Genomic DNA, 55742 nt, shown 5'->3' on the forward strand with positions numbered 1-55742 from the left:
TCGACACGAACGGCGTACCGCCCTTCATCTCGCCGCGGATGATCGGCCCGTCGATGGTCACTTCGCCGACGTTGCCATCCTTCACCTGGGTGATGAAGTCCGAATAAGCGAGCTGCGACTGCCCACGCGCCGAACGCGACGAAAAGCTGTTGAACACCATCATCAGGACGACGAGGATGATCACCCACAGAAACAGATTTTTAGCCAGATCGTTCAACGTCGGGGGCCTGTCTGGAACACGTACGATGGCACCTTACACCGCACGGAAGTTGCGCGCCAGCAAATAAACTTCACTAGAGCGGGCACGGGATGCCTTGGGTTTGCGGATGGTCACGGTCTCGAAAGCGTCGCGCATCGCCTTGACGTAGGCGTCGAAGCCCTCGCCCTGGAACGCCTTGACCAGCAGCGTGCCTTTCGGCTTCAGATGCGCCTTGGCGAACTCGAGTGCCAGCTCGCCGAGATAGATGCTGCTCGCCTGGTCGGCGATGTCGACGCCGGACAGGTTCGGCGCCATGTCGCTGAGCACGACGTCGACCAGCTGGTCGCCGACCTTCGCCTCCAGCTGGTGCAGGACCGCGTCCTCGCGAAAGTCGCCGACGATGATGTCGACGCCCGGCACCGGATCGAAAGGCAGGATGTCGAGCGCGAACAGCTGGCCCTTGCTGCCGAGCAGCGGCCGGGCGTACTGGCTCCAGCCGCCCGGCGCGGCGCCGAGGTCGACGACGATCTGGCCCGGACGCAGGAGCTTGTCCTTCTCCTGGATTTCCTTGAGCTTGAACACCGCCCGCGAGCGATAGCCGAGCCGCCGCGCTTCCTGGACGTAAGGATCGGCTTCGTGTTCGGCAATCCAGCGTGCGGAGCTGGGACGACGTTTCTGGGTCATGGAGGCAACCGGCATGCCGGCTATCTGCGGGCGTTCAGGCGGACTTCAAGTCCGCCGCGCCCCTCAGAGGTAGCGGACCGCGACGACCTCGAGTTCGCGCACGCCGTTCGGCGTCGAAACCTGCACCACGTCGCCTTCGGTCTTGCCGATCAAGGCCTTGGCGATGGGGCTGTTGAACGACAGCAGGCCTGCCTTCACGTCCGCCTCGTCCTCGCCGACGATCTGGTACGTCGTCTCCTCGCCGCTGTCGGCGTCGGCCAGCTGCACCGTCGCGCCGAAGATGATCTTGCCGTTCGCCGACACCGCCGTCGGATCGATGATCTGCGCGTTCGACAGCTTGGCCTCGATTTCCTGGATACGGCCCTCGTTGAAGCCGTGCTGCTCGCGCGCGGCGTGGTATTCGGCGTTCTCCTTGAGATCACCGTGCGAGCGCGCCTCCTCCACCGCGGCAATGATTTGCGGGCGCAGCACGCTCTTGCGGTGGCGCAGTTCCTCACGCAGCCGGTCGGCGCCGCGTAGCGTCATCGGGGTCTTGCTCATCTCGATACCAGGCTGGGCAAAGGGCAAAAAGGACGCCGGCCGGCGTTGAGCCGACCCTGCGTCCGTCTGGGAATGACCAAAGATACCATCCCCTCCCCGCCGCGCCCACCCCTCGGGCGACGCGGCAGGGCGGGATCCGGCTCAGCGCAGGCCGGCGTGCAGCGTCTGCAGGCGGTTGACGTCGACCTCGTCGAGATGGTCCATCGCCACCGCCGCTGCCAGCGCGCCGGCGATGGTCGTGAAGTAGCAGACCTTGTGCTGGATCGCCGCGCCGCGGATCGAGCGCGATTCCTCGATCGACTGCTTGCCTTCGGTGGTGTTGGCGATGAACTGGATCTCGCCGTTCTTGATCATGTCGACGCAGTGCGGGCGGCCTTCCTTGACCTTGTTGACGCCCTGGCACTCGATGCCGGCCTTGCGGATCGCCGCCGCCGTGCCGTGCGTGGCGACCACCTTGAAGCCCTTGCTGGTCACCAGGCGCGCCAGCTCGACCGCCTTCTTCTTGTCCTGGTCGCGCACCGAGATGAAGGTCGTGCCGGAGCGCGGCACGGTCATGCCCGCCGCCAGCAGGGCCTTGTTGAAGGCCTCGCCGAAGTGCTGGCCGGTGCCCATGACCTCGCCGGTCGAGCGCATTTCCGGCCCGAGCAACGGGTCGACGCCCGGGAACTTGGCGAACGGGAACACCGATTCCTTGACCGAGTAGTACTTCGGCAGGATCTCGCCGGTGATGCCCTGCGCCTTCAGCGTCTTGCCGGCCATGCAGCGCGCCGCGATCTTCGCCAGCGGGCGGCCGGTCGCCTTCGACACGAAGGGGCTGGTGCGCGAGGCGCGCGGATTGACTTCGAGCAGGTAGACCTTGCCGTCCTGCACCGCGAACTGCGTGTTCATCAGGCCGACGACGTTCAGTGCCTTGGCCAGCTTGACGATCTGGCCGCGGATGTCGTCGAGCACCTTCTTCGGCAGCGAGTGCGCCGGCAGCGAGCAGGCCGAGTCGCCGGAATGCACGCCGGCTTCCTCGATGTGCTCCATGATGCCGCCGATCACCACGTCCTTGCCGTCGGCGAGCGCGTCGACGTCGACTTCGATCGCGTTGTTGAGGAAGCGGTCGAGCAGCACCGGCGAGTCGTTCGAGACCTTCACCGCCTCGCGCATGTAGCGCTTGAGGTCGTCATCGTCGTGGACGATTTCCATGGCGCGGCCGCCGAGCACGTAGCTCGGGCGCACGACCAGCGGATAGCCGATCCTGGCGGCGACCGACAGCGCCTGCTTCTCCGAGGTCGCGGTGCCGTTCGGCGGCTGCAGCAGGCCAAGCTTTTCGACCAGCTTCTGGAAGCGCTCGCGGTCTTCGGCGAGATCGATGGCGTCCGGCGTCGTGCCGATGATCGGCGCGCCGGCGGCTTCGAGCTGGCGCGCCAGCTTCAGCGGCGTCTGGCCGCCGAACTGCACGATCACGCCCTTGGGCTGCTCCAGCTCGATGATCTCCATTACGTCTTCGAAGGTCAGCGGCTCGAAGTACAGGCGATCCGAGGTGTCGTAGTCGGTCGACACGGTTTCCGGATTGCAGTTGACCATGATGGTCTCGAACCCGTCCTCACGCAGCGCCAGCGCGGCGTGCACGCAGCAGTAGTCGAACTCGATGCCCTGGCCGATGCGGTTCGGACCGCCGCCCAGGATCATGATCTTGTCGCGCGCGGTCGGCTGCGCCTCGCATTGCTCGTCGTAGCTCGAATACAGATAGGCGGTCGAGGTCGGGAATTCCGCGGCGCAGGTGTCGACGCGCTTGTAGACCGGACGGATGCCGTTCTTGTGGCGCGCACGGCGCACCGACTCTTCCTTGACGCCGAGCAGTCGGGCGAGGCGGCGGTCGGAAAAGCCGAGGCGCTTGTAGCGGCGCAGCTCGTCCGCCTCGATCTGGCTGATCTTCTGCGCGGCGATTTCGCTCTCGGTCTCGATCAGTTCCTCGATCTGCTCGAGGAACCAGACATCGATCTTGCTGAGCTTGTGCACATCGGCCACCGACAGGCCGGCGCGGAAGGCGTCGCCGACGTACCATAGGCGCGGGCCGCGGGCGATCGCCAGCTCGGTGCGGATGCGATTCAGCGCTTCGTCGCTGTAGCGGCCGTCCTTGGCCGGTTCGACCTGCGGATCGAAGCCGTCGCTGCCCACTTCGAGGCCGCGCATGGCCTTCTGCAGCGATTCCTGGAAGTTGCGGCCCATGGCCATCACTTCGCCGACCGACTTCATCTGCGTCGTCAGCCGTGAATCGGCCTGCGGGAACTTTTCGAAGGTGAAGCGCGGGATCTTGGTGACGACGTAGTCGATGCTCGGCTCGAACGAGGCCGGCGTCGAGCCGCCGGTGATGTCGTTCTTCAGCTCGTCGAGCGTGTAGCCGACGGCCAGCTTGGCGGCGATCTTGGCGATCGGGAAGCCGGTCGCCTTCGAGGCCAGCGCGCTCGAACGCGACACGCGCGGATTCATCTCGATGACGATCATGCGGCCGTCGTCCGGATTGATCGCGAACTGCACGTTGGAGCCGCCGGTGTCGACGCCGATCTTGCGCAGCACCGCACAGCTCGCGTTGCGCATGATCTGGTATTCCTTGTCGGTCAGCGTCTGCGCCGGCGCCACCGTGATCGAGTCGCCGGTATGCACGCCCATGGGATCGAAGTTCTCGATCGAGCAGACGATGATGCAGTTGTCCTTGCGGTCGCGCACCACCTCCATCTCGAATTCCTTCCAGCCGAGCAGCGATTCCTCGATGAGGACTTCGGTGGTCGGCGAGAGGTCGAGGCCGCGCATGACGATCTCTTCGAACTCTTCGACGTTGTACGCCACGCCGCCGCCCGAACCGCCGAGCGTGAAGCTCGGCCGGATGATCACCGGGTAGCCGATCTGCTGCTGGATGTAGCGCGCTTCCTCCATCGTGTGCGCCACGCCCGAGCGCGCCGAGCCGAGGCCGATCTCGGTCATCGCGTCGCGGAATTTCTGGCGGTCCTCGGCGAGGTCGATGGCATGCTCGTTGGCGCCGATCAGCTCGCAGCCGAACTTCTTCAGCACGCCGTTGCGCGCCAGGTCGAGCGCGCAGTTCAGCGCGGTCTGGCCGCCCATGGTCGGCAGCAGCGCGTCCGGACGCTCCTGCTCGATGATCTTGGCGAGCGACTGCCAGCGGATCGGCTCGATGTAGGTCGCGTCGGCCATTTCCGGGTCGGTCATGATCGTCGCCGGATTCGAATTGACGAGGATGACGCGATAGCCTTCCTGGCGCAGCGCCTTGCAGGCCTGCGCGCCGGAGTAGTCGAACTCGCAGGCCTGGCCGATCACGATCGGGCCGGCGCCGATGATCAGGATGCTCTTGAGGTCTGTGCGTTTCGGCATCGTGCGAACTCTTCTGAAAGCTAATTGGCCACGGCCGTTGCCAGCCGTGCACTGAAACCGAGGAACAGCGCCCCCACTCCGCCGGTCGCGCCCGCGCTCAGGCGGCGGCGCGCACGGAACGCCGCGGCAAGGCGGTGCCCGGAGAAAATCAGGGTGCTGAGATAGGCGAAGCTGGCGGCCTGCGCGATCGCGCCGAGCACGGCGAACGACAGCGCCGGATGGGCATAGCTGCGATCGACGAACTGGATGAAGAAGGACATGAAGAACAGGATGGCCTTCGGATTGAGCAGGCTGATCGCCAGCGCGCGGCGAAATGGATGCGGCGCCGGCGGCGGCAGATACGGCGTCGCCTCGCTCGCCGGAGCGCGGCGCCACAGGCGCCAGGCGCTGCGCAGCATGCCGAGGCCGAGCCAGGCGAGGTAGGCGGCGCCGGCCCACTTCAGGGCGAAGAACAGCTGCGGATAGGCACGCAGCAGCGAGGCGACGCCGGCCGCCGCCAGCACCATCAGCACGAGGTCGCCGACGAATACCCCGCAGGCGGCGCGGTAGCCGGTGCGCACGCCGTCGCGTGCCGCGACGCTCAGCACGAACATCGAATTCGGGCCGGGCAGCAGAACGATGATCACCACCCCGATCACGTAAGTGGCGATGTCGGTGATTCCCAGCATGGCTTACCGCCGCTCGGCCATCGAACGCACGAAGCGGTCGAACAGCTCGGCGACGTCGTGCGGGCCGGGGCTGGCCTCGGGATGGCCCTGGAAGCTGAAGGCCGGCGCGTCGAGCACGCGCAGGCCCTGGTTCGAACCGTCGAACAGCGAGCGGTGGGTGGCCACCACGTTGTTCGGCAGCGTGGCCTCGTCGACGGCGAAGCCGTGGTTCTGGCTGGTGATCATCACGCGGCCGGTCTCGATGTCCTGCACCGGGTGATTGGCGCCATGGTGGCCGAGCTTCATCTTCACGGTGCGGGCGCCGAGCGCCAGGCCGAGAATCTGGTGGCCGAGGCAGATGCCGAACAGCGGGATCATCTTCGCCAGGAACTCGCGCGCGGCGGCGATCGCGTAGTCGCAGGGCTCCGGATCGCCGGGGCCGTTGGCGAGCAGCACGCCGTCCGGCTTGAGCCTGAGCACCTCCGCGGCCGGCGTCTGCGCGGGCACGACGGTCACGCGGCAGTCGCGGTCGACGAGCAGGCGCAGGATGTTGCGCTTGACGCCGAAATCGTAGACGACCACGTGGTAGCTGCCGTCGGTCTTCTCGACCTCGCGGTTGGTCTCCAGCGTCCACGAACCGCGCGTCCAGGCGTAAGGCGCCTTGACCGACACGACCTTCGCGAGGTCCATGCCCTTCAGGCCCGGGAACGCCCGCGCCGCGTCAAGCGCCTTCTTCTCGCTGATGCGGCTGCCGGCCAGGATGCAGCCGTTCTGCGCACCCTTGTCGCGCAGGAGGCGGGTCAGGCGGCGGGTGTCGATGCCGGCGATGGCGACCGTCTTGTTCGCCTTCAGGTAGTCCCGGAAGTCCTGCGTCGAGCGGAAATTGCTGTGCCGACGCGGCGCTTCGCGCAGGACGAGGCCGGCGATGTGCACGCGGTCGGCCTCCATGTCCTCGGCATTGGTGCCGACGTTGCCGATGTGCGGGTACGTGAGGGTGACGATCTGCTCGCGGTACGAGGGATCGGTGAGGATCTCCTGGTAGCCGGTCATGGCCGTATTGAAAACGACTTCGCCGACCGTCTGTCCGTCACTGCCAATGGAAACGCCCTTGAAAACGGAACCATCGGCGAGGGCGAGCAGGGCCGGTTTGAAGTCGGTCATAAGCGTTCGGTTTCCAGGTGACGGATACGAAAACGGGGGCGATGAGCCCCCGCTTCGAATCTGGGCGCGAATTCTATACGAACTTGCCGCGCCGCAACACCTGTCACGCGATTTTCATCACAGCGGCACGCCCATCGCCTTGCCGATCTCCCAGATGTTCTTGTCGACGTTCTCGGCCATCACCACGATCACCGTCTGCTCCGCGCTCATGCGGGCCGCTTCCTGGCAGGCCCAGCCCAGCGCATACGAGGTCTGGATCGCCGGGATCACGCCCTCGTGCTTGCTGAGGTCGTAGACCGCGCGCTTGGCCGCCGTCGCCGAGCCCTTGACGTATTCCACACGGCCGCTGGCCTTCAGCCAGGCGTGTTCGCGGGTCGTGCGCGGATAGTCCATGCCCTCCATGATGGTCGCCGCGCGCTGCTGCTCGCGCATCGACAGCGCATGCGGCCCGGTCGGCTGCTGGGTCGGCGCCTCGAGGTAGTCCTGGCCTTCGACGCAGACCATGCGCGTGCCGGCGGCCTTGAGGAACGGCGGGAACAGGCCGACGGCGTCGGCATTGTCGCCGGCGCGCGCCACCAGGAGGTCCGGCGCCTTCTTGTTGATGCCGTACAGCTGGCGGCGGCACTCGCGCCCGGCGACTGCCGCGAATTCGAGGGTCAGCATCGGATACGGGTGCGGCGCCGCGTCGAGGCCCATGACCAGGAAGGTGTCGGCGCTGTTGGAACCCCAGTGATCCCAGGCTTCCTTGCGGACATCGCCGCTCTTCTTGCGGCCCATGCCCGATTCGGTGACGTTGGCGCCCATCAGCCACATGCGGAACACGTTGCCGGCGTGCAGCTGCATCTGGTCGCTGTCCATATAAATGATGGCGTTCAGACCCAGGCGGGCGGCGATCGCCGCCACCACCACGCCGCTGCGCCCGGTCGGGCTGAACGACACCAGTGTTTTCTTGCCCATGCGGCGGGCCAGCATGGCCTGGCCGAGCACGGCGGCGAGAAGATGCGAGGGCTGCGTATTGAGGTCCTCGCGCTTCAGATAGATGCGCGCGCCGCCGACCTGCTGCGAAAGGCGCGCGGCGAACTGCAGGGACGACGGATGGCCGGCGCTCTGGATCAGCTCGAGATCCAGCTCGGCGATGAAACGCGGGTCCCTGCGCACCGCCTCGTAGGCCTCGGCCACTTCGGCGAGCGGCTTGCGGAAGCGTTCCTCCTCGCCGATGCGGGTGTAGGCGGTGACCGGCGTGATCGCCTTGGCGCCGATGAACTCGATCTTGTCGCCCGCCGGCGCTTCCGCGAACAGCGGGTCGCCGGCCGCGAGCATGCGTCCCATGCTGACGATCTTGCGCCACTCCTCCGAGCGCAGGCTGCCGGGAATCTGGGCGTGCACGAAGCGGGCCTGCTCCAGGAACGCATCGACCTTGCGCGTTTCGTAGTACAGCTCGGCGAGACGCAGGCGCAGGTCGAGCAGCTGTGGCCGCTTGGCGACCTGCTGCTGCAACAGTTTTTCGAGATCGTCGTAGAACGCCCCTGCGTCCTGACTTCCCGCATCCTTGCTGGCGGTCACTGTTGCTCCTCGAATTGGTCTGCCGCCCAGTATAGGGGCCGCTCCGATCAGAGCGCCAAGGCGAGCTGATGGCCGCTCGTTTCCGGCACCCGAAAGGCGTCGCAGCGCAGCGACGGCAGGCCGCGGCCGGCATAGCCGAGGCGCCGGCAGGCGATGCGGAAACGCTGCTCGATGACCTGCACGTAGGCGCCCTCGCCCTTCATGCGCGTGCCGAAGCGCGGATCGTTGAGACGGCCGCCGCGCATCTGCTCGACCAGGCTCAGCACATGCGCCGCCTTCAGCGGCACGTGCGTGTCCAGCCATTCCCGGAACAGGTCCTTCACCTCGTGCGGCAGCCTCAGCATGCCGTAAGAGGCCTGCCGCGCGCCGGCCTCGCGGGCGGCGCCGAGAATGGCCTCGAGCTCGGCATCGTTGACGAACGGAATCACCGGCGAATACAGGACCGTGGTCGGCACGCCCGCGTCCGCCAGCATCTTCAGCGCGCGCAGGCGCGACGCGCCGGAGGCCGCACGCGGCTCCAGCGTGCGCTTCAGCTCCGGCCGCAGCGTGGTGATCGACAGCGCGACGTTGACGAGACCGTCGCGGGCCAGATCGCCGAGCAGGTCGAGGTCGCGTTCGAGCAGCGCCGCGCCCTTGGTGACGATGCCGACGGGATGGCGGAAGCGCACCATGACCTCGAGCAGGCTGCGCGTGATCTTCAGCTCGCGCTCGACCGGCTGATAGGGATCGGTGTTGGCGCCGAGCGAAATCGTCTCGCAGCGATAGCCCGGCTTGCGCAGCTCCGCTTCGAGCAGCGCCGCGGCGTCCGGCTTGTAGAACAGCCGGGTCTCGAAATCGAGGCCCGGCGAGAGGTTCAGGTAGGCATGGCTCGGCCGCGCGAAGCAGTAGATGCAGCCGTGTTCGCAGCCGCGGTAGGGATTGATCGTCTGCGTGAACGGCAGGTCCGGCGACTGGTTGCGCGAGATGATGCTGCGCGCCTGATCGACCTGCAGCGTGGTCTTCGGCGACGGCGTGGACTCCTCGTCGAGCAGCCAGCCGTCGTCGAATCGCTCGCGCCGCGCCGCTTCGAAGCGCCCTTCGGGTCGCGATGCCGTACCGCGGCCCTTGAGTTTTCGTTCTTCGTGGCGATCGCCCATGGTCGCTTGCCTCATCGCGCGCAGAGGGCCGGGATTGTCGCGAGGGCCGGGCTCAGGTGCCGAGCCACGCGCTCACCGGCCGTGCAGATAGTCCCAGCTGAGGCGCGTCAGCGCCTCGACGCCGGTCTGCAGGGCCGCCTCGTCCATGGAGAAACGCGGCGAATGATTGGCGCCGACGCTGTCCGGATCGGCGCCTTTCGGACGCACGCCGACGAACAGGAACAGGCCGGGAATCTCGCGCGCGAAGAACGAGAAATCCTCGGCGCCGAGCATCGGCCGCGCCTCGAACAGACGCTCGCCGAAGGCGCGGCACAGGGTCGGCAGCATCTTCTGGGTCAGCTGCGCATCGTTGACGGTGACCGGGTAGGCGTGGCGCTCGCTGATGTGGACCTCGGCGCTGGCGCCGGAGGCCTGCGCGATGTCCTGCGCCGTGCGCGTCACGCGCTCGTGCAGCTGGCGGCGCATGTCCTCGTCGAGCGCGCGCAGCGTGCCCTTCATCTGGACCTGGTCGGGAATGATGTTGTCGCGCACGCCACCCTCGATCTTGCCGATCGTGACGATGGTCGGCGCCCTGGTGACGTCCATCTGCCGGCTGGGAATCGTCTGCAGGCCGAGTACGATCTGGCTCGCCACGACGATCGGATCGATGCCCTGCCACGGCGCTGCACCGTGCGTCTGCCTGCCCTTGACGACGATGCGCAGGTCGTCGGCGCTGGCCATGACGCCGCCGGCCCGGTAGCCGACCGTGCCGACCTCGTACTGCGAGAACAGATGCAGGCCGAAGATCGCCTCGGGCTTCGGGTCCCTGGCGAGCACGCCTTCCTTGACCATCAGCTGCGCACCGCCTTCCTCGCCGAGCGGCGCACTCTCCTCGGCCGGCTGGAAGATGAACTTCACCGTGCCCGGCAGTTCCTCGCGCTTGGCCGCGAGCACCGCGGCGACGCCGAGCAGGATCGCCATGTGCCCGTCGTGGCCGCAGGCGTGCATGACGCCGACCTCGCGGCCGTCGTAGTTGCCGCGCACCGTCGACCTGAAGGGCACGTCGACCTCCTCGGTGACGGGCAGCGCGTCCATGTCGGCGCGCAAGGCGATCACCGGCCCCGGCCGGCCGCCGCGCAGCACCGCGACGACGCCGGTATGCGCGACGCCGGTCTGCACCTCGAGCTTGAGCGCGCGCAGCTTCCCGGCCAGGTACTTGGCCGTCGCGAACTCGCGGTTCGACAGCTCCGGATGCTGGTGCAGGTAGCGCCGGTCGGCGATCACCGCCGGCGCGACGCCGTCGATCAGCGGCGTCAGCTCGTCGGCGGCGTGCGCCGGCGCCAGCGGCCCGGCCGCGGCGAGTAACAGGAACAACGAGGCGCGGGGCAGACGCATGGCGGGCGGCCGGTCGAGCCGCCACGGCGGCGGCCCGCCCGTTCTACCGCGACTCGGCGGTCCGCGCCAGACGCTGCAAGGCTGCGCCGCTGACGCGGTTGATGATCCATTCGCGCTTCAGCTCGGCACCGAGACTGTCGTAGAAACGGATCGCCGGCTCGTTCCAGTCGAGCACCGTCCATTCGTAGCGGCCGCAGCCACGCTCGACGCCGATGCGGGCGACTTCCGCGAGCAGCCGCTTGCCGATGCCGAAGCCGCGAAACGCCGGCTGCACGAACAGGTCTTCGAGCCAGATGCCCGGCTTGCCGACGAAGGTCGAATAGTGGTGGAAGAACAGCGCGAAACCGGCCGCCTCGCCGCCGGCCTCGGCGATGATCGCCTCGGCGTAGGGCCGCGGCCCGAACAGGTGCTCGCGCAGCGCCGCCTCGGTCGCCACGCATTCGTGCTCGAGCTTCTCGTACTGCGCGAGGGCGCGGATCAGCGACAGCAGCAGCGCGCAGTCTTCGACCGCCGCCGCGCGCAGACGAACGTCGGCCATCGATCAGGAGCCGAGCACGTCGCGCATGCTGTACAGGCCCGGCGCGCGGTCGCGCAGCCAGACCGCGGCGCGCACCGCGCCGTTGGCGAAGTTCATGCGGTTGGAGGCCTTGTGCGTGATCTCGACGCGCTCGCCGTCGCCGAGGAACATCACCGTGTGATCGCCGACGACATCGCCGCCGCGCACGGCCTGGAAGCCGATCGTGCGGCGCTCGCGCGCGCCGGTGTGGCCGTAACGCTCGTAGACCGCCACGTCCTTGAGATCGCGGCCGACGCCGCGGGCCACCGCCTCGCCCATCATCAGCGCGGTACCGCTCGGCGCGTCGACCTTGTGGCGGTGATGCGCCTCGACGATCTCGACGTCGAAGTCGTCGCCCAGCGTGCGCGCCGCCTGCTCGAGCAAGGACAGGCAGAGGTTCACGCCGATGCTGAAGTTGCCGGCCATGACGATCGGAATCCGCTTCGCCGCCGCGGCGATGTCCGCCTTCTGCGCGTCGCTGCAGCCGGTCGTGCCGATCACCATGCGCTTGCCGGCGGCGACGCAGGCGGCGAGCGCCGCCATCGTGCCTTCCGGCCGCGTGAAGTCGATCAGCACGTCGAACTGCGCGGCGGCGGCGGCGGGATCGGCGGAGATCGTCACCGCGCTGCCGGCGGCGACCGGCTGGCCGATCGCGGCATGGCCGTCGCGTTCGAACGCCGCGCCGAGCTCGGCCTGCGCGCTGGCGGCGACGGCGTCGGCGACGGCGCGGCCCATGCGGCCGGTGGCGCCAAGGATGGCGATGCGGGTAGTGGTGCTCATGACGGATGCGACGCTGGAGAAGCGAGCACGGCCGCTCGCGGGCCGCATAGCTTAGCGATGCCCGCCGACGCGCGCAGCCCGCGCGCTCAGACTTCGATCTCGTGCGGCTCGGACGCGAAGCCGATGCCGAGAGCGCCTTCGCCGACGTTGATGCCGCCGGTCACGCTCATCATGCTCTCCAGCACTTCGACGCCGTGCTCGTGGCAGATCCGCACCAGCTCGGCGTAGCCCGGCAGCGCGCGCATCTCGCGCAGATCGCCGCCGTAGCTCAGCACCAGCGTCGGCGTCAGCAGGCCGCCGCTGCGGATGCGCTGGCCGACGAAGCCGAGCACCTTGGCGCTGGCATCGTCGAAGTGACGCAGCTTGGCGACCGGCCGCGTGTCGTTGCGATAGCCGCGCAGCACCGGCTTGATGTCGAGCACCGTGCCGAGCGCGGCGCCGACCCAACCGACGCTGCGGTCGCCCTTCTTCTGGCCGCGCACCCGCAGGTAGTGCAGGTCGCGCGGAATCATGTAGCCGTAAGTGTTCTGCACGATGTACTCGACGCGCTCGCGGATCTTGTTCGGATTGCGCTGGCCTGACTCGATCAGGCGCACCACTTCGACCGCGCTGACCGCCTGCGCCGAAAACAGGTTCTGCGTGTCGATCACGCGCAGGGCGAACGGGCCGGGCACGCCGGCCTGGGCGCGGATCGGCTTGTAGTCGTTGAGGATCGCGAACGAGGCGCGCGTGGCGTTGGCGTGGATCGGGCTGCGGCTGCTGGCGATCGTCAGGCAGAACACGAAGTCGTAGTCGATCACCAGCTTCTGCAGGAACACGTCGCGGATCTGCTCGACGCTGAACGGCGACGAGCCGGCGTCGCCGTCGGCGCCGAGATGCTCGTTGTAGAAGTGCAGCGTCGTTTCCGGATCGCGCTGATCGACCAGATCGTGGCCACCGAGATGAATCGTGATCGGCAGGATCTGGATGTGGTGCTTTTCGATGAACTCCGGCGGCAGATCGCACGCCGAATCGACCACTACGCCGATGCGCATGGCGTCTCCTCCCTGATGTACGGCCTTAAGGTTGGCCTTGTTTTTCCATGCGCTTGGCTTCTTGCCAGCGCGCTTCCATCTGCTCCAGGCGTCGAGGATCGCCCATCGGCGGCAGCGCTTCAAGGCCGGCCCGCACGTGCGCGAAGCGGCGCGCGAACTTGTCGTTGGCGCCGGCGAGCGCGGCCGGCGCGTCGACGCCGAGATGGCGCGCGAGGTTGACCGCCATGAACAGCAGATCGCCGAGCTCGTCCGCGGCGCGCAGAGGGCCTTGCGCCGCGGCTTCGCGCAGCTCGGCCGATTCCTCGGCCAGCTTGTCGAACAGCTCCTCGAGATGGCGCCAGTCGAAGCCGAGCGCCGCCGCTTCCCGCTGCAGGCGCAAGGCCTCGCGCAGCGGGTCAGCCATGACGCATGCGGCCGGCCAGATCCCAGAGCATGCCGGCGGTCGCGCCCCAGACGCGGTACTGCCGCCAGTTCAGCTCGTAGAACGGCACGTTGATGCCGTCGCGGCTGAGCAGCTTGCGTTCGAAGTTCTCGCGCCGCGCGATGTGCGCGAACGGCACTTCGAAGACTTCCGCGACTTCGTTGTCGTCGACGCGCAGCTCCGGCGCGCCGTCGATCAGCCCGACGACCGGCGTGACGAGAAAGCGGCTCAGCGTCGGATAGTCATCGAGATAGCCGAGCACCTCGACGCGGTGCGGATCGATGCCGACCTCCTCCTGTGCCTCGCGCAGCGCATTGTCGACCGCGGTGACGTCGCCCGCGTCCCTGGCGCCGCCGGGAAAGGCGATCTGGCCGCTGTGCGAACGCAGGTTCGCCGAGCGCACGGTGAGCAGCACGGCCAGCTCCGCGCCGCGGCGGATCACCGGAATCAGCACCGCCGCCGGCCGCAGGCTGGCGCGCAGCGTGGCGGTCCACAGCTTGTCGAGCGCGGCCGGCATTTCCATGGTCGCCACCGGCCGCGGCGTCTCGAGGGAGGTGTCGCGCAGCGCGTCGCGCAGGCGACGCTCGAGCTCGAGCGCGGACGGCAGGGTTTCGGCGGAAGTCATGCGGGCATTTTAACGAAGATGCCGGCACATCCCTAAAATGCGCGGATGAACCCCACGCCATTCCACGAACTGCTGCGCCGCGACTTTCTCGAGCTTTCGCCGCACATGCGCGAATGCGGGCTGCGGGCCACGGCGGTCGACGCGCACGGTGCGCTGGTCACGCTGCCCTATCGCGAGGACTGGCTCGGCGACAGCGAAAGCGGCCGCCTCAATCCCGGCATCATCACCGTGCTGGTCGACAGCTGCGCCGGTCTCGCCGTGCTGGCCAGCATCGGCGCGCGCGAACCGGTCGCCACGCTCGACCTGCGCATGGACTACCTGCGTCCCGCGTTCCGCGGCGGCGACGTGCAATGCCGCGCCAGCTGTCTGCGTCTCACCGCCAGCATCGCCTTCGTGCGCGCCACGGTCTGGCAGGAGCGCGAGGACGAGCCCTTCGCCACCGCGCAGCTGGTCTTCATGCGCACGGCGGCGGCGCGTCCGCCGACCGGAGCCGCGGCATGACGACGGTCAGCAGCGCCTGGTCCGAGGCGCGGCGCAGCGCCCGCGAGCACGGCGACTACCGGCCGCTGGTGGCGCTGATTCCCTACGCGCGCTTCCTCGGCATGCGCGCCGAGACGCACGAAGGCCGGCTGCGCCTGCGCCTGCCCTTCCGCACCGCGCTGGTCGGCAATCCGAACCTGCCGGCCTGGCACGGCGGCGTCACCGCGGCGTTCATGGAAAACACGGCGCTGCTGCACCTGCTGCTGCAGCTCGACGAGCATCGCGTGCCGAAAAGCATCGACTTCGCGATCGACTACCTGCTGTCCGGCCGCCCGCAGGATCTCTACGCCGACTGCAGCATCTCGCGCCTCGGCAGCCGCGTCGCGCAGACCCAGATCCGCTGCTGGCAGAGCGATCCGGCCAAGCCGATCGCCGTGGCGCGCGCGCATTTCCTGCTCTCGGTCAGCGCGTGAACCGGGCCGGCTGGCACAGCTTCCGCGAACTGGACGCCGCCGCCGGCCGCGACAAGGGTGCGGCGTTCCGCGTCTTCAAGGCCCTGCGCCCGCACTATCGGGAGGGCGTCGACTACGTCGTGCTGGAGCACGCGGCGGACGCCGCGGCGATCGCCGCCCTGCGCCAGGCGGGTCGCATCTACGCGAGCAGCGTCAACGTCGTGCTCGCGGGTCCGGCGCTGGCGGCCGCCATCGCCGGCGCGCTGCGCGCCGCTGCTGCGCGTTAACAAGCCCTGGTCGAAGCGGCGCTTCCCGCCTCCTCCGTTTTCGGGTTGTGCCGGGCGGGCGCCACGCTTACGATCGGGCCTCCTCACACTTTCTGGAGCGTTTCATGTCTGCCGCCGCCGATCTGCTGAAGAAGCTGCCCGCCGCCTTCAACGCCAGCGAGGCGGGCGGTACCGATTGCACGATCCAGTTCAACTGCTCGCAGCCGGTCCATGCCGTCATCAAGAACAGCGGCTGCCAGGTCGTCGACGGCACCTCGAACGCCGCCGACGTCACCATCACCATGGAAGACGACGATCTCGTCGCGCTCATGAAGGGCGAGCTCAACGGCATGACGGCGTTCATGACCGGCAAGCTGCAGGTCGAAGGCGACCTGATGCTGGCGCAGCGCCTGCCGGCGCTGTTCGACTCCAGCAAGCTCTAAGTTGTCCGCCGCGCAGGACCCCGCCCCGGACGATGCCGTCCGGGGCTTTTCATTTGCGCTGGAGAACGGCGCGGACGGTCTGCAGCTGCACGCCCGCCATCATCCCGACTTCAAGCCGCTGCGCTGCGACTGGACGGCCGCGGAGACGACACGGCGCATCGCCGCCGGAAAAAAACAATTGCTGGCGCGCGCCGTCGGCCTGCACAAGCGCGCCGATCTCAGCGTGCTCGATGCCACCGCCGGCCTCGGTCGCGACGGTTTCACCCTCGCCGCACTCGGCGCGCGGGTGACGATGATCGAGCGCCAGCCGCTGTTCGCCGCCCTGCTGCGCGACGCCCGCGAACGCGCGCTCGGCGATGCGCGCTGGCACGACGCCGCGGCGCGCACCGAACTGGTCGCCGACGATGCCCTGCACGTACTGCGCGGCGAACGGTACTGGGACGTCGTCCACCTCGATCCGATGTACCCGCACCGCGGCAAGCAGGCCCTGCCGCAGAAGGAAATGCAGCTGCTGCGCGAGCTGACGTCCGGCGACCCGGACGCCGATGCCCTGCTCGAGCCGGCGCTGCGCCGTGCGCGCCAGCGCGTGGTCGTCAAGCGGCCCTCGCACGCGCCCTTTCTCGCCGGCCGCGCGCCGAGCTTCCAGCTCGACGGCACGCAGGCGCGCTACGACGTCTATCTCGTCACTGCCGCGTAGCGCCCGCGCGGGAATGCGCGGCGCTCAGAATTTCCAGTCGAAGCCGGCCACGATATTGCGCGGCGCGCCGTAATAGCCGATCTGGTACAGGCTGGTGATGTACTTCTCGTCGGTGAGGTTGTTGACGTTCAGCCGCAGCGTCAGTTCGTCGAACAGCACGTAGCGGACGAAGGCGTTGAGGACAACATAATCGCCCTGGCGGATCTTGGCGCCGCCGTTGTATTCGTCGACGTGGCTGATGTCGCTCTGCCAGCGGCCGCCGAGGCCGAGCGTCAGCGCGGTGGCCCCCGGCACCTTGCTCGACAGCTGCAGGTTCACCGTGCGGCGCGGCACCCAGTCGTAGGTGTTCCGGCCATCGTCGCCATGCAGCTGCAGGGCCGTGAAGCCGAGCACCAGATCGACGTACTCGTGCGGCTTGCCGTCGATCTCCAGCTCGAAGCCCTTCGATTCGACGTCGACGCCGCCATAGTACGAAGTGCCCGTATCGTCGACGCCGATGTAGGTCGCCAGATTGTCCTGCCGGGCCACGAACCAGGCCAGCGTCGTCAGCAGGCGCCTGTCGAGCAGATCGGCCTTGAGGCCGGCTTCGTAGTTCACGCCCTTCGACGGATCGAGATAGTGATGCTCGATATCCGTCTGGTCCTGCGGCTGCTCGATGTCCGAATAGCTGGCATAGGCGAGCAGCTGCCGGGTCAGCTGATAGCTCAGGCCGGCGTAGGGCGACAGTTTCTCCTCGGTCTGGTCGAACGGTCCGCCATAGACGTTGTTGCCGTCGCGGTGGTACTGCGCCCAGTTGAAGCCGAGCACCGCCTTGAGATCCGGCGTCAGGCCGATGCGCGCGGCGCCGTAGGCTCGCGTCAGGCGCTGCTTGGTCGTGCTGTAGAAGCTGCGCGGGCCCCACGCCGGCTCGGGGAATGTGTTGCCGGCGTAGGGGAAGGCCGGCAGCGGTCCCCAGTTGGGGTCGCTCAGCGGCACCGCCATGTTGTCCATGTCGGCCTTGCTGTACGACTCGCCGAGGCCGACGATCAGCTGCTGTTCGAGCCCGAAGAGTTCGAATCCGCCGGCGAGGTTCAGATCGGCGAGGTGGGCGCGACTGTCGTTGGGATAGCGCCCGGGATTGCCCAAAAGCCCGGTGTTGTCCGCATTGAGCCCGCCTCGGGTGAACACGTAGAACAGCTTGGCGTCCTCGCCGAAGTCGCGGAAGTTGTAGCTGAGCTTGAGTTCCCAGCGCTCGGCGAGCGCATAGCTGTATTCGGCGAAAGCGGTCTGGTTGGTGTCGTCCCAGGTCGTCCAGTCGAGCGCGGTCGAAGCGCTGCGCGGGAATTCCGCCTGCGTGCCGTCGCGGTAGGCCAGCACCAGCGCGCCCCACATCGCCCCGTCGCTGTTGGCCTGCTGGTGCGAGTATCCGAAGGTCAGCGTCGAGCGCTCGCCGATCTGCCCGTCGATCACGCCATACAGGAACGTGCGGCGGTTGCTGAGCCCGCGCAGGTACGAGTCCTCGTCCTCGGCGGCGGCGGCGACGCGGCCGGCCCAGCGGCCATCGGCGCTCAGCGGTGTCGAACCGTCGATTTCGGCGCGCTTGAAATCCCAGGAGCCCAGCGATTCGCCGATGCTGAAGCGCGCGTCGTTGGTCGGCCGCTTGCGCACATAGTTGATCGTGCCGGCGGCGTTGCCGACGCCGGTCAGCAGACCGTTGGCGCCGCGAATCACTTCGAGCTTCTCGTAGCCGAACGCATCCATCGCGCCGGACACGATGCCCCAGTCGTTCGGCATGCCGACGCCGTCGATCTGCGTGCTCTTGATCTCGAAGCCGCGCGCCAGGTAGTTGGTGCGGTTGGTTTCCCATTCCTCGACATTGATGCCAGTCGCGAGGCGCAGCGCGTCATTGAGGTTGTTTGCGCCGAAGTCCTCCATCTGCCGCCGGTCGACGACACTGATTGACTGCGGCGTCTCGGCGACGTCGAGAGCGAGGCCAGTGGCGCCCTTGCTGGTACGGTCGGCGCGTTTGCCGACGATGAGAATCGTCGCCACGGTCCCCTCGTCGGTCGCGACCTGAGCGCCGCCGCCGGCCGCGGCCGCATCGGCCGCGGCGCCGTCGCTCGCCGCGATTTCCTGGGCCTGCGCAATGCCGCCGAGGCCAAGGCCGAGCACCGCCAACGCGCTCCTGAGTACGCAACGCATGACTTCGCCATCTCCCGCGGTCGTGAACCGGCCGCGCGAGCGCAGCCGATCAGATGTTAATGAGATATATTATCATTAATATTATTGAATATCGCAATAGCCCGCCGCATCCGCCGTGCCGCGCTGCGGAGGTCATCGTGGTCGGCACGACGCCGCCGACGCGGCGCGTGTCACTGGAACGGCTGCCGGCGGATGCGGAATACTCGCGCCATGCGCCAGCTCACCGTCGTCCGTCATGCCAAGTCGTCCTGGGACGATCCAGGACTCAGTGATTTCGAAAGGCCGCTCAATGATCGCGGGCAGCGCGATGCGCCGCGCATGGCCGTGTGGACGCGTCAGGCGGTCGGCGTGCCGGATGCGATCGTCAGCAGCCCGGCGCTGCGGGCGCTCACGACGGCACGCCTGTTTGCCGTCACGCTCGGCATCGACGTCGATCATCTGCTGATCCAGAACCGCGTCTACGAGGCTTCGCTGCCGACGCTGCTGCGCATGGTGCGGGGCTTCGACGATCGGTACCGGCACATCATGCTGTTCGGCCACAACCCGGGACTCAGCGAACTGGTGCATGCCCTCGCCCGCTGCCCGTTCGACCAGCTGCCGACCTGCGCGGTCGTGCAGATCGAGTTCGGCATCAAGCAATGGTCCGAGGCGGCCGAACACGACGGCCACTTGCTTCGCTATCAGTTTCCGAAACAGCTGCGCGATTGAAGCGCCGCGCCTTCAGGCCGGCGTCGCTTCCAGTGCCGGCGTCACGCCGAAGCGGTGGCCGCGGTCGAGCAGGTAGCTGAGCCATTTGTGCAGCAGCAGATTGCGCTTCCACTGCGCGGAGAGAAAGGCGTGCGCGGCGGGATCGGCATCGTCCTCCGCCTGCCAGGGCGGGCGCTGGCTGCATTCGAGCGCCTCGGCGACCATCGCGTCGCGGTACAGACGCACCCACAGGTCGGGCTGGCGGCGCACGCCCTCCTCGTCGGTGAATTCGTAGGTGAGCCGCACCGTCTGCGTGTAGCGATCGCGCTCGACCAGCTGCAGGTGCAAGGGACAGTCGTGCTCGCTGTGCGAAACGACGCTCTGCTTCGGCTCGTGCGTGTCCAGTTGCGGCAGCAGGCGCTGCAGCATGCGGTAATTCCGCTCGTAGAGCTCGAGCAGATGAGCAATGCGCCGCGGCTTGCCGCAGCAGGGACATAGGTGCGTAGTAGCCTGCATGGCGGAACTATAAGATACGAACACAGCACAGACCAGAACCAACAGTCATGCCGATTCGCGACATCCAGACCAAGCCGTATCTCGATCAGAAGGCCGGCACCGCGGGTCTGCGCAAGAAGGTCGCGGTGTTTCAGCAGCCGCATTACCTGGAGAACTACCTGCAGTCGATCTTCGACTGCGTACCGGAACTCAAGGACGGCATCCTCGTCATTGGGGGCGACGGGCGGTATCACAACCGCGATGCGATCCAGACCACGGCGGCGATCGCGGCGGCGAACGGCATCGCCCGCCTGATCATCGGTCAGGGCGGCCTGCTCTCGACGCCCGCCGCCTCGATGCTGATCCGCAACCGCCGCGCCGCCGGCGGCTTCCTGCTCACGGCGAGTCACAACCCGGCGGGCCCCGACGGCGACTTCGGCATCAAGTTCAACGTCGCCGGCGGCGGCCAGGCCAGCGAAAGCCTGACCTCGCGCATCTTCGAGCACAGCAAGACGATCGCGCGCTATCGCCGGCTCGACGGCGGCACCATCGACATCGACCGGCGCGGCGAACAGCACCTCGGCTCGACCGTCGTCGAGATCGTCGACTGCGTCGAGGATTACGCGGCGCTGATGCAGCAGCTGTTCGATTTCGAGCGCATCCGCGACTGGCTCAAGCGCGGCGCGCGCCTGCGTTTCGATGCGATGCACGCGGTCACCGGTCCGTACGCACGGCGCATCTTCGTCGAACAGCTCGGCGCGCCGCCGGACAGCGTGATGAACGCGGTGCCGCTCGAGGACTTCGGCGGCGGCCATCCGGATCCGAACCTGATACACGCCAAGCACCTTGCCGAGCTCGCCCACGGCGACGATGCCCCGGACCTCATTGCCGCCAGCGACGGCGACGGCGATCGCAACATGATTCTCGGCCGCGGCATCTTCATCTCGCCCGGCGATTCGCTGGCGATGCTCGCCGCCAATCTGCCTCTGCTGCCGGGCTATCGTGACGGCCTGCGCGGCATCGCCCGTTCGATGCCGACCTGCCGCGCGGCCGATCAGGTCGCCAAGGCGCTGAAAGTGCCGCTGCACGAGACGCCGACCGGCTGGAAGTTCTTCTGCAACCTGCTCGACGCCGGCCAGGTCACGATCTGCGGCGAGGAAAGTTTCGGCACCAGCTCCTCGCACACGCGCGAGAAGGACGGCCTGTGGGCGGTGCTCGCCTGGGCCAACGTGCTGGCGGCGACCGGCAAGTCGATGCAGGAAATCGCCGACACGCACTGGACGCGCTTCGGCCGCCATTACTTCGCGCGCCACGACTACGAGGAGCTGGCTGCACCGCAGGCCGAGGCCGTGATGCAGGCCGTCGCTGCTGAACTGGCGACGCTGCCGGGCCGAGCGTTCGCCGATCTGCCGGTAACCCTGGCCGACGAATTCTCGTATCGCGATCCGACCGACGGCAGCATCGCCAGCGGCCAGGGCCTGCGTATCGTCTGCGGCGACGAGGCCCGCGTCGTCCTGCGCCTGTCCGGGACCGGCACCAGGGGCGCGACGCTGCGCGTCTATCTCGAACGCTATGTGCGCGAAGCGGCCAGCCTGCACTGGAAGACCGCCGACGCCGTCGCGCCGCTCGCCGGCGCGATCGACCGGCTCGCGCGCATCGCTGAACTCACCGGGCGCCGCGTGCCGGACGTCGTCACTTGAAGACCGCCGCCGACAACGACGCTGGCCGTACACGGCGCCCGGACACCTTCGACAATCTCAGCCTGAGCGGCAAGGCGCTGACGCTCGGCAGCACGCTGTTCATCCTGTTCGTGGTCGTGGCCTTGATGTCACTGCGCAACCAGGCGCAGGTCCGCGAGACCCAGACCTGGGTCGGTCACACCATCGACGTGCTCGGCGTCGCCGACGATCTGCTGACACGGATTCCCGAGCAGCGCGCGGCCTTGCGCCGCTACGCGCAACTCGGCGACGAACGCTCGAAGCACAATTTTGTCGAGAACCGCGCCGCCTTCGAGACCGACCTGGGCACGCTGCTCGAACTGACGCGCGACAATCCCGAACAGCAGGCGCGCCTGCACACGATCGCCGACCTGTCGTCGCGCTGGCACGGCGAGTTCGCCGATCCGGTCTTCTCGGCCCGCGCCGACCAGCGCGCAAGCGCCCTGGCGACGATCAACGGCACCGCCAATCTCGAGCTGCTCGATGCGCTGAAAGCCGAGGTCGCGGAGATGATCAGCGTCGAGCGCACCCTGCTGGCGGCGCACACCGCCAGCGTCGCGCGCAGCCTCGACAATACCCGCGATGTCGCCGTCGGCGCGCTGCTGCTCGGCACCTTCCACATCCTCGTCGTGCTGTTCATGGTCCAGCGATCGCTGGGCGGCCCGATCAAGCGCCTGCAGCGCGTCGTCGGCCAGCTGACCAACGGCGAACTGATGGTCAGCGTTCCCTATGCCGACCGCAAGGACGAAGTCGGGGCGATGGCGCGCGCCATCGAGCGCTTTCGCGTGGTGTCGCTGGACACGCAGCGCCGCGAATGGGTGAAGCGGCATCTCGCCGAGCTGGGCGCGCTGCTGTCCAAGCACCAGGACTACGCCGGCTTCGCGCGCAGCCTGCTCGGCTACCTGTGCCCCTTGCTCGGCGCCGGCTATGGCATGCTGTTCCGCGTCCGCGACGATGGCGCCATCGAGCTGCTCGGCGGCTACGGCTACCCGCAACGCGCCGAGCGGTCACGTGCGACGCACGAAGGTCTCGCTGTCGAATGCGCGCGCTCGAAACAGGCGATCACCCTGTCCTCGCTGCCGGCCGATTACCTGAAGATCGGCTCGGGGCTCGGCGAAGCCGCGCCGCAGTCGGTCCATCTGCTGCCGCTGCGCGGCATCGACGGCCTCGACCGCGTGGCGGCTGTCATCGAGCTCGGCACCTTCGCCCCGTTCAGCGCCGAGGCGCGCGAGCTGCTCGACGAATCCGCGCGCGTCGCCGGCCTGGCCATCGAGGCACTCGGGCACGCGCTGCGCACGCGCGAACTCCTGGAACAGACACGCGCCCAGGCCGAGGAGCTGCAGGCCTCGGAGGAAGCCTTGCGCGTGCAGCAGGAAGAACTGCGCGTCGCCAACGAGTCGCTCGGCGTCAAGAACGAGACGCTGGAAGAGCAGAGCCAGCGCCTGCGGGTCTCCGAGGAAGAGCTGCGCGTGCAGGCCGAGGAGCTGCGCACGGCAAACGAGTCGCTCGGCGAGAAGAGCCGCTCGCTCAACGAATACAACGAGAAACTGCAGGCGTTCCAGCAAGAACTCGAGCGCAAGAACCAGGATCTCGAACAGGCGAGCCGATACAAATCTGAATTCCTCGCCAACATGTCGCACGAGCTGCGCACGCCGCTCAACAGCGTGCTGATCCTGGCCAAGGATCTCGCCGACAACCGCGAGGGCCGTCTCGATGCCGAGCAGGTCGAGGCCGCGCAGATCATCCACGACAGCGGCCGCAACCTGCTGACACTGATCAACGACATCCTCGATCTGTCGAAGATCGAGGCCGGCCGCATGGACGTGCAATGGGACGATGTCGACCTGCGCGAGATCGCCACGCAGACCGAACGCAACTTCCGGCGCATCGCCAGGGAACGCGGGCTGGCGTTCGACGTCGAGCTGGATGCCGCGCTGCCGCCGCGCATCCGCACGGACGGCGCGCGCGTCGCGCAGATTCTCACCAACCTGCTCGGCAACGCCTTCAAGTTCACGCACGATGGCCATGTGCGCCTGCGCATCGCGCGTCCGGCCGGCGATCTGCCGCTGCCCCAGGGTCTGCGCCACGAGCAGAGCATCGCGCTCAGCGTGCAGGACAGCGGCATCGGCATCGCGTCCGACAAGCTGGCGCGCCTGTTCCAGCCTTTCGAGCAGGGCGACGGCACGACCAGCCGCCGCTATGGCGGCACCGGCCTCGGCCTGTCGATCAGCCGCGCGCTCGCGCAGATGCTCGGCGGCGACATCGTCGTGCGCAGCGTGGCGGGCGACGGCTCGTCGTTCACGCTCCTGCTGCCCGAGCGCGGCGCGCCACCGCGCGCCGAATTGCCCGTCGTCGCGGCGCCCAAGGTCGTGCCGCCCGCGCCCGCCGCCGTACCCGCCGGCGAAGCGCCGTCCGAACGGTCGGCAACGGCCTCCGCCCCGGTACGCCGCGCGCCGGCATTGCCGGACGACCGCGACGTCATCCATCCGGGCGACGTCACCATGCTGATCGTCGAGGACGATGCCGCTTTCGCGCGCGTGCTCGCCGACATCACGCGCCGCAAGGGTTATCGCGTGTTGCTCGCCGGCGACGGCGAGAGCGGACTCGAACTGGCGCGGCGCTACCGGCCGAACGGCATCCTGCTCGATGTCGACCTGCCGGGCATGAACGGCTGGGGCGTCATGGCGGCGCTGAAGGCGGACGGCGCGACGCGCCACATTCCCGTGCATTTCATCAGCGCGACCGACGAGAGTTCGCGCGGCATGGCGATGGGCGCCGTCGGCTTTCTGACCAAGCCAGTGACGCGCGAAGGGCTCGACAGCGTCTTCCAGCGCGTCCTGCAGGCATCCGACGGCCGGCGTCGGCGCGTGCTGGTCGTCGACGATGACGCCGGCGCACGGCTGGCGATCGGCAAGCTGCTCGCCGGACAACCGATCGATCTCGCGGAAGCCGACACCGCCGCCCAGGGCCTGCAACGGCTCGACGAACAGCCGTTCGACGGCGTGATCCTCGATCTGCAGCTGCCCGATGCCTCGGGTTTCGAGTTTCTCGAACGTCTCGCCGCGCGCGGCCCGGTGCCGCCCGTGGTCATCTATTCGGCACGCGAACTGAGCCGCGACGAGAGCCTGCGCCTGCGCGAGTACACCGACAGCATCGTCATCAAGGGCGCGCAGTCGCCGGGCCGCCTGCTCGACGAGGTCTCGCTCTTCCTCCACGCCGTGCGCCGGCCGGCGAGCCCCAAGGGCACGCCGGCGGAGCCCTCGGATCTCGCCGGCCGCACGGTGCTGGTGGTCGACGACGACATGCGCAACGTCTTCGCGCTGTCGAAGACCCTGCGCGCGCAGGGTCTGCATGTGCTGATCGCGCAGGACGGCGAACGGGCGCTGGCGCAGCTGCAACAGCACGAGGGCGTCGACTGGGTCCTGATGGACATCATGATGCCGGGCATGGACGGCTACACGGCGACGCGCGAGATCCGCAGGAATCCGGCGTGGCGCGAGCTGCCGGTCATCGCGGTGACGGCGAAGGCCATGCCGGGCGATCGCGAGAAATGCCTGGAAGCGGGCGCCAATGACTACCTGACCAAGCCGATCGACATGGAGCGCCTGCTGTCGGTGCTGCGCGCCTGGCTGCGTCAGGACTGAAGTGGCGAGCGTGAACGAGAGCGAACTGCAGGATATCGAGCTGGAGCTCTTTGTCCGCGCGCTGCAGCGGCGCCACGGCTACGACTTCTCGGAATACGCCGAGGCCTCGTTCCGCCGCCGCGTGCAGAACCTGCTCATGCATTTCAAGCTGCGCAACATCAGCCAGCTCACCGAGCGCGTGCTGCATGACGACGCGTCGATCGGCGAAATCGTCGCGCGCCTGTCGGTGCCTGTTTCCGAGATGTTCCGCGATCCGGACGTCTTCGCGCTCCTGCGCACCGAGGTGCTGCCGGTGCTCGCCAGCTACCCGCACATCAGCGTCTGGCAGGCTGGTTGCGCGCACGGCGAGGAGGTCTATTCGCTCGCCATCCTGCTCAGCGAAGCGGGTCTCTACGATCGCACGCAGATCTATGCGACCGACATCAGCGCGCAGGCGCTCGCCGTGGCGCGCGAGGGCATCTACGCCGCGCGCGAACTGCGCACCTGGGCCGCCAATTATCTGCGCGCCGGCGGCGCGCACACCTTGTCCGACTACTTCCACTCGCGCTACGGGCACATCAAGCTCGACGAGAGCCTGCGCCGCAACGTCGTGTTCGCGACCCACAACCTGGTCAGCGACGCGGCGTTCTGCGAGGCGCAGCTGATCCTCTGCCGCAACGTGCTCATCTATTTCCGCCAGCCGCTGCAGCATCGCGCCATCGGGCTGTTCCACGACAGCCTGGTGCGCGGCGGCTATCTGTGCCTGGGCACCAAGGAATCGCTGAGCTTCACCGGCCACGCCGATGCATTCACCGCGGTCGATGCCAGGGCGGCGCTCTATCGACGCAAGGATTACAGCCATGCAGCCTGAAGCTTCGGCATCCGCCGGGCGACGCCGCGCCGCGCCCGCCGCGCTCATCCTCATGGAGTTCCCGTCATGCCGGTAAACCCGCCATTGCCGAAGCCCAAGGTCCTCGTCGTCGACGATACGCCGGCCAACCTCGTTGCGATGCGCCGGCTGCTGGCCAGAATGGATTGCGAAGTCGTCGAAGCCGGCAGCGGCAATGCGGCGCTGGCGGCCTGCCTCGAAGACGAGTTCGCCCTGATCCTGCTCGATGTGCAGATGCCGGACATGGACGGCTTCGAGGTCGCCACCCTGCTCGCCGACAATGCCGACACCCACGGCGCGCCGGTGATCTTCGTCACCGCCGCGTACAAGGATGATCTGGCGCGCATGACGGGCTACGAGGTCGGCGCGGTCGACTACATCGCCAAGCCGGTGAACGAATTCATCCTGCTGTCGAAGGTCAAGGTCTTTCTCGACCTGTATCGCACCCGGGCCGCGCTGAAGCTCGCCGAGCGCGCCGCGCGACACCAGGCGACGCACGATCCGCTCACCGACCTGCCGAACCGGATCCTTTTCCAGGATCGCCTGCAGAGCGGCGTCGCCCGCGCGCAACGCGAGAATCGTTCGCTGGCACTGGTCTACATCGACATCGACCGCTTCAAGCCGGTCAACGACCGCTACGGCCATCTGGCCGGCGACCTGCTGCTGAAGGCGATCGCCGAACGTCTGCTCGCCATGTTCCGCGCCACCGACACCATCGCCCGGCTCGGCGGCGACGAGTTCGCCGCGATCTTCGAGCATGTCGACGGTGCGGCGGCCACGGACGTCCTGATCGCGGCCATCCGCAATGCCCTGCAGCAGCCGTTCACCCTGAAGATGCCGGCGCAGAGCGTGACCGTCGAAGTCGGTGCCAGTCTCGGCAGCGCCCTCTACCCGGAGGACGGCCGCAGCGCGGAAGAGTTGATCGCCCGCGCGGACGCGCGAATGTACGAGATCAAGCGGACCCATCAACGCGACGGCGGGCGCAGCTGAAGCCGCCGCCTCAGTGGAACAGCTCGGCCCCCAGCAGCATGCCGAGCAGCAGCGCACCGCTGCCGCTCCAGATCGCCCACAGGTAACGGCGCTTCCAGCGCCACCGGTTCTCAACTGGATCGTAGTAACGCATGGCCTGACAGCCTTCGAAGAAACACATCAAGAGCGAATCGCTCATCCCACCCCGGCAAAAATTGTAAGGGCGAGCGAGGTACGCGTCACTATGAATTTCTTATTTTCTGTCACACTTTTTTTGGATTCTTCCGGCACGGCTGCAACAGTCACCGCCACGATCTGATCGATCGCTGTATCAAGAGGCGCGCCGCGCACTGCAATGCTCGCGAACGCCCGGCGCCGGTGCGGATTTTCGCAGATGGCGGCGTCAATCAGCGCGAAGGCGGCGCCGCGTCAATATTTTGACGTTTTTCCGTTTTCATCCGCGGCGCGGACCGCGCCGCGGCCGGCTTCACGCGCCGCCGCCGTTGCCGTCGCGTTTCTTCGCCTGTCGAAATCGATGCGGCTCGTTCGACGTGTCCATAGAGCGCCCGACCGGCGCCTCGGCGACGTGCCGTCATCGAACCTTGAACAGGAGAAGCGCATGAACATCCAGCCTTACCTCTTCTTCGACGGCGTCTGCGAAGAGGCCTTTGAGTTCTATCGCAGCGCGCCACCGCGTGCTGAAGACATGGACAGATGATCGGGCGCCGCGCCGGGGCCACCGCCGCTCGATCGCCTGCTGCATCCCCTCACGACCGGAGTACCGACCATGCGTTTCATGATGCTGATGATTCCCAAGGGCTACGAAAGCGCCGCGCCGGGCACGATGCCGTCGGCCGAAGCCGTCGCGGCGATGATGAAATACAACGAAGCCCTGCATAAGGCAGGCGTGCTGCTCGCGCTCGACGGCCTGCAGCCGCCCTCGACCGGCGCGCGCGTGTCGTTCAGCAACGGCGTGCCGAAGATCGTCGACGGCCCGTTCGCCGAAGCCAAGGAAGTGCTCGGCGGCTACTGGATGATCCAGGTGAGCTCGCGCGAGGAAGCGATCGCCTGGGCCTGCCGCTGCCCGGCCGGCGACCACGAGATCATCGAAATCCGCCGCGTGCAGGAGGTGGACGATTTCCCGGACGATGTGCGCGCCGCCGCGACCGGCTTCGACGATATGCAGGCGGCGGGTCGCCGGGTGCCGGCATGAGCCGCGTGCGCGTCGCCGCCCTGTCGATGTCGATCGACGGCTTCTGCGCCGGTCCGCGCCAGAGCCTCGAAGCTCCGCTCGGCGGCGGCGGGCTCGCCCTGCACGAGTGGGCGCTCGCCACCGCAACCTTCCGGCGCATGTTCGGCGAGAGCGGCGGCGCGACCGATGTCGACGACCACTACGCCGCGCGCAGCTTCGACAACGTCGGCGCCTGGATTCTCGGCCGCAACATGTTCGGCCCGGTGCGCGGTCCCTGGTCCGAGCCGGCCTGGAACGGCTGGTGGGGCGAGGAGCCGCCGTACCACGTGCCGGTGTTTGTGCTCACGCATCACGCCCGCGCGCCGCTGGCGATGCGCGGCGGCACGACGTTCCATTTCGTCACCGACGGCATCGACGCGGCGCTCGCGCGCGCCCGCCAAGCAGCCGGCGGCCGCGATGTGCGCATCGGCGGCGGCGTGGCGAGCGTCCGCCAGTATCTGCAGCGGCGGCTGATCGACGAAATGCATCTGGCGGTCACGCCGGTCGTGCTCGGCGCGGGCGAGTCGCTGTTCGGCGGCTTGGATCTTCTCGCGCTCGGCTATCGCTGCGTCGAACATCAGGCGACCGGGCGTGCCACGCACGTCGTCCTGCAACGCGCATGACGGCGACGGCCCGCGCGCCGGCGCGACGCCGGCGCCGCGGCTTGCGCGACGTCGCCGGCAATGCTCAGATCGCCGTCGTGAGCACCCGTCAAATCGCCACCGCCGCCGAGATTCGCCGCACGATCGACGCCGTCTGGCGCATGGAGTCGGCGAAGCTCATCGCCGGCCTCGCGCGCATCCTGCATGACGTCGGCATCGCCGAGGAACTCGCGCAGGACGCGCTGGTCGCCGCGCTCGAGCAGTGGCCGGCGGGCGGCGTGCCGGACAAGCCGGGCGCCTGGCTGATGGCGACCGCCAAGCACCGTGCGATCGACTGGCTGCGCCGCGGCGCGCTGCTGGCGCGCAAGCATGAGGAACTCGGACGCGAACTCGACGAACAGCACGCCGAGGCCCTGGCCGCGCTGGAAGCACAGCTCGATGACGAACTCGACAGCGCGATCGACGACGATCTCCTGCGCCTGATGTTCGTGGCCTGCCATCCCTTGCTCTCTTCCGACGCGCGCGTCGCGCTGACCCTGCGCCTGCTCGGCGGCCTGACGACCGACGAGATCGCTCGCGCCTTCCTGGTGCCGGAGGCGACGATCGCGCAGCGCATCGTGCGCGCCAAGCGAAGCCTGGCGGATGCCGGCGTGCCGTTCGAAGTGCCGCGCGGCGACGCGCTGGCCTTGCGCCTCGCCTCGGTGCTCGAGGTGATTTATCTGATTTTCAACGAGGGCTACTCGGCGACCGCCGGCGACGACTGGATGCGGCCCGCGCTATGCGACGAAGCGCTGCGCCTCGCGCGCATTCTCGCCGGCCTCGCGCCGAACGAACCGGAGGCGCTTGGACTGCTGGCCCTGCTCGAAATCCAGGCTTCGCGTTCGCGGGCGCGCGTCGGCGCCGACGGTGAGCCGGTACTGCTGCTCGAACAGGATCGCGCACGCTGGGACCCGCTGCTGATCCGCCGCGGCCTCGCCGCCCTCGAACGCGCCGAAGCGCTCGGCGGCGCGCTCGGTCCTTATGCGCTGCAGGCCGCGATCGCCGCCTGTCACGCGCGCGCGGCCTGCGCCGCGCACACCGACTGGACGCGCATCGCGGCGCTCTACGCGGCGCTGGCACGCATGCAGCCCTCGCCGGTCGTCGAACTGAACCGCGCGGTCGCCGTGGCGATGGCGGAAGGCCCGGCACGCGGCCTCGCCCTGCTCGATGCGCTGCGCGAAGAGCCGGCGCTGGCCAACTATCACCTGCTGCCCAGCGTGCGCGGCGATCTGCTGCTCAGGCTCGGCCGCCGGCGCGAGGCGCAGACCGAGTTCGAGCGCGCGGCGGCGATGACGCGCAACGCACGCGAGCAGCGCCTGCTGCTCGAACGCGCCCGGCTCGCGGCGCAGGCGGCCGACGAGGGCGCGCGACGCGACGTCCCGACCTGAGACATCGCCTCGCCCGCCGCGCGGTTCATCTGGGTGTCAGCTGCCAGGAGGACGATGGCAGCACCCGGTTCCGACACCGCTGACACCGATCCGCCGCGCGGATCTCATGCAGGAGAACGCACATGAACCCGCCCAGCGAAGATCGCCGGCAGCGCCAGGAGGATCGCCATCCGCAGCCAGGCGACCGCCAGAACTGAAGCCGGATCGTCGTCATTCCCGCGTTCCGAAACACGCAGTGGCCAGCCGACGTGTCGGCCGGCTTTTTTTGAGCGCGAGCACCGCCGATCATGCCGGCGGCAGCGTTCGGCGAGGCGGGCGCGCATGCCTCGCCATCGTCATTGACCCCGCCTTGATCGCGGTGTATAACGCGCCACTTTGCGTTGGCCCGTTTATCTGGTTCAGGGTTGGGAACAATGAAAGCCAAGAAAGCTTCCGCGAAAAAGGCTGCCAAACCGCAGAAGGTGAAAGCGGCGCCGAAAAAAGCGTCGGCCGCCAAGAAGCCTGCGGCGAAGAGCAGTCAGCCGAAGAAAGCCAAGACTGCGCCCGTGAAATCCGCCGCCAGAAAACCGGCGCCGGAGAAGAAGGTCGCGGCCGCAACCCCGAGTCCGAAGAAAATCGTCAACCCCGTTGCTGGAAAGGTTCAAGTGCAAGACAAGAGCAAGCCGCTCGCCAAGGCAGCCGCCGCATCCCCCGCCCCTTCGAAGACCAGTGCCTCGAAAGTCGCTTCCGCCGCCAAGGTCGTTCGTGCGCCGCGCACCGCCGGCGCGCAGCTCACCGAGGACGACATCCGCGCGATGTCCGACGACGAGTACATGAATGACGCGCAGCTGGAATTCTTCCGCCAGCGTCTGGTCCAGATGCGCCAGGAAGTGCTGCAGCGCGAGATGGACGTCAAGGAACGCCTGCACGAGCGCGAAGTGTTCGCCGACCCGGCCGATCGCGCGACCGCCGAGGAAGAACACTGGCTCGACCTGCGCCTGCGCGAGCGTGAATCGCTGCTGCTGAAGAAGATCGACGACGCCCTGCGCCGCATCGAGGCGCGGGAATACGGCTACTGCGAGAAGACCGGCGATCCGATCGGCATCCCGCGCCTGCTCGCCCGCCCGACCGCGACGGTCTGCGTCGACGTCAAGGGCCAGGACGAGCGCGTCGAGGCGCAGTTCCGCGATCGCTGAAACGCAGCCCCGCTGAACGAAAAAGACCCGCTTCGGCGGGTCTTTTCGTTCTCGCTTGCAAAAAAGCCCGGGACGGCTATGAACGCCCCTGCCGCAGCAGCCCGACCATGACGCCGGCGATGCGGAACGACGGCAGCTCCTGCACATCGGCTTCGCGCGCCAGATCGATCACCAAAGGCTCGTAGCGCGCGTTCTCCGGCTCCAGCGTCACCTTGCTGCCGCGCCGGCGGTAGCGCTTGAGCGTGATGCTCTCGTAGCCGGTGCGGCGATCGAGCAGGCAGGCAGCGATGATCTCGCCGTTGGCCGCCTCGCTCTGATGGTGGATCGCCACCAGATCGCCGCTGACGATGCCGGCGTCGATCATCGAATCGCCGTCGACGCGATGCAGGAAGTCGGCGCGCGGCCGGAACAGTTCCGGATCGATCTTCAGCCACTCGCGCGCATGCTCGGGCGCGGTGATCGGACTGCCGGCGGCGATGTTGCCGAACAGCGGCAGCTCGAACTGGCGCGGCGGCGATTCCTTCAGCAGGCGAATGCCGCGCGCGTCGTTCGGCGACAGCTCGATCTCGCCCTTGCGCGCCAAGGCCAGCAGATGCTCGCGCGCCGCGTTGCGGTTGAAGCCGAAGCGCTCGGCGACTTCGCCGTGCGACGGTGGGAAGCCGCGCTCGCGGACCCATTCCTGGATGAAGGTCAGGATTTCCAGCTGTCTCGAAGTCAGTGCCATGGTCGCTCGCCGATGCGCTTGCAATGGGGGGTCGATTCAAGTACTGTGCATTTGCACAGCACTGAGCGAATGAACAGTATATGAGCCCGTCGCAGACCGCAAGCCAGAACCCCGCCGCCAAGCAGCGCCGCCGCGGCGGCCGTACCCCTCCGATGGCCGTCGACACGCGCGGCGAGCCGCGCTACGGGCACGTCCGCCGCCGCAGTCAGGCCGGCGAGCTCGCGGCCGCCGCGCCGCGCGACTGGCGCGACTGGCTGATCCCCGGCGCCGTCCTCGGCTGCCTCGCCACCATCGTGCTCTATCACCATGCGACGCTGATCGATACGATCGGCGGCCTGTTCTAAGGCCTCTCGTCCAAGCTCCGTTCCGCGCGTTCCGCGCGTCGCGATCCTCCCTCCTCTCGCGGCGTGCGAGCAGGGCCGCCTCCGCCATGGGAGGCGGCCCTTTCTTCGAGCGGCGCGTCAGGGCCTTGCGCTTCCTGCATTGACAGGCACACTCGTTATGTAGAACGCTACATAACGAACCCCCGCAAGTCCCGCTCGTGCAGCCTCTCTCGGCCGATGAGCTGACAGCCCTCTGGCTGTCGGCGAAGATCGCTCTCTCCTGCATGCTCGTCAGCCTGCCGACCGGCATCGCCGTCGCCTGGCTGCTGGCACGCGTGCGATTCCGCGGAAGCCTGCTGCTCGAAGTGCTGGTGCAGCTGCCGATGGTGCTGCCGCCGGTGGTGCCCGGCTATCTGCTGCTGCTGCTGTTCGGCAAGCAGGGGCCGCTGGGCCGCTTGCTCGCCAAAGGCTTCGGCATCGAGTTCGCGTTCAACTGGAAAGGCGCGGTGCTCGCCTCGGCGACCATGGCGTTTCCGCTGATGGTGCAGCCGGTGCGCCTCGCCTTCGAGCTGATCGACCAGCGTCTCGAGCAGGCCGCGGCCACGCTCGGCGCCAATCCCTGGCGCGTGTTCGTGACGGTGAGCCTGCCGCTGGCGGTGCCGGGCATCGTCGCCGGCGCCATTCTTTGCTTCTCGCGCGCCCTCGGCGAGTTCGGCGCGACGATGGCCTTCGTCGGCAACATCCCCGGCGAAACGCGCACCGTGCCGCTGGCGATCTATTCGTACCTGCATCAGCCCGGCGGCGAGGCCGGCGCCGCGCGGCTGGCGACGCTGTCGATCGCGCTCGCCGTCGCCGCCCTGCTGGTCAGCCAGTGGCTGACGCGGCGCAGCGCCCACCGCCTCGGAGCGCGGCATCGTGCTGAGCCTTGACTGCGAGTTCCACCGCGGCGATTTCACGCTGCGCGCGCAGGCCGAGCTGGCGGCGCCTGTGGTCGGCATCTGCGGACCGTCGGGTACCGGCAAGAGCACGCTGCTGGCGGCGATCGCCGGACTCGTGCGGCCGCAGCGCGGCATCATCGGCTTAGACGGCGAAATCCTCAGCGACGCCGACCGTGGCGTGTTCGTGCCGCCGCATCGCCGTCACTTCGGCCTCGTGTTCCAGGACGGCCAGCTGTTTCCGCATCTGTCGGTGCGCGGCAATCTGCTCTACGGCCAGCAGCAGCTGGCACCGGCGCAGCGTCGCCACACGCTCGCCGCCGTCGCTGAGCTGCTGGAGATCGGCGCGCTGCTCGAACGGCGTCCGAACCAGCTTTCAGGCGGCGAGCGCCAGCGCGTCGCGCTCGGCCGCGCCCTGCTCTATTCGCCGCGCCTGCTGCTGCTCGACGAACCCTTGTCTTCGCTCGATACGCGCCTGAAGGCGCAGATCCTGCCGTTCCTGCGCCGCATCCGTGACGAGACCGGCATTCCGATGCTCTACGTCACGCACGCGCGCAGCGAGATCGCGGCGCTGGGCGGCGAGGAGATCGAAATGATGGATGGCCGTCTGCCGGCCGCTGCCGGCTAGGACTGTCGCCGCGGCGACGCCCATCGCGTCGACAGGCTCCATACACCCGTCAGGGCGTCGTCGCGACGATCACGCTGGAGGCCTTGAACAGCGCGATCGCGGCGCCGCCGGCGTGCAGGCCCAGCGCATCGACGCTGGCATTGGTGATGATCGCCGCGATGGTGTTGCCGCCGGCGAGCTCGATGATCACTTCGCTGTTGACGGCACCGCGATGCACCGCCGCGATGCGGCCGCGCAGCTGGTTGCGCGCCGACAGGCGCAGCGGCGCGCCGTCGTCGACCGCGACCATGATCGACGAAGCCTTGACCAGCGCGATCGCCTCGGCGCCGCGCTTGAGGTTCAGCGCGTCACTGCTTTCGCGCGTCACGATGGCGACGATGCGCTCGCCGCCGTGCAGGGCGATTTCGATCTCGTCGTTCACCGCGCCGCGCGTGCGCCGGGTCACCTTGCCGGCGAACTGGTTGCGGGCACTCGTCTGCATGGCCATTCTCCCCAGCACGCGCAGATCGGCACCGCTGCGCGCGTGCGCGTCGTTGAGGGTATCGATGAAACGCCGGTGCTGCGCCTCCAGCGTGCGAAAGCTCTGCACCAGCTCCTGGCCGCGCGCCGTCAGCACGGTGCCGCCGCCGTGACGGCCGCCGGTGCTGCGCTCGACCAGCGGCGCGTCGGCGAGATTGTTCATCGCCGCGACGGCGTCCCAGGCACCCTTGTAGCTGTAGCCGACGGCCTTCGCCGCGGCGCTGATCGAGCCGGTCGCGGCGATCGCCTCGAGCAGGCCGATGCGCGAGGCATTGCTGGCCAGGCCGCCGGGCAGCGAGAAGCCGAGATCGGCTTCCAGACGCAGGGTGCCGCGCTTGCGCGTCGCCATGGCGTGTCCGGCTCAGGGCAAGGGCAGCCACTGCACGACGGCCTGCGCCTCGAGCGCGCGACCGGCCGGGATGCGCGCCAGCGCGCCGGCATCGGCGAGATTGCTGAGCATGTGCGAAGCCTGGCGCCCGAGCTTGTCGAGCCAGACCTGGCCGCTGTCGTCGACACGCAGCGCCATGCGCAGCAGCTGCTCGCGCGCATCGCTGCGCACCGGCGCGGCGAGCCGGCCGTGACGCCAGGCCGGCGCCGCGTCGGCGCTGCCCTGCAGGCGCGCCAGCACGGCGGCGACGTGCACGTGCAGACCGATCAGCACGGCACCGGGGTTGCCCGGCAGGCCGAGCAGGACTTTCTGCGCCGACGTGCCGGCGTCGCGCAAGCCGAAGTACAGCGGCTTGCCCGGCTTCTGCGCGACCTGCCAGAACACCTCGTGCACGCCGAGCGCGGAAGCGACCGGCCGCACGAGATCGTGATCGCCGACCGAAACGCCGCCGGTGGTCAGCACGAGGTCGGCGCCGTCGAGCGCTTCGGCGAGCGCCGCGCTCAGCCGGGCCTCGTCGTCGACCACGTAGCGCGTCAGCGGAGCGTGCAGCCCGCGCGCGCGGAACCAGCTGCGCACCAGCGGCCCGTTGGCATCGAAAACACTGGCTTGAGCGGGGCCGTCGACGCCGGGCGCGGCCGTCGTGACGATTTCGTCGCCGGTGACGAGCAGGGCGACCCGCGGCGGCGCGATCGCGTCGACTTCGCGCACGCCGGCCATCGCCAGCGCGGCGACGAGGCCGGCGTGCAGATGCTGACCTGCGGACGCGAGCTGCGCGCCGGCGCGCAGCTCCTCGCCGCGCTGACGCACGTCGGCACCGGGCGCGAGCGCGTCGCCGACGACGATCGTGCCGTCGTCGCGGCGCTCGACGATCTCCTGGCGCGCCACCGTGTCGGCACCGTCCGGCAGACGGCCGCCGGTGAAGATGCGCATCGCCGCCCTCGCCGGCAGCGGTCCCTCGGCGGCGACGCCGGCGCGCACTTCGCCGGCGAGCGGCAGCGCCGCACCGCCCGCAAGGTCGGCGCGGCGCAGCGCGTAGCCGTCGACGGCGCTCTGCATGTACATCGGCAGGTCGACGGCGGCGCTCGCGGGCGCGGCGAGCACGTGATGCAGCGCCGCCTCCGGAGCGAGGCGCGTCGCCTGCAGAGGCCGGATCAGCGCGTAGCGCGCCAGCGCCTCATCGAGACTGAGCAGGTTGCCGTGGCCGCAAGCGTCGTGTGCCATGCGCGCGTCGCCGTCAGGCGTAGCCGCCGGTATGCGGCACATCGCGCTTGACCTCGAAGATGTGCACGAGCGACGGCAGGATGGCGAGCAGCGATTCGCTGGCGCCGCCGCGGCTGCCCGGCAAGGTCACGACCAGGGCGTCGCCGATGAAGCCGGCGATGCCGCGCGACAGCGCCGCGTAGGGCGTGCGCCGCTGGCCGAAGGCGCGCGCCGCTTCCATCAGGCCCGGCAGCTCGCGCTCGAGCAGCGGCTTGAGCGTATCGACGGTGATGTCGCGGCGACCGATGCCGGTGCCGCCGACGGTGACGATCAGGCCATGCTCGCGGTGCAGGCTCTGCACGGCATCGAGCAGGGCCCGCGGCTCGTCCGGCAGCACCGCATAGTGGACCGGCGCGAAGCCGGCGGCGGCGAGTTCGGTCTCGACCGCGCGGCCGGCGGTGTCCGGCTTGCGGCCGGCGGCAACCGTGTCCGACAGCACCAGCACCGCGGCGGACACCGGCGCCGGCAGGCGGCGCCGGTACTGCGACTTGCCGCCGCGCTTCTCGTCGAGCCGGCACTCGCGGATCGACATCTCGGCCGGCTCGCAGTACGGCTTGAGCATGTCGTAGATCGTCAGCGCGGCGATGCTCGCCGCTGTCAGCGCTTCCATCTCGACGCCGGTCGGCGCGATCGTCTCGACCTTGGCGATCACCCGCACGCGGTCCTCGCCGATCTCGTAATCGACATCGGCGCGATAGATCGGCAGCGGGTGACAGAGCGGGATCAGCTCGTCGGTGCGCTTGGCGGCGAGAATGCCGGCCACGCGCGCCGTCTTCAGCGGATCGCCTTTTTCGGTGTCGCCGGAGCGCAGCCGCGCGATGCAGTGCGGCGGCGCCAGCAGCTCGGCGGACGCGCGCGCGCGGCGCAGCGAGTCCGGCTTCATTCCTACGTCTTTCATCCAGCGCTCCTCGCGCTCGTGCGCGCGTGCCGTTCAGGCGCGGCGACGCGCGTGCCGCTGTTCTTCGTGATGATGGGGCTGCGCGGGCGTCGCGCCGTCGAGATCGGGCCGGATGCAGCAGCCCTCGACGAAGGCACTCGTGCCGTCGGCGTAGAACTCCTCCTTCCAGATCGGCACTTCGTGCTTGACGCGATCGACCGCCTCCTCGCAGGCGGCAAAGGCCTCGGCGCGATGCGGCGCGCGCGCGACGCAGTAGATCGCGACCTCGCCGATCGCCAGTCCGCCGACGCGATGCAGCACGCGCAGGTACGGCACGCCGTGCTTCGCCGCGACGGCCTGCTCGATGTCGCGGATCTGCTTCTCGGCGAGCGGCGCGTAGGCCGTATACGTCAGGCGCAGCACCTGCTTGCCGTCGTGATGATCGCGCACGGTGCCGGCGAACAGCGCGAGGCCGCCGCATTGCGGATGAAGGCCCCAGGCCAGCAGCGGCTCGAGTTGCAGCGGCCTGTCCTGGATGCGGGCGGGATCGGTCGGATTCGTCATGCGCCAATGGTACTGCGATGTGCGGTGTGCGGTGGCGCGACGCTGCGCGTTCAGCCGCCGGCGACCGGCGGCAACAGCGCGATGCGCTCGCCGCCGTGCAGCGGTTCGCGGCGCAGCACGAGACGGTCGCCGATCGCGCAGGCGCAGCGCACCAGCGCGGCGGCGAGTTCGGGCCGCGCGGCGGCGAGCTGATCGAGCACATCGGCCAAGGTGGCCGGAACCGCGAGCGGCAGCGCCCATTCCGACACGCCGGCGAGGCGCAGCAGCTGGCCGTGGAATTCGAAGGTGATGGTCGACATCGCGGGAGGTTGCAAAAAGCTCAGCCGCCCATGGCGTGCATGGTGATCGGCCGCTCGACCGGCCCGCGCTCGGTGACGTAACCGGCTTTCTTGCGCCAGACGGCATCGCGGATCGTGTCGAGCAGCGCGGCATCGGCGGCGCCCTCGCGCAGCAGCGTGCGCAGCGAGGTGCCGGTCTGCGCGAACAGGCAGGTATAGAGCTCGCCGGTCGCGGTGATGCGCAGGCGGTCGCAGCTGGCGCAGAAGGGATTGCTGACGGTCGAGATGATGCCGATCTGATAGTCGCCGTCGACCACGTAGCGCGTCGCCGGATCGGCACCGCGCGGCAGCGCCTGCACGTCGAAGCGCTCGCGCAGCGCGGCGAGAATCTCGGCTTCGCTGACCACCTGCTCGCGCTGCCAGCGGCCCGGCGTGTCGAGCGGCATGTATTCGATGAAGCGCAGCGGCAGGCCGCGCGCCCGCGCCCATTCGGTGAGCGCGACGATCTGCGCGCCGTTGTCGTCGCGCAGCAGCACGCTGTTGAGCTTGAGCGGCAGGCCGGCGGCGACGGCGGCGTCGATGCCGGCGATCACCGGCGCCAGCGGGCGGCCGGTCATGCGCTCGAAAGTCGCCGGCTCGGCGCTGTCGAGACTGATGTTGAGATCGTCGAGGCCGGCCGCCTTCAAGGGAGCGGCCAGCGGCGCCAGCAGCGAGGCGTTGCTGGTCATCGAGATGCGCTGCAGCCCCTGCCCGCGCAGCGCGTCGAGCGCCGCCACGCAGTCGACGAGACCGCGCCGCAGCAGCGGCTCGCCGCCGGTCAGGCGGATGTGCTGGATGCCGTCGGCCACCATGACGCGCGCCACGCGCACGATCTCCTCGAAGCTGAGCAGCTGCGACTTCGGCAGCCACTGCGGATGCTCGGGCATGCAGTAGCGGCAGCGGAAGTTGCAGCGATCGGTCAGCGAGATGCGCAGCTTGCGCTTGCGCCGCCCGTGCTGGTCGATCAGGTTGGAGACACTGGCGTTCACGTCGGATGATGTTGGGCGGCGGCCAGCCGCTCGGGCGTGTTGAGGTTCATCAGGGTACCGCACCAGCCGCGGATGTTCACGGCGACCGCGCCCTGCGCCGCCAGCCAGCGGCCGACCGCGTAGTGCCCGGCTTCCAGCGCGGTGCGCAGCGGCGCCGCCAGACGGCGATGCAGCAGGCACAGCGGGTAGACCGGATCGCCGTCGACCACCGCATACGCCGCGTCGCGCCGCCCGGCCTGCGCCGCGGCCATGAGCTGCGCCGCCAGATCGGCCGGCAGACCGGGCGTATCGCAGGGCGCGGCGAGCAGCCAGTCGTGTTCGATCGCGGCGAAGGCCGCGGCGATACCGGCCAGCGGGCCGCGAAAATCCGGCCACGGATCGGCGACCACCGGCACGCCGAACGCCGCGTAGCGTTCGCCGTGGCGATTGGCGTTGATCAGCAGCGCCGCCGCCTGCGGCCGCAGCGCGTCGAGCAGGTGGGCGACCAGCGGCTTGCCGTCGAGCTCGGCCAGGCCCTTGTCGGCGCCGCCCATGCGCAGGCCGCGTCCGCCGGCGAGCACCACGGCGCAGGGCCGGCTTGCGGCGATCAGGCCGGCGCCTCGCTGAGCGCGCATTCGGCGAGCAGGCCGCGGATTTCCGGCACGCATGAGCCGCAATTGCCGCCAGCCTTGAGACAGGCCGTAACGTCCTTCGGCGTCTTCAAATCCTTTTCGCGAATCGCCTTGACGATGGTGTTGCGGCCGACGCGGAAGCAGGAACAGACCAGCGGACCGGTGTCGCCGCCGCCGGTGAAGGGTTCGGCGGCGAGCAGGCCGGCGCGGTCGCGCGCCGACAGGCGCACGCGCTCGAACAGGCCCGCGAGCCAGTCGCGGGCCGGCAGCATCTGGCGCGGGGCGATGTAAAGACAGGCCTGCAAGCGTCCGTCCACGATGTGCGCGGCGTGAAAGACGCCGCTGTGGTCGTCACGATACTCGATCCAGTCCGGATCGGTTGGCGCGATGCCGAGAAAGCCATGCGCCCATTGCGAGCGGTCGCCGATCACGCCGCGGCCGGCGAATTCATAGCGCTGCGCGATACTGGTCTGCACGCGCGCCCACCAGGCCAGGCGCGGCAGATCGACGTGGCCGCGCGTGTACGCGAGGCCGTGCCAGTCGGCGCGGAATTCGTCGACGCGCACCGGCGTGTGCTTGAACTCGGGCTCGCCCGAGATCGGATCGACCACCGGGTTGACCAGCGAACCGACGCGCGCGTCGGACGCGTACTGGTCGTTCCAGTGGATCGGCACGAAGACCTGGCCGCGGCGCATTTCGCCGCTGGTGCGCACGCGCACGACCAGCGAACCCCAGCGCGAGGTCACGCGCGCCAGCTCGCCCTCGCGCACGCCGCAGGCGAGCATGTCGGCCGGATGCAGATCGACGTAGGGCTCCGGCAGATGCGCGCCGAGCGTCGGCGCCAGGCCGGTGCGCGTCATCGTGTGCCACTGATCGCGCACGCGGCCGGTGTTGAGCACCAGCGGGAAGCTGTCGTCCGGCGCGTTGGCCGGCGCCACCGGCGCGGTCGGCACGAACACTGCGCGGCCATCGGCATTCGAGAAGCGGCCGTCGGCGAACAGGCGCGCCGTGTCCTGCCCGGCTTCCAGTACCGGCCAGCGGATCGGCGCCAGGGCGTCGTAGGCGGCGCGATCGAGGCCGATCAGGCCGCGCAGGTTGAAGCGCCGCCGGCCCTCATTCTCGAAAGCCGACAGCCGCGCGTGCTCGTCGAAGATCTCGTGCGGGCTGTCGTAGGCGAAGGCGTGCGCATGGCCCATGCGGCGGCCGACTTCGGCGAACGCCCACCAGTCCGGCCGCGCCTCGCCCGGCGCGGCGCGGAAGCCGCGCTGGCGCGAGATGCAGCGCTCGGAATTGGTGACGGTCCCGTCCTTCTCGCCCCAGGCCAGCGCCGGCAGCAGCAGATGCGCGAGCTGCGTGGTATCGGTGTTCAGCATCACGTCGGAGACGACGACGAAGTCGCAGCGACGCAGCGCCTCGCGCACGCGATCGGCGTCCGGCAGGCTGACGATGGGATTGGTGGCGACGATCCAGATCGCCTTCACGCGGCCGCTGTACACCGCCTCGAACAGGTCGACGGCCTTGAGGCCGGGCTTGTCGGCGATGCGCGGGCTGTTCCAGAAGCGCTGCACCAGCGCGCGCTGCTCCGGCGCGAAATCGAGATGCGCGGCCAGCGTGTTGGCGAGGCCGCCGACTTCGCGGCCGCCCATGGCGTTCGGCTGGCCGGTCATCGAAAACGGACCGAGACCCGGACGGCCGATGCGGCCGGTCAGCAGGTGGCAGTTGATGATGCTGTTGACCTTGTCGGTGCCCTGCCCCGACTGGTTGACGCCCTGCGAGAACAGGGTGACGACCTTCTCGTGCGCGGCGAACATCGCGTAGAAGGCTTCGAGCTTTTCGCGCGCCAGGCCGCACTGCCGGGCCAGACCGTCGAGATCGCCGGCCGTGTCGCGCGCGACCGCCAGCGCGGCATCGAGGCCGCGCGTGTGGCCGGCGATGAAGGCCTCGTCGCGCACGCCCTGCGCGTCGAGCCAGGCGAGCAGGCCGTTGAACAGCGGCACGTCGGCGCCGGGCAGCAGCGGCAGGTGCAGATCGGCGATGTCGCAGGTCGGCGTGCGGCGCGGATCGACGACGACGATCTTCATCTCCGGCCGCGCTTCCTTGGCGGCGCTGATGCGCTGGAACAGCACCGGGTGGCACCAGGCGGTGTTCGAGCCGACCAGCACCACCATATCGGCCAGCTCGAAGTCCTCGTAGCAGCCCGGCACCACGTCCTCGCCGAAGGCGCGCTTGTGGCCGGCGACCGCCGACGACATGCACAGGCGCGAGTTGGTGTCGATATTGGCCGAGCCGATGTAACCCTTCATCAGCTTGTTGGCGACGTAGTAGTCCTCGGTCAGCAGCTGGCCGGAGACGTAGAAGGCGACGCTGTCCGGGCCGTGTTCGGCGATCGTCTTCGCGAAGCGTCCGGCGACACGGTCGAGGGCGAGATCCCAGGACAGCGGCTGCAGCGCATCGCTGCCGCTCTCGGCGACGCGCTGCAGGGGCTGCAGCAGGCGGCCCTGCGTGACCAGCGTTTCGTGCAGCGCGCTGCCCTTCACGCAGAGGCGGCCGGCATTGGCGGGATGCGCGACATCGCCCTCGACCGGCCGCGCGTCGCCCAGCACGCGCACGCCGCAGCCGACGCCGCAGTACGGACAGGTGGTGGCGACGGCGCGCGGCGCCACGCTCATCGCGGCAGCCCCGCCCGATACCCGCCGCGAGAGCGGCGGGCGTGGTGGATCGGTGTACGGTTCATGGCCCGATCAGGCGCGCAGCGCGAATTCGCGGCCGAACAGCAGGCGATTGCGGAAGCGGCTGACGTCGGTGCCGTCGCTGATCAGCTCGAAATACCAGGCGCCGTCGCGCGTGTCGCCGTACAGCACCGCGCCGACCACGCGGTGATCGCGCAGGATCAGCCGCTTGTAGACGCCGCGCTGCGCGTCGTGCAGCACCAGGTCCTCGGTGCCCTCGCCGCCGTCGAACTCGCCGGCCGAGAACACCTCGATGCCGGCGACCTTGAGCTGCGTCGAAATCTGCGAGCCGCGATAGCGCATGTGGCCGCGCTCGGCGAGCTGCGCCGCGCAAACGTAGGCCTGGCCCCACAGCGGATCGACGAGGCCGTAGGTGCGGCCGCGGTGCTGCACGCATTCGCCGACCGCGTAGATGCGCGGATCGAAGGTCTGCATGGTGTCGTTGACCAGCACGCCGCGATCGGTGCGCAGGCCGATGCTCTGCGCGAGCTCGATGTTCGGCCGGATGCCGACCGCCATGACCACCAGATCGGCATCGAGCACGCGACCGTCGGCCAGCTGCACGCCGCTGACGCGCCCGGCGGATTCCGGCCCGCCGAGGATCGCGTCGGTCTTGGCATTGAGATGAATCTTCATGCCGCGCGATTCGAGCTTGGCCTTGAGCAGCGCCGCGGCCGGCGCGTCGAGCTGGCGCTCCATCAGGCGATCGACCAGATGCACGATCTCGACCTGCATGCCGCGCTTGGCCAGACCGTGCGCGGCTTCGAGGCCGAGCAGGCCGCCGCCGATGACGACGGCGCGGCGATGCGTGCTGGCGATCGCCAGCATGGTGTCGACGTCGTCGAGATCGCGGAAGGTCGTCACACCTTCGAGATCGCGGCCCGGCAGCGGCAGCACGATCGGGTTCGAGCCGGTCGCCAGCAGCAGGCGGTCGTAGCGGGTCGTCTGGCCGGACTGCGAGCGCACGGTGCGCCGCGGGCGGTCGATGGCGACGACCGGGTCGCCGGCGTGGAAGGCAATGCCGCGCTCGGCGTACCACTGCGGCGCGTGCAGCATGATGTCGGCAGCCTTCTTCTCGCCGGCCAGTACCGGCGACAGCAGGATGCGGTTGTAGTTGCCGTGCGTCTCGGCGCCGAACACCTCGATCTCGTAGAGATCGGGCGCCGCCTCGATCAGCTCCTCGACGACGCGCATGCCGGCCATGCCGTTGCCGACGACGACCAGGCGCATGCGCTCGCGCTGCTTGGGCGCCGGCACATAGGTGCGCAGCGGTGCGGGATCGACCCAGACCATGCCGTCGGCGACGCGGGTCGCGTAGGCCTGCACGTTGTTGGTGGCGTCCTCGAGGCAGCGGCCGGTGGCAAGGCTGAAGTGCTGCTTGTAGATCGGCGAGGCGACCACGCGCTCGCCCTGCAGATCGCCGACCAGGCCGCGCGACAGCACGTTGGCGCCTGAGAACGGGTCGCGGTTGTCGATCGCGTAGATGCGGTCGTCGGCGCGCATGCGGAACACGGCGATCTGGCGGCCGCCGACGAGGGCCGCGACGCCGGTGTCCGGCACGATGTCGTCGATCGCGCAGACCGGCTGCCAGGTTGCGGAGGCGTTCATCATGTGTTCTCCGCGCCGGCCGCGGTGACCGGGATGCCCTTGAAGCTCGCGCGTTCCTCGTCGCGCGCCGGCCGGATCTGGCCGCGCTCCTCGACGAAGACCACGTGATCGTCGGCCGCGTCGCTGTTGACGAAGGTGCGGAAGCGCTTGAGCGTCTGCTCGTTCTCGATCGCCGTCTTCCACTCGTCCTGGTAGGTCGCGACGACCAGCGCCATCTCGGCCTCCAGCTCCGCGCCGATGCCGAGGCTGTCATGGACGATGACATCCTTCAGGTAGTCGAGGCCGCCTTCGAGATTGTCGCGCCACACGCTGGTGCGCTGCAGACGGTCCGCGGTGCGGATGTAGAACATCAGGAAGCGGTCAACGTAGCGGATCAGCGTCTCGCTGTCGAGATCGGCTGCCAGCAGTTCGGCATGGCGCGGCTTCATGCCGCCGTTGCCGCAGACGTAGAGATTCCAGCCCTTCTCGGTGGCGATGATGCCGACATCCTTGCCCTGCGCCTCGGCGCACTCGCGCGTGCAGCCGGACACCGCGAATTTCAGCTTGTGCGGCGAGCGCAGGCCCTTGTAGCGGTTTTCGAGGTCGATCGCGAAACCGACCGAATCCTGCACGCCGTAGCGGCACCAGGTGCTGCCGACGCAGGACTTCACCGTGCGCAGCGCCTTGCCGTAGGCATGGCCCGACTCGAAGCCGGCCTCGATCAGCTCGCGCCAGATCGCCGGCAGCTGGTGCACCTGGGCGCCGAACAGGTCGATGCGCTGGCCGCCGGTGATCTTCGTGTACAGCCCGTACTTCTTGGCGACCGCGCCGATGGCGATCAGCTTGTCCGGCGTGATCTCGCCGCCGGGCACGCGCGGCACGACGGAGTACGTGCCGTTCTTCTGGATATTGGCGAGGTAATAGTCGTTCGAGTCCTGCAGCGCGGCGTGCTCCTTCTGCAGGACGAAAGCGTTCCAGCAGCTCGCCAGGATCGAGCCGACGGTCGGTTTGCAGATGTCGCAGCCGAGGCCGCGGCCGTACTTGTGCAGCACCTGCCCGAACGATTCGAGCTTGCCGACCCGCACCAGGTGGTACAGCTCCTGGCGCGAATACGGGAAGTGCTCGCAGAGATGGTTGTTGACGGTGACGCCCTGGCGCTTCAGCTCCGCCTTGAGCACTTGCGTGACCAGCGGCGCGCAGCCGCCGCAGGTGGTCGCCGCCTTCGTGCTCTTCTTCAGCGCCGCCAGCGTCGTGCAGCCGCTGGCGATCGAATCGCACAGCGCCTGCTTGGAAACGTTGTTGCAGGAGCAGATCTGCGCTGTCGCCGGCAACGCATCGACGCCGACGCCCGAGGACTTGGCCGCACCGGCGCCGGCCGCCAGCGGCAGGATCAGCGCCTCGGGCTGCTCGGGCAGCGCCAGGCCGTTGAGCATCATCTGCAGCAGGTCGCCGTACTCGGCGGCGTCGCCGACCAGCACCGCGCCGAGCAGGCGCTTGCGGTCCGCCGACACGACCAGCTTCTTGTAGACCTGTTTGACTTCGTCGGCGAACTGGTAGGACAGCGCCCCGGCGGTCGCGCCATGCGCATCGCCGATCGAGGCGACGTCGACGCCCATGAGCTTGAGCTTGGTGCTCATGTCGGCGCCGGTGAAGGCCAGCGCCGCATCGCCGGCGATGTGATCGGCGGCGACCCGCGCCATCTCGTAGCCGGGCGCGACCAGGCCGAAGATCTTGCCGTCCCACAGCGCACATTCGCCGATCGCGTAGATATCCGGATCGCTGGTGCGGCAGGCGTTGTCGACGACGATGCCGCCGCGCGGCCCGACTTCGAGGCCCGCCTGACGCGCCAGTTCGTCGCGCGGCCGGATGCCGGCCGAGAACACGATCATGTCGGCCTCGAGCTCGCTGCCATCGGCGAACTTCAGCTTGTGCTTCGCCCCGCCATTTGATGGATCGCCGTCGACGATCTCGGTCGTGCTCTTCTGCGTGTGCACGGTGACGCCGAGTTCCTCGATCTTGCGGCGCAGCAGCTTGCCGCCGCCGTCGTCGACCTGCACCGCCATCAGACGCGGCGCGAACTCGACGACGTGCGTCGTCAGGCCGAGGTCCTTCAAGGCTTTCGCCGCCTCGAGGCCGAGCAGGCCGCCGCCGATGACGACGCCGCTCCTGGAGCCCGCCGCCGCCGCACGCATCGCCTCGAGATCCTCGATGGTGCGGTAGACGAAGCAGCCCGCGCGCTCCTTGCCCGGAATCGGCGGCACGAAGGGGAACGAGCCGGTCGCCAGCACCAGCACGTCGTAAGGCACGTTCTCGCCGTCCGCCAGGGCCACGCTCTTTGCCGCACGATCGATCGCCGTGACCTTCGCCGACAGGCGCAGGTCGACACCGTAGGCCTCGGCGAAGTCGGGCCGCGCCAGCAGCAGATCATCGGCGCTGCGGCCGGAGAAGAAATCCGTCAGATGGACGCGGTCATAGGCGGGGCGCGGTTCCTCGGCGAGCACGGTCAGGGATAACTCGGGGCGCTCGACGAGCGCCTCGACCAGCTTGTGTCCGACCATGCCATGGCCGACAACGACGACTTTCCGGTGATTCATCTTCTTTATGGTTTTTGGCGTATGGCAAACGATGTCACGAACGACGGCGAACTCAGCCCGCTTCGAGCGCGGCACCCGCGGCGACGGCCGGCGTGCCGCCACGCTGGGCGATCGCCTCCTGATAGAGCTTTTCCTCGCGCGCCTTGTGCTCGGCGCTGAAGCGCACGGCGATCGCGCACAGCGAGGCCACGGTCACGAAGCCGCCGAGCAGCGCGAAGGTGTGTGCCACGTCGCCGGTGCCTTTGAGCACGAAGCCCGCGGCGACCGCACCGACGTTGCCGCCGGCACCGATGATGCCGGCCACGCCGCCGAGCGACTTGCGATCGATGAACGGCACCAGCGCGTAGGTCGCGCCGCAGGCCATGTGCGTGCAGAGACCGAAGGCGAGCATGGCGATCACCGCCATCGCCGCCGTCTCGGTGGTCGAGAACCACATCAGGCCCAGGCCCTCGCCGAGCATCAGCACGAACAGCAGCAGGGTGCGCGCATCGAGTCCCTTGATGCGGGCGACGCGGTCCGAAATGATGCCGCCGACGGCGCGGGCGAACAGCGCCAGCAGGCCGAAGCTGCCGGCGGCCATGCCGGCCGACTTGAGGTCGAGCTCGAACTTGTCGACGTAGTAGCTCGCCGCGACGCCGTGCACGAAGAGCTCGATGCCGAAGCAGCAGGCGTAGGTGACGAACAGCATCCACACGCGGTAGTTGGCGGCGGCGGCGGCGAAGACGGCCCAGCCGCCCTTCTTGCCGCTCTCGATCTCGATGCCCTGGGCGCGCAGGTCCCTGTAATTGCCTTCCGGGCAATCCTGCGTGTACTTCCAGTAGAGCCAGCCGACGACGAGCATGAGCACGCCCGGCACCAGCATCGCCACGCGCCAGCCCATGGTCTTTTCGATGCCGAAGCTCAGCACCGCGGCGAGCACCAGCGGCATGACGCTCTGCGTGACGCCGCCGCCGGCGTTGCCCCAACCCGCGGTCGCCGCGTTGGCGGTGCCGACCACGTTCGGCGCGAACATCACCGAGGTGTGGTACTGCGTGATGACGAAGCTGGCGCCGATGACGCCGATCGCCAGACGCATGACGAGGAAGCCCATGTAGCTGTGCATCAGGGCGATGCCGATCACCGGCACGGCGCCGAGCACCAGCAACAGCGTATAGACCAGGCGAGGACCGTACTTGTCGCAAAGCGGCCCGATGATGAGACGACCGAAGATGGTGACCGCCACCGCGGCGATCGTGATGTTGGCGAGCTGGTCCTTGTTGAGACCGAACTCTCCCTTGATGACCGGCATCAAGGGCGCGACGGCGAACCAGGCGAAGAAGCAGACGAAAAACGCCAGCCATGTCAGATGAAACGCGCGCATCTGCGGCGTCGCGAGGCTGAACAGACGGATCGAAGTGGCCTTCGACATAGACGAGCTCCCGAAGAATCAGAACAAGGGGGCGCGGGCGTCGTTGACCGCTCAGGACGATGCAGGGGATCTGCGATGATCCTGGTGTTCAAAAAGCAAAGCGCATGCCAGATGGCCTGACCGTTTCACAAAACGGTGCAAGCCTGTCTCTTCCTGCCTCGCAACGGCACACGGCACGGCAGGCCGCGCGTCAAGTGGTGGCTGCGGGCACCATCGAAGCTCGCCGCGCATCGCGATCGGGCATCGCGCGCACCGGCAGTGAACGCGACGCCAAAAGAACACCGCGCCGGATGCTCGATCCGGCGCGGTCAGCGGCGCTGCGTCTTCCGTCCTTACTGGACGATGATCTTGCCGGTCATCGTCGGGTGGATGGTACAGGCATAGGCATACTCGCCCGGCGCCGTGAACGTGCGCGACCAGCTCTTGCCCATCGCCAGGCGCGGACTCTGCTGGCCGTCCGCGAAGTGCACGATGTGGTTCGAGCCGTCATTGTTGACGAAGGTCACCGTCGTGCCGACCGCCACCGTCAGCGTGCCGGGTCCGAAAGCCATGTTCTCGATCGACACCGTCGAGCCGGTCGCCGGCGCGGCGGCCGCCGGTGCGGCTGCCGCCGCCGGTTCGGCCGCGGGCGCGGGTTCGGCCGCGGGCGCCGGCGCGGCCGGTGCATCGTAGGTCTGCGCTTTCGCGCCTTCCTGTTCGACCGTCACCGGACCCGCAGCGGCGTCGACCACTTTCAGCTCGACGCGGCGGTTGATCGCGCGCCCTTCATCGGTGGTGTTGTCGGCGATCGGCTGCGACTCGCCGAAGCCGTGCGAGGTCAGGCGCGCGACGGCGATGCCCTTCGACTGCAGATAGTCGCGAACCGATTTGGCGCGGCGCTCGGACAGTTTCTGGTTGTACGCGTCCGAACCCTTGCTGTCGGTATGACCGTCGATTTCGACCTTGATGTCGGGACGCTTGTTGAGCGCATCGACGACGAGATCGAGCAGGCCCTTGGCGTTGAGCGTCAGGCTCCACTTGTCGAACTCGAAGTTCACGCCGCGCAGCACGACCGTATCGCCGGTCTTGCAGCCACTGAGGTCGACGCCACCGTCGGTCATCGTGCAGGGCGCCGGCGGCGGGGGCGGCGGGGGCGGCGCCGGCAGCGGTTCGACGACGCGCACCGGCTCCGGCACCGGCTCCGGAACGACGAGCTTGCTGCGCGGCCCGAGCGGGATGCGCAGGCCGAGGTTGAACAGGGGTTCGTGGTAATGCCAGTCGGCATCGGTCTGCAGCAGCGCTTCCGCGCGCACCGCCCAGCCGCTGTCGTTGAGGCTGAAGTCCCAGCCGAGACCAGCATGGTAATAGGCCTTCTCGGTCGCCATGACGTCGGCATGGATGTAGGGGCCGCCGTACCAGGGGCCGAGGAAGAGGTTGGCGCCGAAGCCGCCGCCGCCGAGATCCTTGTCCTCGTAATCGCAGCGCAACAGCAGATTGCAGCTGTGGTCGCCGTCGCCCTTGTAGTTGAGATACATGCCGCGCAGCTCGACCTCAAGGCGATCGGACAGGCGATAGCCGAGGCCCAGCGTGCCGCCGATGCCGTCCTTGGTATGCCGATCGTCGTCGGCGATCGCGTACGACGCCATCGGCGCGATGTACGCGTCCTCGAGCCAGTCGGCACGTGCGGCGGCGCTGAACATCGTCGCGCCGGCCGCCAGTGTCAGCAGGCCCAGGCCATAACGGCGGTAATGCATAGTCATACGATCCCCTAATTTGTTGTTCTGGGAGTACTCCGGCGAAAGCGCCGGTCAACGGTGACACCACATAGCGATCGCCCTCGCCCAGACCACGCAAGCGATCAGCACGCAAAAAAAATCCACGCCAGACGCGAGGTCATGGCGTGGACGTCGTTGTCCATCGGCAGCGGGCGGCATTGCCCGCGGCGTTGTCGTACAGCGCAGAGAAACTCTCACATAAGTACAGCGCAGAGCAAGCGCCATGCCACGGTTGATGCATGGCGATAAGCGTCCGGAGCATGCGCGCACCGTGGCAAGGCGGGCACGAAGCGCACGGTGCTGCGCCAAAAATCTGCGCCAAGCTGGTTCGCGCGCACCACGTTCTGGCGCTGTAGGCTCGATCCTAAGTCGCGCGCGTCCACACCGACACCTCGCCGCGCACCGCCTTGAGGGACATGCGGCGAGCGCTTCGGCGCGCGCGCCGAAGCAAGCCAGGCATTGCACTCCTTAAGTTGTATGTAGCGTGAGCGGTCCCGCCATGCCCACGCCTCGGAGCGTCCTCCGCCGACATGCGGGCGCGATTCGCCGACGATTGGCACACGGCTTGCTTTAGGAAGCTCGTGAACCAGGGATTGGTTCATGAGACGTCATTCGGATCGGGCAAAGCCGCTCGCATCCATCGGACACCGAAGTCCACGTTGTTGGCGAGAGCCAGACAACGTGGGCTTTTTTTTTGGCTTTTTTCGGTGATCCGCGCGGGAACGAGGTCTTCGCCGTCTCGTACCCGATCCAAAAGCCGCATTGGCGGGAGTTCGTTCAAGACTTGCTATGTCATTCAAAAAAGGAGTTGGGGCAATGAAACGGGTACATATGCGCAGTCTGCGCATCCTGCAGTGTGCGGCTGTACTGGCAGCGGGGTTGGCCGTCAGCCAGGAGGCATCGGCCGATATCTACAACGACGGCAAGGTGCTGCTCACCGGTGGCGTGTTCACCGTCGACGGCGCGGGCGGTGGCGGTGCGGTGCCGTGGGCCACCATCAGCGGTTATGAAACGCGTGACGGCATCAACGGCAGCGCGGCGTTCACCTACGTCAACCTGCCGGCGCTGCAGGTGTCGTTCTACGGCGTCAACGTCGGCTTCTGGGATCGCTTCGAACTGTCGTACGTCGACAGCCGCCTGTCGCTGAACCTGCCGAACCTGCAGACCGTAGCGCTGGTCGCCAGCTTGGCCGACCTCGATATCGGCACGGAGCCGTGGAACTCCACCCTCGGCATGCAGACCTTCGGCGCCAAGCTGCGCCTGTTCGGCGACGCGGTCTACACCTCGGACAGCTGGATTCCGCAGGTTTCGATCGGCGGCCTGTACAAGAAGGACCGCAACGAAGATCTGGTGAAGACGCTGGGCGGCTACAAGACCAAGGACTACGAGATCTACCTCGCAGCCACCAAGATCTTTTTCCCGATCAGCACGCTCGTCAACGTCACCGCCCGCTACACCTCGGCGAACGAAGACGGCCTCACCGGTTTCGGCGCCTGCAAGAACAATGGCCTCGGCACCGGAGACTGCGACAACGATCGTGAACTTCGTTGGGAAGTGTCGATCGCGCATCTCGTGGCCAAGAACACCGCGATCGGCGGCGAGTGGCAGCAGCACGGCAACAACACGGGCGGCCAGAGCGTCAACATCAACGGCCTCAACCTGACCCCGATCGCCGGCGCGCTCGCCAATCTCGGCATCGATCTGGGCTCGGCGCTCAAGCAGAAGAACGAAGGCGACTGGTTCGACCTGTTCATGGCCTACGCGCCGAACAAGAACATCTCGTTCGTCGTCGCTTACCTGATGTTCGGCAACATTTCGGTGGCGCCGGACCAGAACGGCTTCTACTTCTCGACGCACCTGACGTTCTGATGCCGATCGCACAGGCACGGAACACTTTTGAAGGAGATTGATATGAAACGCATGAAGTCCCTGCTGGTCTCGGCCGTCGCCGGTGCGACGCTGCTCGCCGGCACGCAGATCGCCCAGGCCGGTGAGTCGAAGACCAACCCGATCATGGGCATTCCGAGCGCCGCCCTCGCCCGCTTCGGCGGCGAGTACGGTGTCCACAACTGGGTCGAGTCGCTGTTCTACTACATCATGCTCGACAACCGCATCAACTACATCTTCAAGGAGTTCGGCAACGTCGATCGGCAGATCGCGTTGAACACGCAGCTCGAGACGATGGTGCTGGGCGGTCCGAACGAGTACCAGGGCGCGAGCATGAGCGCGGCGCACGCCGATCTCGGCATCACGATGACGCAGTTCAACGCGGTGGTCGAAGCGGCCTACAACGCCTGCGAGCGCAACAACATCGCGTACTACACCTGCAACCACCTGATCGCCGCCCTGGCGCCGTTCACGCGTGTGATCGTCACGAAATAAGGCGCCGCTCGCGCGTCCAAAATGATTCGTATGTGCCGGTCGGGAGGATAAGCGGAAGCGGAAGGTGCGGCTCGAGCCTCAACGGGCTCGCACCTTCCGCTGCCCGTCGCGGCCGCGCACAACATTTCAGTTCCACCCACCCGCGAGAGTTCCACATGACAATTCATAAAGCGAAAAGCCGTAGCCGTTTGCCCGGCAAATTGTTGGCCGCCAAGCAGTCCGATTCATCCCCCGATTCCATCGATTTCCCAAAACCTCTGCCAGCGGAATCCGACAGAGGTTCTTTTCATTCCCGTCGCAACGTCCTGCGCGGCATGCTGGTGCTGCCGCTGCTCGGCCTCGCCACGCGCAAGGCGCAGGCCATGGTCGACGTCTACACGACGTACCAGACGCCGGATGCGTTCATCGCCGAAGCCTTCGCTCCCGGCGCCGCGCCGGCGCCGGCGGTGCTGAATCTCGATGCCGGCGCGCAGGCAAAGATCTCGGCCGTGTTCGGCCGCCCCTATCCGCAGGCCCGCCTGCGCTACTGGAAGGCGAACGGCCGCAGTGCCTGGATCTTCGACGACATCGGCAAGGAAGGTTACGTGCCGACCACCTGCGGTTTCGTCGTCGCCAACGGCGCGATCGAACACGCGCGCGTGCTGATCTACCGCGAGTCGCGCGGCCAGCAGGTCGCCGAGCCGAGCTTCCTGCAGCAGCTCATCGGCGCCAAGGCGGCCGGCAACGGCATCGACAAGAGAGTCGACAACATCTCCGGCGCGACGCTGTCCGTGAAGATGATGCAGCGCATGGCACGCACTGCCATCGCCTTCGACTCGCTCACGGCATGAGCGTCATGTCGTCCTTGGGCGCCGTCATGAAAGAAACGCACACGCCGCAGGTTCCGGCGGCGCGTCGCCAGCTGCTGCCGCGCCTGCGTCTCAAGCGCGCGCAGAAGCCGGCGGCGCCGCGGCCGACGAAGAACATCATCGCCGTGCTGCGCGAATGGCATTCGCGCGCCGGGCTCGTCGGCTTCGCGTTTCTGATCTGGCTGGCCTGCACGGGCGTACTGCTGACGCGCAGCAATGAGCTGGGGCTCGACACCGCGCGCGTCGACTGGCCCTGGCTGATGCGGATGTACGGCCTGCACGCGGAACCGCCGCAGGCGGGCTTTCGCGCCGGCGAGCACTGGGTGGCGTCGACCAACGACTACACCCTGCTCGACGGCAGGCCGCTCGCCACGCAGATCGCCGCGCCGCTCGGCGTCGTCGCCGGCGGCACGCCGCAGATGCCGATCGTCTACGTCGCCGGCCCGGCCAGCGTCGTCCTGCTGTCGCCGTCCGGCGAGCGCATCGACGAGCTGACGCCGCCGATCCTGCCGATCGGGACGGTGCGCCGCATCGGCACGCTGAAGCGCGATCCGCATGTGATCGCCGTGCAGGATCTCGACGCCTATCAGAGCGCCGACGAAGGCAACAGCTGGACCCCCGTTGCGCCGGGCGATGTCGACTGGGCGCAGAGCACTGCGCTGAGCGAGGCCGAGCAGCAGCAGACGCTGCCTTATGCGAAGCCCCGCATCATCGTCGAGCAGCTGCTGATCGACCTGCACAGCGGCCGCCTGTTCGGTCCGGTCGGCGCCTGGCTGATCACCATCATCGGCTTCGTGGCCGTGGCCCTGGCGATCAGCGGCATCTGGATGTGGTGGCGCATCCGCAAGAATCGCCGTCGTCTGACGGCGCGCTGAAGGGACAGCGCGTCGTCGGGGCGGACATGTTACGCGGGGACGGCTCGCGCGCCAGCTCGAGCCCATCCGCACCCGCAGTCTGACTGCTGCATATATAGGGAGCTTGAAACATGGAAACGTTGAAGTCGCTGTTCGCCGTCGCCACTCTCGCCTGCGCCGGCGTCGCCTCGGCCGCCACCCCGCTGCCGGGCCACAGCACCGATGCGCCGGGTTCGGGCGCCGTCGGTTCGCCGGACACCACGGCACCGGCCGGCGCGTTGTGGACCGACAAGAACGGCGACGGCATCATCCAGCGCGACGAGGTCACGCCGGGCTCGCAACTCGACAAGCGCTTCAATGCGCGCGACAAGAACCACGACGGCCAGCTGACGCAGGACGAGTACTATCCGCCGAAGTAAGCGGTTGCCGCGTCCCGGCGCAGCGGCGGCCCCAACGCCGCCGCTGCACCGCAGTTCTCCGCCGACGATGATCGAACCTATGGGCTGGCTGCGCCGGCCATCGCCTCTGCAGCGCCGTTTCCTGGCGATGGGCACCTTTGTCACCGTGACCGTGATGGTCGAACCGCGCGGCCGCGTCGCTGCCGAAGCGGCGATCAACGCGGTCGAACGGGAACTCGACGCTTTCGGCCGCGACGCCTGGGCCTGGGGCACGGGCGCGCTCGCACAGTTCAACCGTCGGCTTGCCGAGGGTTGCGAGGCACAGCTGCCTGCCGCCCTGCAGCCGCTCTTTGCACGCGCCTGGCAGATCCGCCAGCGCAGCGGCGGCCTGTTCGAGCCCCGCATCGGCGAGCTGGTGCGCCTCTGGGGTTTCGACGATCTGGCGCGCCTGCGCGACGAACCGCCGTCGAGCGCCGAAATCGATGCCCTGCTCGCCCGCCTGCGTGCCGCGCCGGACTACGGCGGCGGCAACTCCTACGGCCCCGCGCCGGGGGTCGCCTGGGATTTCGGCGGCATCGGCAAGGGCTGGATCGTCGACCGCATGCTCGAACAGCTGACGGCACGCGGCTACCACAACGCCAGCATCGACGCCGGCGGCAATCTCGCGGTGCGCGGTCGCCGCAACGAACGCGCCTGGCGCATCGGCATCCGCGATCCGCGCAGCACCGATACACCGAGCCTGCTGGCGACCATGGACGCGCATGACGAAGCGGTGATCACGCACGGCGACGATCAGCGCTACTTCGAACACCGCGGCACGCGCTACGCGCATCTGCTCGATCCGCGCAGCGGCTGGCCCTCGCAGGGCCTGCGCAGCCTCACGGTCGTGCATCCGGACGCCGGCTTCGCGGACGCCGCCGGCGGCGCGCTGTTCGTGGCGGGCGCCGACGGCTGGCGCATGATGGCGCAGCGCCTCGGCGTCACCCAGGTTCTGGTCCTGACCGAGCGCGGCGATCTGTTCGCGACCCGCCCCCTGGCCGCACGCCTGCGCGCGCAGCCCGAAATTCGCATACGCGCGGTCGGCACCTGAGCGCGTGCCGGCGTCGTGCGGGCGCCGCCAGCGCCATCCATTCGTTTTCCGGGAAACTTCAGCGCGGCTCGGTGCGCACGCGGCGATACGCCGCGTTGGCCTCGTCCGACGCCGTGAGTGCGTGCAGCTGCGCCGCCTCGATCGGCGTCGCGCCGGGCACGTATTGCGCCGGCGGACGATCGATGTCGCTCGGCGCTTCTTCCTGCCAGGGCAGGAGATACAGGCCGACCGCCGTCTCGCGCTCGCCGATGATGGTCGTGCCGGCGGTCTTTTCGCCGGAGTCCTGCGCGAAAGACGCGGGCGCGGCGATCAGGGCGACGAGCGCGACCGACAGCTGTGCGAGTTTCATTTCTGCGCTCCGGCGACCATGCCGCCGCCGGCGGCGGCCTTGCGCGATTCGAGTTCGCGAATCCAGACGGCGACCATCGGCTTGTCGTCGAGCCCGGCGATCTGCTGATACTGCTTGTAATGCGCCAGCGCATCCTGCGGGCGGCGCAGGGCCAGGTCGTAGAGGATCGCCAGGTTGTAGTGCG

The 55742-nt window shown here is 68.5% G+C and carries 57 protein-coding genes and 1 pseudogene (2 of these 58 cut by a window edge); 24 read left to right on the top strand and 34 right to left on the bottom strand.

The window, feature by feature from the left end; all coding sequences use genetic code 11:
• The 14 genes from ftsH to K344_RS19600 form a co-directional block, all read right to left on the bottom strand.
• Positions 1-217: the 5' portion of an ATP-dependent zinc metalloprotease FtsH gene (ftsH, locus tag K344_RS0101335; protein ID WP_028079166.1), read on the bottom strand. Its footprint begins 1724 nt before the window's first position; 217 of the gene's 1941 nt are visible here — the first part of the coding sequence; it begins with the start codon at positions 215-217; its stop codon lies beyond the left edge, outside the window.
• A 36-nt stretch (positions 218-253) separates the two neighbouring features.
• Positions 254-883: a 23S rRNA (uridine(2552)-2'-O)-methyltransferase RlmE gene (gene rlmE, locus K344_RS0101340; protein WP_028079167.1), complete on the bottom strand. Its 630-nt coding sequence runs from the start codon at positions 881-883 to the stop codon at positions 254-256.
• A 63-nt stretch (positions 884-946) separates the two neighbouring features.
• On the bottom strand, positions 947-1423 hold the full coding sequence (gene greA, locus K344_RS0101345; protein WP_028079168.1) for a transcription elongation factor GreA: 477 nt from the start codon (positions 1421-1423) through the stop codon (positions 947-949).
• Between the two features lie 141 nt (positions 1424-1564).
• The gene (carB, locus tag K344_RS0101350) at positions 1565-4798 is read right to left on the bottom strand and encodes a carbamoyl-phosphate synthase large subunit (protein WP_028079169.1); all 3234 of its coding nucleotides are present in this window, start codon (positions 4796-4798) and stop codon (positions 1565-1567) included.
• 20 nt (positions 4799-4818) lie between these two features.
• Positions 4819-5466, bottom strand: coding sequence for a leucine efflux protein LeuE (gene leuE, locus K344_RS0101355; RefSeq protein WP_028079170.1), 648 nt, complete (start codon positions 5464-5466; stop codon positions 4819-4821).
• Positions 5467-5469: 3 nt separating this feature from the next.
• Positions 5470-6606 carry a glutamine-hydrolyzing carbamoyl-phosphate synthase small subunit gene (gene carA / locus K344_RS0101360; RefSeq protein WP_028079171.1) on the bottom strand — a complete coding sequence of 379 codons (1137 nt, stop codon included), beginning with the start codon at positions 6604-6606 and terminating at the stop codon, positions 5470-5472.
• Between the two features lie 117 nt (positions 6607-6723).
• A complete protein-coding gene (locus K344_RS19585) occupies positions 6724-8169 on the bottom strand; it encodes a pyridoxal-phosphate dependent enzyme (RefSeq protein WP_051361757.1) in 1446 nt (481 codons plus the stop codon).
• 47 nt (positions 8170-8216) lie between these two features.
• A complete protein-coding gene (locus K344_RS0101370) occupies positions 8217-9305 on the bottom strand; it encodes a PA0069 family radical SAM protein (RefSeq protein WP_028079172.1) in 1089 nt (362 codons plus the stop codon).
• A gap of 72 nt (positions 9306-9377) precedes the next feature.
• Positions 9378-10679 carry an amidohydrolase gene (locus tag K344_RS19590; RefSeq protein WP_043113442.1) on the bottom strand — a complete coding sequence of 434 codons (1302 nt, stop codon included), beginning with the start codon at positions 10677-10679 and terminating at the stop codon, positions 9378-9380.
• A 43-nt stretch (positions 10680-10722) separates the two neighbouring features.
• Entirely contained in the window at positions 10723-11217 is a 495-nt protein-coding gene (locus K344_RS0101380) for a GNAT family N-acetyltransferase (protein ID WP_028079173.1), read from the bottom strand.
• A 3-nt stretch (positions 11218-11220) separates the two neighbouring features.
• On the bottom strand, positions 11221-12015 hold the full coding sequence (gene dapB / locus K344_RS0101385) for a 4-hydroxy-tetrahydrodipicolinate reductase (RefSeq protein WP_043113443.1): 795 nt from the start codon (positions 12013-12015) through the stop codon (positions 11221-11223).
• An 86-nt stretch (positions 12016-12101) separates the two neighbouring features.
• A complete protein-coding gene (locus K344_RS0101390) occupies positions 12102-13049 on the bottom strand; it encodes a DegV family protein (RefSeq protein WP_028079175.1) in 948 nt (315 codons plus the stop codon).
• A gap of 25 nt (positions 13050-13074) precedes the next feature.
• Positions 13075-13452: a pyrophosphohydrolase domain-containing protein gene (locus K344_RS19595; RefSeq protein ID WP_043113444.1), complete on the bottom strand. Its 378-nt coding sequence runs from the start codon at positions 13450-13452 to the stop codon at positions 13075-13077.
• Positions 13445-14095, bottom strand: a complete 651-nt coding sequence (locus K344_RS19600; protein ID WP_051361758.1) for a CoA pyrophosphatase — start codon at positions 14093-14095, stop codon at positions 13445-13447. The genes K344_RS19595 and K344_RS19600 overlap by 8 nt, the downstream gene beginning before the upstream one ends.
• A 45-nt stretch (positions 14096-14140) precedes the next feature.
• On the opposite strand from K344_RS19600, the gene K344_RS0101405 reads away from it, so the two are divergent.
• The 5 genes from K344_RS0101405 to K344_RS19610 all read left to right on the top strand — a co-directional run bounded on the left by K344_RS0101405 (position 14141) and on the right by K344_RS19610 (position 16433).
• Positions 14141-14596, top strand: a complete 456-nt coding sequence (locus K344_RS0101405) for a PaaI family thioesterase (RefSeq protein WP_028079176.1) — start codon at positions 14141-14143, stop codon at positions 14594-14596.
• Entirely contained in the window at positions 14593-15048 is a 456-nt protein-coding gene (locus tag K344_RS0101410; RefSeq protein ID WP_028079177.1) for a PaaI family thioesterase, read from the top strand. Before K344_RS0101405 ends, K344_RS0101410 begins: the two co-directional genes overlap by 4 nt.
• Positions 15045-15314 (top strand): hypothetical protein, encoded by a 270-nt coding sequence (locus K344_RS19605; RefSeq protein ID WP_043113446.1) that lies wholly within the window; start codon positions 15045-15047, stop codon positions 15312-15314. Before K344_RS0101410 ends, K344_RS19605 begins: the two co-directional genes overlap by 4 nt.
• A 104-nt stretch (positions 15315-15418) precedes the next feature.
• Positions 15419-15736: an SCP2 sterol-binding domain-containing protein gene (locus K344_RS0101420; RefSeq protein ID WP_028079178.1), complete on the top strand. Its 318-nt coding sequence runs from the start codon at positions 15419-15421 to the stop codon at positions 15734-15736.
• 1 nt (position 15737) lies between these two features.
• Positions 15738-16433: a class I SAM-dependent methyltransferase gene (locus K344_RS19610; protein WP_051361759.1), complete on the top strand. Its 696-nt coding sequence runs from the start codon at positions 15738-15740 to the stop codon at positions 16431-16433.
• A gap of 24 nt (positions 16434-16457) precedes the next feature.
• Here K344_RS19610 and K344_RS0101430 read toward each other — a convergent pair whose 3' ends face one another.
• Complete coding sequence (locus K344_RS0101430; RefSeq protein ID WP_028079179.1) at positions 16458-18614, bottom strand: TonB-dependent siderophore receptor; 2157 nt, start codon at positions 18612-18614, stop codon at positions 16458-16460.
• Between the two features lie 210 nt (positions 18615-18824).
• Here K344_RS0101430 and K344_RS0101435 point away from each other — a divergent pair, with 210 nt between their 5' ends.
• Positions 18825-19322 carry a SixA phosphatase family protein gene (locus tag K344_RS0101435; RefSeq protein ID WP_028079180.1) on the top strand — a complete coding sequence of 166 codons (498 nt, stop codon included), beginning with the start codon at positions 18825-18827 and terminating at the stop codon, positions 19320-19322.
• A 12-nt stretch (positions 19323-19334) separates the two neighbouring features.
• On the opposite strand, the gene K344_RS0101440 is transcribed toward K344_RS0101435, so the two are convergent.
• Positions 19335-19817, bottom strand: a complete 483-nt coding sequence (locus K344_RS0101440; protein WP_028079181.1) for a DUF1249 domain-containing protein — start codon at positions 19815-19817, stop codon at positions 19335-19337.
• Positions 19818-19864: 47 nt separating this feature from the next.
• Between K344_RS0101440 and K344_RS0101445 the strand changes: the two genes are divergently transcribed.
• The 4 genes from K344_RS0101445 to K344_RS0101460 all read left to right on the top strand — a co-directional run bounded on the left by K344_RS0101445 (position 19865) and on the right by K344_RS0101460 (position 27016).
• Complete coding sequence (locus K344_RS0101445; RefSeq protein ID WP_028079182.1) at positions 19865-21496, top strand: alpha-D-glucose phosphate-specific phosphoglucomutase; 1632 nt, start codon at positions 19865-19867, stop codon at positions 21494-21496.
• Entirely contained in the window at positions 21493-25158 is a 3666-nt protein-coding gene (locus K344_RS19615) for a response regulator (RefSeq protein WP_051361761.1), read from the top strand. Before K344_RS0101445 ends, K344_RS19615 begins: the two co-directional genes overlap by 4 nt.
• A gap of 10 nt (positions 25159-25168) precedes the next feature.
• On the top strand, positions 25169-26008 hold the full coding sequence (locus K344_RS0101455) for a CheR family methyltransferase (protein ID WP_028079183.1): 840 nt from the start codon (positions 25169-25171) through the stop codon (positions 26006-26008).
• Between the two features lie 66 nt (positions 26009-26074).
• Positions 26075-27016 (top strand): diguanylate cyclase domain-containing protein, encoded by a 942-nt coding sequence (locus tag K344_RS0101460; protein ID WP_028079184.1) that lies wholly within the window; start codon positions 26075-26077, stop codon positions 27014-27016.
• A 10-nt stretch (positions 27017-27026) separates the two neighbouring features.
• Here the strand turns inward: K344_RS0101460 and K344_RS24750 are convergent, their stop codons facing one another.
• The gene (locus K344_RS24750; RefSeq protein ID WP_157622703.1) at positions 27027-27176 is read right to left on the bottom strand and encodes a hypothetical protein; all 150 of its coding nucleotides are present in this window, start codon (positions 27174-27176) and stop codon (positions 27027-27029) included.
• A 14-nt stretch (positions 27177-27190) separates the two neighbouring features.
• Positions 27191-27346 (bottom strand): hypothetical protein, encoded by a 156-nt coding sequence (locus K344_RS23770; protein WP_157622704.1) that lies wholly within the window; start codon positions 27344-27346, stop codon positions 27191-27193.
• 43 nt (positions 27347-27389) lie between these two features.
• On the opposite strand from K344_RS23770, the gene K344_RS23775 reads away from it, so the two are divergent.
• The 4 genes from K344_RS23775 to K344_RS0101485 all read left to right on the top strand — a co-directional run bounded on the left by K344_RS23775 (position 27390) and on the right by K344_RS0101485 (position 30255).
• The gene (locus tag K344_RS23775) at positions 27390-27713 is read left to right on the top strand and encodes a hypothetical protein (protein ID WP_157622705.1); all 324 of its coding nucleotides are present in this window, start codon (positions 27390-27392) and stop codon (positions 27711-27713) included.
• A 69-nt stretch (positions 27714-27782) separates the two neighbouring features.
• Positions 27783-28208 (top strand): YciI family protein, encoded by a 426-nt coding sequence (locus K344_RS0101475; protein WP_028079185.1) that lies wholly within the window; start codon positions 27783-27785, stop codon positions 28206-28208.
• Positions 28205-28849 (top strand): dihydrofolate reductase family protein, encoded by a 645-nt coding sequence (locus K344_RS0101480; protein WP_028079186.1) that lies wholly within the window; start codon positions 28205-28207, stop codon positions 28847-28849. The genes K344_RS0101475 and K344_RS0101480 overlap by 4 nt, the downstream gene beginning before the upstream one ends.
• Before the next feature lie 140 nt (positions 28850-28989).
• The gene (locus tag K344_RS0101485; protein ID WP_051361804.1) at positions 28990-30255 is read left to right on the top strand and encodes an RNA polymerase sigma factor; all 1266 of its coding nucleotides are present in this window, start codon (positions 28990-28992) and stop codon (positions 30253-30255) included.
• A gap of 104 nt (positions 30256-30359) precedes the next feature.
• Here K344_RS0101485 and K344_RS23780 read toward each other — a convergent pair whose 3' ends face one another.
• On the bottom strand, positions 30360-30578 hold the full coding sequence (locus tag K344_RS23780) for a hypothetical protein (protein WP_157622706.1): 219 nt from the start codon (positions 30576-30578) through the stop codon (positions 30360-30362).
• A gap of 321 nt (positions 30579-30899) precedes the next feature.
• Here K344_RS23780 and dksA point away from each other — a divergent pair, with 321 nt between their 5' ends.
• The gene (gene dksA / locus K344_RS0101495) at positions 30900-31430 is read left to right on the top strand and encodes an RNA polymerase-binding protein DksA (protein ID WP_028079188.1); all 531 of its coding nucleotides are present in this window, start codon (positions 30900-30902) and stop codon (positions 31428-31430) included.
• A 76-nt stretch (positions 31431-31506) separates the two neighbouring features.
• Here dksA and lexA read toward each other — a convergent pair whose 3' ends face one another.
• Positions 31507-32154 carry a transcriptional repressor LexA gene (gene lexA / locus K344_RS0101500; protein WP_043113448.1) on the bottom strand — a complete coding sequence of 216 codons (648 nt, stop codon included), beginning with the start codon at positions 32152-32154 and terminating at the stop codon, positions 31507-31509.
• A gap of 80 nt (positions 32155-32234) precedes the next feature.
• Between lexA and K344_RS0101505 the strand changes: the two genes are divergently transcribed.
• The 3 genes from K344_RS0101505 to K344_RS19625 all read left to right on the top strand — a co-directional run bounded on the left by K344_RS0101505 (position 32235) and on the right by K344_RS19625 (position 34040).
• Positions 32235-32498, top strand: a complete 264-nt coding sequence (locus K344_RS0101505) for a hypothetical protein (RefSeq protein ID WP_157622707.1) — start codon at positions 32235-32237, stop codon at positions 32496-32498.
• Positions 32499-32695: 197 nt separating this feature from the next.
• Complete coding sequence (gene modB, locus K344_RS0101510) at positions 32696-33406, top strand: molybdate ABC transporter permease subunit (RefSeq protein WP_028079191.1); 711 nt, start codon at positions 32696-32698, stop codon at positions 33404-33406.
• Positions 33393-34040, top strand: a complete 648-nt coding sequence (locus K344_RS19625) for an ATP-binding cassette domain-containing protein (RefSeq protein ID WP_043113587.1) — start codon at positions 33393-33395, stop codon at positions 34038-34040. The genes modB and K344_RS19625 overlap by 14 nt, the downstream gene beginning before the upstream one ends.
• A gap of 49 nt (positions 34041-34089) precedes the next feature.
• Here the strand turns inward: K344_RS19625 and K344_RS0101520 are convergent, their stop codons facing one another.
• The 12 genes and pseudogenes from K344_RS0101520 to K344_RS24755 all read right to left on the bottom strand — a co-directional run bounded on the left by K344_RS0101520 (position 34090) and on the right by K344_RS24755 (position 49622).
• Positions 34090-34908, bottom strand: a complete 819-nt coding sequence (locus K344_RS0101520; RefSeq protein ID WP_028079192.1) for a TOBE domain-containing protein — start codon at positions 34906-34908, stop codon at positions 34090-34092.
• 12 nt (positions 34909-34920) lie between these two features.
• Positions 34921-36168: a molybdopterin molybdotransferase MoeA gene (locus K344_RS0101525; protein ID WP_028079193.1), complete on the bottom strand. Its 1248-nt coding sequence runs from the start codon at positions 36166-36168 to the stop codon at positions 34921-34923.
• A gap of 13 nt (positions 36169-36181) precedes the next feature.
• Positions 36182-37111, bottom strand: a pseudogene (gene moaCB, locus K344_RS0101530) (bifunctional molybdenum cofactor biosynthesis protein MoaC/MoaB); the annotation flags it as partial.
• A gap of 27 nt (positions 37112-37138) precedes the next feature.
• Entirely contained in the window at positions 37139-37648 is a 510-nt protein-coding gene (locus K344_RS0101535) for a molybdenum cofactor biosynthesis protein MoaE (protein WP_028079195.1), read from the bottom strand.
• Positions 37649-37698: 50 nt separating this feature from the next.
• The gene (locus K344_RS0101540; protein ID WP_043113450.1) at positions 37699-37947 is read right to left on the bottom strand and encodes a MoaD/ThiS family protein; all 249 of its coding nucleotides are present in this window, start codon (positions 37945-37947) and stop codon (positions 37699-37701) included.
• Between the two features lie 20 nt (positions 37948-37967).
• Positions 37968-38954, bottom strand: coding sequence for a GTP 3',8-cyclase MoaA (moaA, locus tag K344_RS0101545; protein WP_028079197.1), 987 nt, complete (start codon positions 38952-38954; stop codon positions 37968-37970).
• A complete protein-coding gene (mobA, locus tag K344_RS0101550) occupies positions 38951-39568 on the bottom strand; it encodes a molybdenum cofactor guanylyltransferase MobA (RefSeq protein ID WP_043113452.1) in 618 nt (205 codons plus the stop codon). Before mobA ends, moaA begins: the two co-directional genes overlap by 4 nt.
• A complete protein-coding gene (locus K344_RS0101555; protein WP_028079199.1) occupies positions 39541-42234 on the bottom strand; it encodes a nitrate reductase in 2694 nt (897 codons plus the stop codon). The genes mobA and K344_RS0101555 overlap by 28 nt, the downstream gene beginning before the upstream one ends.
• Before the next feature lie 72 nt (positions 42235-42306).
• Complete coding sequence (gene nirD / locus K344_RS0101560) at positions 42307-43902, bottom strand: nitrite reductase small subunit NirD (RefSeq protein WP_028079200.1); 1596 nt, start codon at positions 43900-43902, stop codon at positions 42307-42309.
• Complete coding sequence (gene nirB, locus K344_RS0101565) at positions 43902-46475, bottom strand: nitrite reductase large subunit NirB (protein WP_028079201.1); 2574 nt, start codon at positions 46473-46475, stop codon at positions 43902-43904. The genes nirD and nirB overlap by 1 nt, the downstream gene beginning before the upstream one ends.
• A gap of 52 nt (positions 46476-46527) precedes the next feature.
• Positions 46528-47883 carry an MFS transporter gene (locus K344_RS0101570; RefSeq protein WP_043113455.1) on the bottom strand — a complete coding sequence of 452 codons (1356 nt, stop codon included), beginning with the start codon at positions 47881-47883 and terminating at the stop codon, positions 46528-46530.
• Between the two features lie 332 nt (positions 47884-48215).
• Positions 48216-49622, bottom strand: a complete 1407-nt coding sequence (locus K344_RS24755) for an OmpA family protein (RefSeq protein WP_211234444.1) — start codon at positions 49620-49622, stop codon at positions 48216-48218.
• A gap of 831 nt (positions 49623-50453) precedes the next feature.
• Between K344_RS24755 and K344_RS0101580 the strand changes: the two genes are divergently transcribed.
• From K344_RS0101580 to K344_RS0101605, 6 genes are all read left to right on the top strand, one after another.
• On the top strand, positions 50454-51506 hold the full coding sequence (locus K344_RS0101580) for a DUF3034 family protein (RefSeq protein ID WP_028079203.1): 1053 nt from the start codon (positions 50454-50456) through the stop codon (positions 51504-51506).
• A gap of 42 nt (positions 51507-51548) precedes the next feature.
• Positions 51549-52019 carry a group I truncated hemoglobin gene (locus K344_RS0101585; RefSeq protein ID WP_028079204.1) on the top strand — a complete coding sequence of 157 codons (471 nt, stop codon included), beginning with the start codon at positions 51549-51551 and terminating at the stop codon, positions 52017-52019.
• A gap of 314 nt (positions 52020-52333) precedes the next feature.
• Complete coding sequence (locus K344_RS0101590; protein ID WP_245586064.1) at positions 52334-52849, top strand: FMN-binding protein; 516 nt, start codon at positions 52334-52336, stop codon at positions 52847-52849.
• Between the two features lie 26 nt (positions 52850-52875).
• The gene (locus K344_RS0101595) at positions 52876-53742 is read left to right on the top strand and encodes a PepSY-associated TM helix domain-containing protein (RefSeq protein WP_169729222.1); all 867 of its coding nucleotides are present in this window, start codon (positions 52876-52878) and stop codon (positions 53740-53742) included.
• Positions 53743-53852: 110 nt separating this feature from the next.
• Positions 53853-54140 (top strand): EF-hand domain-containing protein, encoded by a 288-nt coding sequence (locus K344_RS0101600; protein WP_028079207.1) that lies wholly within the window; start codon positions 53853-53855, stop codon positions 54138-54140.
• A gap of 67 nt (positions 54141-54207) precedes the next feature.
• Complete coding sequence (locus K344_RS0101605; protein ID WP_245586065.1) at positions 54208-55209, top strand: FAD:protein FMN transferase; 1002 nt, start codon at positions 54208-54210, stop codon at positions 55207-55209.
• A gap of 58 nt (positions 55210-55267) precedes the next feature.
• Here K344_RS0101605 and K344_RS19635 read toward each other — a convergent pair whose 3' ends face one another.
• A complete protein-coding gene (locus K344_RS19635) occupies positions 55268-55558 on the bottom strand; it encodes a hypothetical protein (RefSeq protein ID WP_043113456.1) in 291 nt (96 codons plus the stop codon).
• Positions 55555-55742: the 3' end of a tetratricopeptide repeat protein gene (locus K344_RS0101615; RefSeq protein WP_043113458.1), read on the bottom strand. It continues 466 nt past the right edge of the window; 188 of the gene's 654 nt are visible here — the last part of the coding sequence; its start codon lies beyond the right edge, outside the window — the gene reads right to left on this strand; its stop codon occupies positions 55555-55557. Before K344_RS0101615 ends, K344_RS19635 begins: the two co-directional genes overlap by 4 nt.

Origin of the sequence: Solimonas soli DSM 21787 (assembly GCF_000474945.1) — a bacterium.
Taxonomy (GTDB): domain Bacteria; phylum Pseudomonadota; class Gammaproteobacteria; order Nevskiales; family Nevskiaceae; genus Solimonas; species Solimonas soli.

Coding starts and splice junctions, on each gene's coding strand:
- rlmE (WP_028079167.1), bottom strand. CDS start 883: ATGACCCAGAAACGTCGTCCCAGCTCCGCACGCTGGATTGCCGAACAC.
- greA (WP_028079168.1), bottom strand. CDS start 1,423: ATGAGCAAGACCCCGATGACGCTACGCGGCGCCGACCGGCTGCGTGAG.
- carB (WP_028079169.1), bottom strand. CDS start 4,798: ATGCCGAAACGCACAGACCTCAAGAGCATCCTGATCATCGGCGCCGGC.
- leuE (WP_028079170.1), bottom strand. CDS start 5,466: ATGCTGGGAATCACCGACATCGCCACTTACGTGATCGGGGTGGTGATC.
- carA (WP_028079171.1), bottom strand. CDS start 6,606: ATGACCGACTTCAAACCGGCCCTGCTCGCCCTCGCCGATGGTTCCGTT.
- K344_RS0101370 (WP_028079172.1), bottom strand. CDS start 9,305: ATGGGCGATCGCCACGAAGAACGAAAACTCAAGGGCCGCGGTACGGCA.
- K344_RS19590 (WP_043113442.1), bottom strand. CDS start 10,679: ATGCGTCTGCCCCGCGCCTCGTTGTTCCTGTTACTCGCCGCGGCCGGG.
- K344_RS0101380 (WP_028079173.1), bottom strand. CDS start 11,217: ATGGCCGACGTTCGTCTGCGCGCGGCGGCGGTCGAAGACTGCGCGCTG.
- dapB (WP_043113443.1), bottom strand. CDS start 12,015: ATGAGCACCACTACCCGCATCGCCATCCTTGGCGCCACCGGCCGCATG.
- K344_RS0101390 (WP_028079175.1), bottom strand. CDS start 13,049: ATGCGCATCGGCGTAGTGGTCGATTCGGCGTGCGATCTGCCGCCGGAG.
- K344_RS19595 (WP_043113444.1), bottom strand. CDS start 13,452: ATGGCTGACCCGCTGCGCGAGGCCTTGCGCCTGCAGCGGGAAGCGGCG.
- K344_RS19600 (WP_051361758.1), bottom strand. CDS start 14,095: ATGACTTCCGCCGAAACCCTGCCGTCCGCGCTCGAGCTCGAGCGTCGC.
- K344_RS0101405 (WP_028079176.1), top strand. CDS start 14,141: ATGAACCCCACGCCATTCCACGAACTGCTGCGCCGCGACTTTCTCGAG.
- K344_RS0101410 (WP_028079177.1), top strand. CDS start 14,593: ATGACGACGGTCAGCAGCGCCTGGTCCGAGGCGCGGCGCAGCGCCCGC.
- K344_RS0101420 (WP_028079178.1), top strand. CDS start 15,419: ATGTCTGCCGCCGCCGATCTGCTGAAGAAGCTGCCCGCCGCCTTCAAC.
- K344_RS0101430 (WP_028079179.1), bottom strand. CDS start 18,614: ATGCGTTGCGTACTCAGGAGCGCGTTGGCGGTGCTCGGCCTTGGCCTC.
- K344_RS0101435 (WP_028079180.1), top strand. CDS start 18,825: ATGCGCCAGCTCACCGTCGTCCGTCATGCCAAGTCGTCCTGGGACGAT.
- K344_RS0101440 (WP_028079181.1), bottom strand. CDS start 19,817: ATGCAGGCTACTACGCACCTATGTCCCTGCTGCGGCAAGCCGCGGCGC.
- K344_RS0101445 (WP_028079182.1), top strand. CDS start 19,865: ATGCCGATTCGCGACATCCAGACCAAGCCGTATCTCGATCAGAAGGCC.
- K344_RS0101460 (WP_028079184.1), top strand. CDS start 26,075: ATGCCGGTAAACCCGCCATTGCCGAAGCCCAAGGTCCTCGTCGTCGAC.
- K344_RS24750 (WP_157622703.1), bottom strand. CDS start 27,176: ATGTGTTTCTTCGAAGGCTGTCAGGCCATGCGTTACTACGATCCAGTT.
- K344_RS23775 (WP_157622705.1), top strand. CDS start 27,390: ATGGCGGCGTCAATCAGCGCGAAGGCGGCGCCGCGTCAATATTTTGAC.
- K344_RS0101475 (WP_028079185.1), top strand. CDS start 27,783: ATGCGTTTCATGATGCTGATGATTCCCAAGGGCTACGAAAGCGCCGCG.
- K344_RS0101480 (WP_028079186.1), top strand. CDS start 28,205: ATGAGCCGCGTGCGCGTCGCCGCCCTGTCGATGTCGATCGACGGCTTC.
- K344_RS0101485 (WP_051361804.1), top strand. CDS start 28,990: ATGGAGTCGGCGAAGCTCATCGCCGGCCTCGCGCGCATCCTGCATGAC.
- K344_RS23780 (WP_157622706.1), bottom strand. CDS start 30,578: ATGCGCGCCCGCCTCGCCGAACGCTGCCGCCGGCATGATCGGCGGTGC.
- lexA (WP_043113448.1), bottom strand. CDS start 32,154: ATGGCACTGACTTCGAGACAGCTGGAAATCCTGACCTTCATCCAGGAA.
- K344_RS0101505 (WP_157622707.1), top strand. CDS start 32,235: ATGAGCCCGTCGCAGACCGCAAGCCAGAACCCCGCCGCCAAGCAGCGC.
- K344_RS0101520 (WP_028079192.1), bottom strand. CDS start 34,908: ATGGCGACGCGCAAGCGCGGCACCCTGCGTCTGGAAGCCGATCTCGGC.
- K344_RS0101525 (WP_028079193.1), bottom strand. CDS start 36,168: ATGGCACACGACGCTTGCGGCCACGGCAACCTGCTCAGTCTCGATGAG.
- K344_RS0101535 (WP_028079195.1), bottom strand. CDS start 37,648: ATGACGAATCCGACCGATCCCGCCCGCATCCAGGACAGGCCGCTGCAA.
- K344_RS0101540 (WP_043113450.1), bottom strand. CDS start 37,947: ATGTCGACCATCACCTTCGAATTCCACGGCCAGCTGCTGCGCCTCGCC.
- mobA (WP_043113452.1), bottom strand. CDS start 39,568: ATGCGCGCTCAGCGAGGCGCCGGCCTGATCGCCGCAAGCCGGCCCTGC.
- K344_RS0101555 (WP_028079199.1), bottom strand. CDS start 42,234: ATGAGCGTGGCGCCGCGCGCCGTCGCCACCACCTGTCCGTACTGCGGC.
- nirD (WP_028079200.1), bottom strand. CDS start 43,902: ATGAACGCCTCCGCAACCTGGCAGCCGGTCTGCGCGATCGACGACATC.
- nirB (WP_028079201.1), bottom strand. CDS start 46,475: ATGAATCACCGGAAAGTCGTCGTTGTCGGCCATGGCATGGTCGGACAC.
- K344_RS0101570 (WP_043113455.1), bottom strand. CDS start 47,883: ATGTCGAAGGCCACTTCGATCCGTCTGTTCAGCCTCGCGACGCCGCAG.
- K344_RS24755 (WP_211234444.1), bottom strand. CDS start 49,622: ATGACTATGCATTACCGCCGTTATGGCCTGGGCCTGCTGACACTGGCG.
- K344_RS0101580 (WP_028079203.1), top strand. CDS start 50,454: ATGAAACGGGTACATATGCGCAGTCTGCGCATCCTGCAGTGTGCGGCT.
- K344_RS0101585 (WP_028079204.1), top strand. CDS start 51,549: ATGAAACGCATGAAGTCCCTGCTGGTCTCGGCCGTCGCCGGTGCGACG.
- K344_RS0101590 (WP_245586064.1), top strand. CDS start 52,334: ATGCTGGTGCTGCCGCTGCTCGGCCTCGCCACGCGCAAGGCGCAGGCC.
- K344_RS0101595 (WP_169729222.1), top strand. CDS start 52,876: ATGAAAGAAACGCACACGCCGCAGGTTCCGGCGGCGCGTCGCCAGCTG.
- K344_RS0101600 (WP_028079207.1), top strand. CDS start 53,853: ATGGAAACGTTGAAGTCGCTGTTCGCCGTCGCCACTCTCGCCTGCGCC.
- K344_RS0101605 (WP_245586065.1), top strand. CDS start 54,208: ATGATCGAACCTATGGGCTGGCTGCGCCGGCCATCGCCTCTGCAGCGC.
- K344_RS19635 (WP_043113456.1), bottom strand. CDS start 55,558: ATGAAACTCGCACAGCTGTCGGTCGCGCTCGTCGCCCTGATCGCCGCG.